General features: G+C 65.6%; 55 protein-coding genes and 1 tRNA gene (2 of these 56 cut by a window edge). 35 read left to right on the forward strand and 21 right to left on the reverse strand.

The window, feature by feature from the left end; all coding sequences use genetic code 11:
* Window positions 1-696, reverse strand: the beginning of a protein-coding gene (locus tag KDW96_RS18815; protein ID WP_255837745.1) for a CHASE domain-containing protein. The gene continues 1,935 nt to the left of window position 1, outside the view; 696 of the gene's 2,631 nt are visible here — the first part of the coding sequence; the start codon lies at window positions 694-696; the stop codon falls past the left edge of the window.
* Between the two features lie 458 nt (window positions 697-1,154).
* On the opposite strand from KDW96_RS18815, the gene KDW96_RS18820 reads away from it, so the two are divergent.
* The 6 genes from KDW96_RS18820 (at window position 1,155) to KDW96_RS18845 (ending at window position 6,501) form a co-directional block, all read left to right on the forward strand.
* Window positions 1,155-2,276: a beta-ketoacyl-ACP synthase III gene (locus KDW96_RS18820; RefSeq protein ID WP_255837746.1), complete on the forward strand. Its 1,122-nt coding sequence runs from the start codon at window positions 1,155-1,157 to the stop codon at window positions 2,274-2,276.
* A complete protein-coding gene (locus KDW96_RS18825) occupies window positions 2,276-2,887 on the forward strand; it encodes an RNA polymerase sigma factor (RefSeq protein ID WP_255837747.1) in 612 nt (203 codons plus the stop codon). The genes KDW96_RS18820 and KDW96_RS18825 overlap by 1 nt, the downstream gene beginning before the upstream one ends.
* Window positions 2,881-3,114, forward strand: coding sequence for an anti-sigma factor family protein (locus KDW96_RS18830; protein ID WP_255837748.1), 234 nt, complete (start codon window positions 2,881-2,883; stop codon window positions 3,112-3,114). The genes KDW96_RS18825 and KDW96_RS18830 overlap by 7 nt, the downstream gene beginning before the upstream one ends.
* A gap of 115 nt (window positions 3,115-3,229) precedes the next feature.
* The gene (locus tag KDW96_RS18835; protein WP_255837749.1) at window positions 3,230-3,673 is read left to right on the forward strand and encodes a hypothetical protein; all 444 of its coding nucleotides are present in this window, start codon (window positions 3,230-3,232) and stop codon (window positions 3,671-3,673) included.
* Window positions 3,674-3,990: 317 nt separating this feature from the next.
* Window positions 3,991-5,286 carry an OprO/OprP family phosphate-selective porin gene (locus KDW96_RS18840; protein ID WP_255837750.1) on the forward strand — a complete coding sequence of 432 codons (1,296 nt, stop codon included), beginning with the start codon at window positions 3,991-3,993 and terminating at the stop codon, window positions 5,284-5,286.
* Window positions 5,287-5,376: 90 nt separating this feature from the next.
* Window positions 5,377-6,501 carry a GNAT family N-acetyltransferase gene (locus KDW96_RS18845; protein ID WP_255837751.1) on the forward strand — a complete coding sequence of 375 codons (1,125 nt, stop codon included), beginning with the start codon at window positions 5,377-5,379 and terminating at the stop codon, window positions 6,499-6,501.
* A 112-nt stretch (window positions 6,502-6,613) separates the two neighbouring features.
* On the opposite strand, the gene KDW96_RS18850 is transcribed toward KDW96_RS18845, so the two are convergent.
* The 5 genes from KDW96_RS18850 to KDW96_RS18870 all read right to left on the reverse strand — a co-directional run bounded on the left by KDW96_RS18850 (window position 6,614) and on the right by KDW96_RS18870 (window position 11,450).
* Entirely contained in the window at window positions 6,614-7,090 is a 477-nt protein-coding gene (locus KDW96_RS18850) for an REP-associated tyrosine transposase (RefSeq protein WP_255837752.1), read from the reverse strand.
* Window positions 7,091-7,162: 72 nt separating this feature from the next.
* Complete coding sequence (locus KDW96_RS18855) at window positions 7,163-8,995, reverse strand: ABC transporter ATP-binding protein (protein WP_255837753.1); 1,833 nt, start codon at window positions 8,993-8,995, stop codon at window positions 7,163-7,165.
* A gap of 143 nt (window positions 8,996-9,138) precedes the next feature.
* A complete protein-coding gene (locus KDW96_RS18860) occupies window positions 9,139-9,693 on the reverse strand; it encodes a peptidylprolyl isomerase (protein WP_255837754.1) in 555 nt (184 codons plus the stop codon).
* Window positions 9,694-9,695: 2 nt separating this feature from the next.
* On the reverse strand, window positions 9,696-10,511 hold the full coding sequence (locus KDW96_RS18865; protein WP_255837755.1) for an alpha/beta fold hydrolase: 816 nt from the start codon (window positions 10,509-10,511) through the stop codon (window positions 9,696-9,698).
* A gap of 3 nt (window positions 10,512-10,514) precedes the next feature.
* A complete protein-coding gene (locus KDW96_RS18870; protein WP_255837756.1) occupies window positions 10,515-11,450 on the reverse strand; it encodes a LysR family transcriptional regulator in 936 nt (311 codons plus the stop codon).
* Between the two features lie 85 nt (window positions 11,451-11,535).
* Between KDW96_RS18870 and KDW96_RS18875 the strand changes: the two genes are divergently transcribed.
* The 5 genes from KDW96_RS18875 (at window position 11,536) to KDW96_RS18895 (ending at window position 15,362) form a co-directional block, all read left to right on the forward strand.
* Entirely contained in the window at window positions 11,536-11,850 is a 315-nt protein-coding gene (locus tag KDW96_RS18875) for a 3-phosphoglycerate kinase (protein ID WP_255837757.1), read from the forward strand.
* A 172-nt stretch (window positions 11,851-12,022) separates the two neighbouring features.
* On the forward strand, window positions 12,023-12,622 hold the full coding sequence (locus KDW96_RS18880) for an FMN-dependent NADH-azoreductase (RefSeq protein ID WP_255837758.1): 600 nt from the start codon (window positions 12,023-12,025) through the stop codon (window positions 12,620-12,622).
* 237 nt (window positions 12,623-12,859) lie between these two features.
* Window positions 12,860-13,729, forward strand: a complete 870-nt coding sequence (locus KDW96_RS18885) for a carboxylate/amino acid/amine transporter (protein ID WP_255837759.1) — start codon at window positions 12,860-12,862, stop codon at window positions 13,727-13,729.
* A complete protein-coding gene (rarD, locus tag KDW96_RS18890; RefSeq protein WP_255837760.1) occupies window positions 13,726-14,616 on the forward strand; it encodes an EamA family transporter RarD in 891 nt (296 codons plus the stop codon). The genes KDW96_RS18885 and rarD overlap by 4 nt, the downstream gene beginning before the upstream one ends.
* A 47-nt stretch (window positions 14,617-14,663) precedes the next feature.
* On the forward strand, window positions 14,664-15,362 hold the full coding sequence (locus KDW96_RS18895) for a cupin domain-containing protein (protein ID WP_255837761.1): 699 nt from the start codon (window positions 14,664-14,666) through the stop codon (window positions 15,360-15,362).
* On the opposite strand, the gene KDW96_RS18900 is transcribed toward KDW96_RS18895, so the two are convergent.
* Window positions 15,332-15,682 (reverse strand): anti-virulence regulator CigR family protein, encoded by a 351-nt coding sequence (locus tag KDW96_RS18900; RefSeq protein WP_255840564.1) that lies wholly within the window; start codon window positions 15,680-15,682, stop codon window positions 15,332-15,334. The two genes, KDW96_RS18895 and KDW96_RS18900, sit on opposite strands and share 31 nt — an antisense overlap.
* Before the next feature lie 226 nt (window positions 15,683-15,908).
* Here KDW96_RS18900 and KDW96_RS18905 point away from each other — a divergent pair, with 226 nt between their 5' ends.
* Together KDW96_RS18905 and KDW96_RS18910 are read left to right on the forward strand one after the other, a co-directional pair.
* The gene (locus tag KDW96_RS18905) at window positions 15,909-17,261 is read left to right on the forward strand and encodes a DEAD/DEAH box helicase (protein ID WP_255837762.1); all 1,353 of its coding nucleotides are present in this window, start codon (window positions 15,909-15,911) and stop codon (window positions 17,259-17,261) included.
* Window positions 17,262-17,296: 35 nt separating this feature from the next.
* Window positions 17,297-17,809 (forward strand): DUF1294 domain-containing protein, encoded by a 513-nt coding sequence (locus tag KDW96_RS18910; RefSeq protein ID WP_255837763.1) that lies wholly within the window; start codon window positions 17,297-17,299, stop codon window positions 17,807-17,809.
* Between the two features lie 46 nt (window positions 17,810-17,855).
* On the opposite strand, the gene KDW96_RS18915 is transcribed toward KDW96_RS18910, so the two are convergent.
* Entirely contained in the window at window positions 17,856-18,836 is a 981-nt protein-coding gene (locus KDW96_RS18915) for a zinc-dependent alcohol dehydrogenase family protein (RefSeq protein ID WP_255837764.1), read from the reverse strand.
* Window positions 18,837-19,040: 204 nt separating this feature from the next.
* On the opposite strand from KDW96_RS18915, the gene KDW96_RS18920 reads away from it, so the two are divergent.
* Entirely contained in the window at window positions 19,041-20,189 is a 1,149-nt protein-coding gene (locus tag KDW96_RS18920; RefSeq protein ID WP_255837765.1) for a PQQ-dependent sugar dehydrogenase, read from the forward strand.
* 134 nt (window positions 20,190-20,323) lie between these two features.
* Here the strand turns inward: KDW96_RS18920 and KDW96_RS18925 are convergent, their stop codons facing one another.
* On the reverse strand, window positions 20,324-20,512 hold the full coding sequence (locus KDW96_RS18925; RefSeq protein WP_255837766.1) for a PFL_1563 family small protein: 189 nt from the start codon (window positions 20,510-20,512) through the stop codon (window positions 20,324-20,326).
* Window positions 20,513-20,836: 324 nt separating this feature from the next.
* Between KDW96_RS18925 and KDW96_RS18930 the strand changes: the two genes are divergently transcribed.
* From KDW96_RS18930 to KDW96_RS18980, 11 genes are all read left to right on the forward strand, one after another.
* Window positions 20,837-21,679, forward strand: coding sequence for a CvfB family protein (locus KDW96_RS18930; RefSeq protein ID WP_255837767.1), 843 nt, complete (start codon window positions 20,837-20,839; stop codon window positions 21,677-21,679).
* Between the two features lie 104 nt (window positions 21,680-21,783).
* Window positions 21,784-21,859, forward strand: a tRNA-Thr gene (locus KDW96_RS18935).
* 123 nt (window positions 21,860-21,982) lie between these two features.
* Entirely contained in the window at window positions 21,983-22,168 is a 186-nt protein-coding gene (locus tag KDW96_RS18940) for a hypothetical protein (RefSeq protein ID WP_255837768.1), read from the forward strand.
* Window positions 22,169-22,718: 550 nt separating this feature from the next.
* Window positions 22,719-29,735: an Ig-like domain-containing protein gene (locus tag KDW96_RS18945; protein WP_255837769.1), complete on the forward strand. Its 7,017-nt coding sequence runs from the start codon at window positions 22,719-22,721 to the stop codon at window positions 29,733-29,735.
* 395 nt (window positions 29,736-30,130) lie between these two features.
* Window positions 30,131-32,815: a tetratricopeptide repeat-containing sulfotransferase family protein gene (locus KDW96_RS18950; protein WP_255837770.1), complete on the forward strand. Its 2,685-nt coding sequence runs from the start codon at window positions 30,131-30,133 to the stop codon at window positions 32,813-32,815.
* The gene (locus tag KDW96_RS18955) at window positions 32,815-34,059 is read left to right on the forward strand and encodes a TolC family protein (protein WP_255837771.1); all 1,245 of its coding nucleotides are present in this window, start codon (window positions 32,815-32,817) and stop codon (window positions 34,057-34,059) included. Before KDW96_RS18950 ends, KDW96_RS18955 begins: the two co-directional genes overlap by 1 nt.
* Window positions 34,056-36,275, forward strand: coding sequence for a peptidase domain-containing ABC transporter (locus KDW96_RS18960; protein WP_255837772.1), 2,220 nt, complete (start codon window positions 34,056-34,058; stop codon window positions 36,273-36,275). Before KDW96_RS18955 ends, KDW96_RS18960 begins: the two co-directional genes overlap by 4 nt.
* A complete protein-coding gene (locus tag KDW96_RS18965) occupies window positions 36,265-37,482 on the forward strand; it encodes a beta-barrel domain-containing protein (protein WP_255837773.1) in 1,218 nt (405 codons plus the stop codon). Before KDW96_RS18960 ends, KDW96_RS18965 begins: the two co-directional genes overlap by 11 nt.
* A 46-nt stretch (window positions 37,483-37,528) precedes the next feature.
* Window positions 37,529-38,167: an adenylyl-sulfate kinase gene (cysC, locus tag KDW96_RS18970; RefSeq protein WP_255837774.1), complete on the forward strand. Its 639-nt coding sequence runs from the start codon at window positions 37,529-37,531 to the stop codon at window positions 38,165-38,167.
* Window positions 38,168-38,213: 46 nt separating this feature from the next.
* Window positions 38,214-38,546 carry a hypothetical protein gene (locus KDW96_RS18975; protein WP_255837775.1) on the forward strand — a complete coding sequence of 111 codons (333 nt, stop codon included), beginning with the start codon at window positions 38,214-38,216 and terminating at the stop codon, window positions 38,544-38,546.
* A gap of 296 nt (window positions 38,547-38,842) precedes the next feature.
* Window positions 38,843-39,172, forward strand: a complete 330-nt coding sequence (locus KDW96_RS18980; RefSeq protein WP_255837776.1) for a carboxymuconolactone decarboxylase family protein — start codon at window positions 38,843-38,845, stop codon at window positions 39,170-39,172.
* Window positions 39,173-39,199: 27 nt separating this feature from the next.
* Here KDW96_RS18980 and KDW96_RS18985 read toward each other — a convergent pair whose 3' ends face one another.
* From KDW96_RS18985 to KDW96_RS18995, 3 genes are all read right to left on the reverse strand, one after another.
* Window positions 39,200-39,901: a YebC/PmpR family DNA-binding transcriptional regulator gene (locus tag KDW96_RS18985; RefSeq protein WP_255837777.1), complete on the reverse strand. Its 702-nt coding sequence runs from the start codon at window positions 39,899-39,901 to the stop codon at window positions 39,200-39,202.
* A gap of 112 nt (window positions 39,902-40,013) precedes the next feature.
* Window positions 40,014-41,348: a Glu/Leu/Phe/Val family dehydrogenase gene (locus KDW96_RS18990; protein ID WP_255837778.1), complete on the reverse strand. Its 1,335-nt coding sequence runs from the start codon at window positions 41,346-41,348 to the stop codon at window positions 40,014-40,016.
* Between the two features lie 98 nt (window positions 41,349-41,446).
* The gene (locus KDW96_RS18995) at window positions 41,447-42,757 is read right to left on the reverse strand and encodes an MFS transporter (protein ID WP_255837779.1); all 1,311 of its coding nucleotides are present in this window, start codon (window positions 42,755-42,757) and stop codon (window positions 41,447-41,449) included.
* 140 nt (window positions 42,758-42,897) lie between these two features.
* Between KDW96_RS18995 and KDW96_RS19000 the strand changes: the two genes are divergently transcribed.
* Window positions 42,898-43,329 carry a universal stress protein gene (locus tag KDW96_RS19000; RefSeq protein ID WP_255837781.1) on the forward strand — a complete coding sequence of 144 codons (432 nt, stop codon included), beginning with the start codon at window positions 42,898-42,900 and terminating at the stop codon, window positions 43,327-43,329.
* 23 nt (window positions 43,330-43,352) lie between these two features.
* Here KDW96_RS19000 and KDW96_RS19005 read toward each other — a convergent pair whose 3' ends face one another.
* Window positions 43,353-43,907, reverse strand: a complete 555-nt coding sequence (locus KDW96_RS19005) for a carboxymuconolactone decarboxylase family protein (protein WP_255837782.1) — start codon at window positions 43,905-43,907, stop codon at window positions 43,353-43,355.
* A 147-nt stretch (window positions 43,908-44,054) separates the two neighbouring features.
* Here KDW96_RS19005 and KDW96_RS19010 point away from each other — a divergent pair, with 147 nt between their 5' ends.
* From KDW96_RS19010 to KDW96_RS19020, 3 genes are all read left to right on the forward strand, one after another.
* Window positions 44,055-44,663 (forward strand): TetR/AcrR family transcriptional regulator, encoded by a 609-nt coding sequence (locus tag KDW96_RS19010; RefSeq protein WP_255837783.1) that lies wholly within the window; start codon window positions 44,055-44,057, stop codon window positions 44,661-44,663.
* A 111-nt stretch (window positions 44,664-44,774) separates the two neighbouring features.
* Window positions 44,775-45,206 (forward strand): universal stress protein, encoded by a 432-nt coding sequence (locus KDW96_RS19015; protein WP_255837785.1) that lies wholly within the window; start codon window positions 44,775-44,777, stop codon window positions 45,204-45,206.
* 163 nt (window positions 45,207-45,369) lie between these two features.
* Window positions 45,370-46,248 carry an EamA family transporter gene (locus KDW96_RS19020; RefSeq protein WP_255837786.1) on the forward strand — a complete coding sequence of 293 codons (879 nt, stop codon included), beginning with the start codon at window positions 45,370-45,372 and terminating at the stop codon, window positions 46,246-46,248.
* A 108-nt stretch (window positions 46,249-46,356) separates the two neighbouring features.
* Here KDW96_RS19020 and KDW96_RS19025 read toward each other — a convergent pair whose 3' ends face one another.
* Window positions 46,357-46,638, reverse strand: a complete 282-nt coding sequence (locus KDW96_RS19025) for a peptidylprolyl isomerase (RefSeq protein ID WP_255837787.1) — start codon at window positions 46,636-46,638, stop codon at window positions 46,357-46,359.
* Between the two features lie 168 nt (window positions 46,639-46,806).
* On the opposite strand from KDW96_RS19025, the gene KDW96_RS19030 reads away from it, so the two are divergent.
* Window positions 46,807-47,145: a hypothetical protein gene (locus KDW96_RS19030; protein WP_255837788.1), complete on the forward strand. Its 339-nt coding sequence runs from the start codon at window positions 46,807-46,809 to the stop codon at window positions 47,143-47,145.
* Between the two features lie 36 nt (window positions 47,146-47,181).
* On the opposite strand, the gene KDW96_RS19035 is transcribed toward KDW96_RS19030, so the two are convergent.
* The 3 genes from KDW96_RS19035 to KDW96_RS19045 form a co-directional block, all read right to left on the reverse strand.
* A complete protein-coding gene (locus KDW96_RS19035; RefSeq protein WP_255837789.1) occupies window positions 47,182-47,547 on the reverse strand; it encodes a SpoIIAA family protein in 366 nt (121 codons plus the stop codon).
* Window positions 47,548-47,706: 159 nt separating this feature from the next.
* Complete coding sequence (locus tag KDW96_RS19040; RefSeq protein ID WP_255837790.1) at window positions 47,707-48,201, reverse strand: PaaI family thioesterase; 495 nt, start codon at window positions 48,199-48,201, stop codon at window positions 47,707-47,709.
* Between the two features lie 98 nt (window positions 48,202-48,299).
* Complete coding sequence (locus KDW96_RS19045) at window positions 48,300-48,599, reverse strand: hypothetical protein (RefSeq protein ID WP_255837791.1); 300 nt, start codon at window positions 48,597-48,599, stop codon at window positions 48,300-48,302.
* A 201-nt stretch (window positions 48,600-48,800) separates the two neighbouring features.
* On the opposite strand from KDW96_RS19045, the gene KDW96_RS19050 reads away from it, so the two are divergent.
* On the forward strand, window positions 48,801-49,652 hold the full coding sequence (locus KDW96_RS19050) for a CAP domain-containing protein (RefSeq protein WP_255837792.1): 852 nt from the start codon (window positions 48,801-48,803) through the stop codon (window positions 49,650-49,652).
* Between the two features lie 15 nt (window positions 49,653-49,667).
* Here KDW96_RS19050 and KDW96_RS19055 read toward each other — a convergent pair whose 3' ends face one another.
* On the reverse strand, window positions 49,668-50,084 hold the full coding sequence (locus KDW96_RS19055; protein ID WP_255837793.1) for a helix-turn-helix domain-containing protein: 417 nt from the start codon (window positions 50,082-50,084) through the stop codon (window positions 49,668-49,670).
* Window positions 50,085-50,157: 73 nt separating this feature from the next.
* Between KDW96_RS19055 and KDW96_RS19060 the strand changes: the two genes are divergently transcribed.
* Together KDW96_RS19060 and KDW96_RS19065 are read left to right on the forward strand one after the other, a co-directional pair.
* Window positions 50,158-50,670 (forward strand): DUF2938 domain-containing protein, encoded by a 513-nt coding sequence (locus KDW96_RS19060; protein ID WP_255837794.1) that lies wholly within the window; start codon window positions 50,158-50,160, stop codon window positions 50,668-50,670.
* A gap of 184 nt (window positions 50,671-50,854) precedes the next feature.
* Complete coding sequence (locus tag KDW96_RS19065) at window positions 50,855-52,081, forward strand: HD-GYP domain-containing protein (RefSeq protein ID WP_255837795.1); 1,227 nt, start codon at window positions 50,855-50,857, stop codon at window positions 52,079-52,081.
* Window positions 52,082-52,132: 51 nt separating this feature from the next.
* Here the strand turns inward: KDW96_RS19065 and KDW96_RS19070 are convergent, their stop codons facing one another.
* Complete coding sequence (locus tag KDW96_RS19070; protein ID WP_255837796.1) at window positions 52,133-52,375, reverse strand: hypothetical protein; 243 nt, start codon at window positions 52,373-52,375, stop codon at window positions 52,133-52,135.
* 304 nt (window positions 52,376-52,679) lie between these two features.
* Here KDW96_RS19070 and KDW96_RS19075 point away from each other — a divergent pair, with 304 nt between their 5' ends.
* Window positions 52,680-53,423, forward strand: coding sequence for a class I SAM-dependent DNA methyltransferase (locus KDW96_RS19075; RefSeq protein ID WP_255837797.1), 744 nt, complete (start codon window positions 52,680-52,682; stop codon window positions 53,421-53,423).
* A gap of 19 nt (window positions 53,424-53,442) precedes the next feature.
* On the opposite strand, the gene KDW96_RS19080 is transcribed toward KDW96_RS19075, so the two are convergent.
* A complete protein-coding gene (locus KDW96_RS19080) occupies window positions 53,443-53,904 on the reverse strand; it encodes a type VI secretion protein (RefSeq protein WP_255837798.1) in 462 nt (153 codons plus the stop codon).
* Window positions 53,905-53,983: 79 nt separating this feature from the next.
* Window positions 53,984-54,664, reverse strand: coding sequence for a GNAT family N-acetyltransferase (locus KDW96_RS19085; RefSeq protein WP_255837799.1), 681 nt, complete (start codon window positions 54,662-54,664; stop codon window positions 53,984-53,986).
* Between the two features lie 246 nt (window positions 54,665-54,910).
* On the opposite strand from KDW96_RS19085, the gene KDW96_RS19090 reads away from it, so the two are divergent.
* On the forward strand, window positions 54,911-55,522 hold the 5' portion of the coding sequence (locus tag KDW96_RS19090; protein WP_255837800.1) for an OsmC domain/YcaO domain-containing protein. Its footprint extends 1,587 nt past the window's final position; only the first 612 of its 2,199 coding nucleotides appear in the window; it begins with the start codon at window positions 54,911-54,913; its stop codon lies off the right edge, out of view.

The raw sequence follows: 55,522 nt of genomic DNA on the forward strand, positions 1-55,522 counted from the left end.
CATCAGCTTCGCCTGCTCGTGGAAACGCAGGCGCAGGTTGTTCTGCTCGGCGTCGCTGGCGCGCACGAAGATCAGCACCATGATCGCGCAGCTGATCAGCAGCGGCAGGCCCACGCCGCCCGCACGGCTGCGCCAAAGTGCACGGGGCTCGGCGAACAATATGAACATCAGCGGGGTGGCGATCAGCACGCCAACGCTGTCGCCAACCCACCAGGTCCACCAGCTGAACGGCAGTTCCTCGGCGCCGATCAGCTGGTTCAGGTAAAGCACGCCGGTGCCCATGCTGGCACTGATCAGGCAGGCCATCGGGCCGCCGAGCAGCAGCAGCAGGAAGATGCTGCGCTCGCTGGTGAGCGGGGTTGGAAAGCCGACAAAGCTGCGAATCAACCAGCTGGCCACGAGGGCCTGCAGCGAGGTGCCAAAGGCGATGCCGCTGGCCACCAGCAAGTCTTCCAGGCTCAGCTGCTCCAGGCTGCTGAAGCCGATGCTGAGATTGAGCAGGGTCGAGCCTAGGAACACCCCGGCCAGCATCGGGTAGCCCCAGATCAGCACGGCCGCCAGGGCGATGCCCACCGGCGGGAACACGGCACTGGCGAAGCCGGGGGGGATGGCCAGCATCAGCGCCAGGCGCCCGGCGACGGCATAGGCCAGGGCCAGCAGGAGGATCTTCAGCGGCAGGGGGATCGGGTACTGCATGTATTGCTGGAACTCCGGGGGCGGTTCGCCGTGGCGCGCACAGGTGGCGGCCGAGCTGGATTGACCGGCAACTCGGACGGATGTTCGTCATTGCAGGGGCATGATTCCCGGTGACATGCCCCGCGCGCAAGCTGAAATTTCCCCCGGCGGGGCCTGAAGGTGGTGGTCGCGTTGGCCGGCCGGCTACGCCTCGCTACACTTGTTCGCAGTCTTCAGGCGACCGGTCGTCATGCCTCGCCCAGGCCAATGGATGGACTACCCCGGCCGCCAGTCACTCGCTTGTTTGATCTGCGGACGAAAGCGACTTGGCTGTGGCACACTCTGCGGCTTGCAAGCGGTGCGAATCCTGCCCAGTGCGGATGTGCGGCCGCCCCCTGAATCTGCGCCCGCGGCCATCGGTGACCACGGGCTCCTGCATACCCGGCCGCCAGGTGCGGCAGCGAACATGAGGAATGAGCGTGCATAACGTCGTCATCAGCGGTACCGGCCTGTACACCCCGGCCAACAGCATTTCCAACGACGAGCTGGTGGCGTCCTTCAATGCCTATGTGCAGCAGTTCAACGCCGACAATGCCGAGGCCATCGCCCGCGGCGAGGTCGAGGCGCTGGCCGAGTCGAGCAGTGCCTTCATCGAGAAGGCTTCGGGCATCAAGAGCCGCTTCGTGGTGGATAAAGAGGGCATCCTCGACCCGGCGCGCATGGTGCCGCGCATTCCCGAGCGCGCCAACGAGCAGTGGGGCATTCTCTGCGAGATGGCGGTAGCCGCCGCCGAGCAGGCGCTGGCCCGGGCCGGCAAGACCGCCGCGGACATCGACGGGGTGATAGTCGCCTGTTCCAACCTGCAGCGCGCCTACCCGGCGGTGGCCATCGAAGTGCAGGCCGCCCTGGGCATTCAGGGCTTCGGCTACGACATGAACGTGGCCTGCAGCTCGGCGACCTTCGGTATCCAGGCTGCGGCCAACAGTGTGCAGCTCGGTCAGGCCCGGGCGGTGCTGATGGTCAACCCGGAAATCTGCACCGGCCACCTGAACTTCCGCGACCGTGACAGCCACTTCATCTTCGGCGACGCCTGCACCGCGGTGATCGTCGAGCGTGCCGACCTGGCGACCTCCGCGCATCAGTTCGACGTCGTCGGCACCAAGCTATTGACCCAGTTCTCCAACAACATCCGCAACAACTTCGGCTTCCTCAATCGCGCTGCGCAAGAGGGCGTCGGTGCCCGCGACAAGCTGTTCGTCCAGGAAGGGCGCAAGGTGTTCAAGGAGGTTTGCCCGATGGTGGCCGAGCTGATCGCCGTGCACCTGCAGGAGAACGATCTGGAGGTCGCGCAGGTCCAGCGCTTCTGGCTGCACCAGGCCAACCTCAACATGAACCTGCTGATCGCCCGCAAGCTGCTCGGTCGCGATGCCGAGCCCCATGAGGCGCCGGTGATTCTCGACACCTACGCCAACACCAGTTCGGCCGGTTCGGTGATCGCCCTGCACAAGCACCAGGACGACCTGCCCAGCGGCGCCCTGGGCGTGCTCAGCTCCTTCGGCGCGGGCTATTCGATCGGCAGCGTGATCCTGCGCAAGCGCTGATGGACTACTCGGCCGACACTGCGCTGCTCACCCGCCTGCTGGCGGGCGAGCAACAGGCCTTTCGCGAGCTGGTCGCCAGCTACCAGGGCGCCATGCGCGCGGTGGCTTACGCCATCGTCGGCAGTCGCAACGCCGATGAGGTGGTGCAGGAGGCCTGGCTGGCGGTGGTGCGCAGCCTGGATGGCTTCCAGGGGCGCTCCAGCCTGAAGACCTGGCTGTTGACGATCACCGCCAACGCAGCCAAGACGCGACTCAAGCAGAACCGTCGCGAGGTTTTGCTGGACGACCTGCCCGCGCCCCATGGCACGATCGGCGACGAGCGTTTCGCGCAGAGCGGTCACTGGCTGCTGGAGCCTTACGCCTGGCATCAGGACAGTCCGGAGGCACTGCTGAGCGAGAGCGAACTGCGTGAGTGCCTGGAGAAGACCCTGGTCAGCCTGTCCGAGTTGCAGAGCAGTGTGCTGCTGTTGCGCGAGCGCCAGGGCCTGGAACTGGAGGAGATCTGTAATCTTCTGGATGTCTCGCTCTCCAATGTCCGGGTGTTGCTGCATCGGGCGCGCTTGAAGGTTTTCGCCACGCTGGAGCATTTCGAGGAGACAGGCCAATGCTGACGTGCAAGGAACTGGTGGCAAACTCCAGCGACTTTCTGGATCGTCAGCTGAGCCTGCGACTGCGCCTGTCGATCCGCGCTCACCTGGCCATGTGTCGCAAATGCCGACGTTTCATCCGGCAGATGCGCCTCAGCCAGGCGGTGCTGCGCCAGCTGCCCGAAGGGCAGAGCGCCGAACTGGACGCCTTGGCCGCGGAGTTGGCCAGACGGCGTCGCGATATGCGCTGAACGCCTGGGTCTGTTCAGCTCCCGCCTGTTGGGCGATGATGAGCCTCAGCCACGCACGCGACGTCGCAGCCCGTGGCTATGCTTCCCGGGCCAGCTCCCGGGTCAGGTAATGCAGATGCCAAGTTTTTCATCCCATGACGATTGGTACGCCGGGCTCAAGGCGCTCTGCCTCGACGACTTTCCCAAGCACTGTCGCAACTGTGGCCGCACCTTCGCCAGCGAGGATGAGTATTTTCGCGAAACCCGGTCGATACGCCCGGAGATCACCGGTCTCAAGGGCGTCGATGACCCGGACGACGGGCCGCTGGTCGAGGTCTTCCGCAACTGCGTGTGTGGCTCCACCCTGCTGGTGTCCTGTTGTTCGCGGCGCGATGATTCGGACGCTGGGCATAGGCGCCGGGAGCTGTTCGACAAGCTGCTGAATTTTCTGGAGCTGCAGGGTCTGCCGCGCGAGCAGGCGCGCGGGGAGCTGCTGCGGCTGATGTCCGGCGAGCGCAGTCCCATGCTGGAGACGCACTACGGTCAGCTCGCGGCGCAAGCCCGCAAGCTGGGCGGCTGATCGGTCACCGCCACGCTCCCGGCCACCGACGGCGACGCGCCGCTCCTTTCTCTGGCTGGATCGGCCTGCTGCTGTGGTCCCGGTCATATCCCCCTTGATCAAGACGCCGGCAGAGCGTGGCGATGACCGCTGCGCCGTCCCGGGGCGCTAACGCCAGGGCGCGCCCGTAGTCCGCTGAACCGAAAAAGTTCCTTTGTCATCAAACATTTACATATCAGCAACGGCGCTGAAATGATTCGCCGCGAATATTCCTCCCAGCACAAACGAGCCTCAGCGCTCGGTGTTTTCAGCACTTAAGACCATTAGGGGAATCTTCGATGATCCGTAAGCACTTCGCCGGTTTCGCAGCCAGCGCCCTGACTCTGGCCGTTTCCGCCCAGGCTTTCGCCGGTACCGTCACCACCGACGGCGCCGATATCGTGATCAAGACCAAGGGCGGCCTCGAAGTCGCCACCACCGACAAGGAATTCAGCTTCAAGTTGGGCGGCCGTCTGCAGGCGGATGCGGACAGCTTCGACGGCTTCTACACCAAGAATGGCAATCGTGCCGATGAAACCTATTTCCGTCGTGCCCGTCTGGAAATTTCCGGTGTAGCCTTCACCGACTGGGGCTATACCTTCAATCGCAACTTCAGCGACAAAGCCAGCGACTGGGATGAACTGGCCATTCACTACAATGGCTGGAAACCGGTCCAGCTGTCGGTCGGTCGCATCAATCCGACGTTCGGTCTGGAAGAAGCCGTCAGTTCCAAGTGGATCACTGCCATCGAGCGTTCGGCCATTTATGACCTCGCCCCCTGGCTGAACAGCCATGAAAATGGTGAAGGCATCCGTCTGCGCGCCACGCTGGGCGACATGTTCCACGGTGAAGTTGGTGGCTATCGCCAGGACGGCAACCAGGACGAAGATGGCCAGAACAACACCACTTTCGTAGCGCGCGGTGTATTTGCCCCGATCGTCCAGGATAAGCAGGTTCTGCACTTCGGCCTGAACTACGCGACCCGTGAAGTAGAGGCGGGTTTCGATGAGTCGATCAAGTCGCGGCTGTCGGTTCGCGGCACCACCGAAGATAGCGTCAACGGCAACCGTGGCACCTTCGGTGGCGCTAAGCTGGATGGCACCGATCAGGCATGGGGGGCGGAAGCGGCCTATATGATGGGGCCGTTCTCCATCCAGGGTGAGTACCTGGCTCGCACCGCCGATGGCGATGCAGTGGCCAATGGCAACGACAACGATCTGGAAGCCAGCGGCTATAACGTGCAAGTTGCCTACACCCTGACCGGCGAATCGCGCAGTTACAAGCTCGATGGCGGCAAGTTTGACAAGATCAAGCCGGAGAACAAGCAGATCGGTGCCTGGGAAGTCTTCTACCGCTACGACGACATCACGGTCGATGAGACCGCGGTTGCGCCCTCCAACGCTGGTTTGCTCGGCCTGACGGCCGATACCGCTGAAGCCAGCGCCAAGACTCACACTCTCGGTGTGAACTGGTACGCCAACGAAGCGGTGAAGGTCTCAGTCAACTATCTGCACACCAGCGTTGACGACATCGTGAACGCCAATGGTGACGATGATGGCGATGCCATCAGCCTGCGCGCCCAGTACGTGTTCTAAGTAACCGCGATACGAATCGAACGTTGCACCCTTCAAGCCCCGCCTCGCGCGGGGCTTTTTTTCGTCCGTACAACAGGCCAGACTGCGGCCATGCCTATATCGACCCTGTCTGCGTTGAGCGAGTTGGATGCCTCGAGCTGGGATGCCTTGCGCATCGACCAGCAGCCTTTTCTGTGTCACGCCTTTCTCTCGGCGCTGGAAGACAGCGGCAGCGTGGGCGGCCGCAGTGGCTGGCAGGCGGCGCATCGCGTGCTGCAGGACAGCCAGGGGCGGGTGCTGACGGCCATGCCGGCCTATGTGAAAAGCCATTCCTATGGCGAGTACGTGTTCGACCATGGCTGGGCCGACGCCTGCCATCGGGCGGGCATCGACTATTACCCCAAGCTGCTAGGCGCCATTCCCTTCTCGCCGGTGAGCGGGCAGCGTGTGCTCGGCGATCCGCTCGCCGCCGGGCAATTGCTCGACGAACTTAGCGCCAGCCTGGCGCAGCAGGGGCTGTCGAGCCTGCATATCAATTTCACCAGCCCGGCCGATGATGCGTTGCTGCAGAGGCGTGACGGCTGGTTGCAGCGCCTCGGCTGCCAGTACCACTGGCGCAACCGGGGTTACCGGGATTTCCAGGATTTCCTCGACGGCCTCAGTTCGCGCAAGCGCAAGCAGATCCGCAAGGAGCGCGAGCAGGTGGCCGGACAGGGCATCGACTTCGACTGGCGCGAAGGCGCCGGGCTCAGCGAGGCGGAGTGGGACTTCGTCTACCTCTGCTACGCCAATACCTACCAGGTGCGCGGCCAGGCGCCCTACCTGACCCGGGACTTCTTCAGCCTGCTGGCCGAGCGCATGCCGGACGCGATCCGCGTGGTGCTGGCGCGCCAGGGCGGCCGGCCGGTGGCCATGGCCTTCAGCCTGGTCGGTGGCGACAGCCTCTATGGACGCTACTGGGGCTGCTTGGCCGAATTCGACCGCCTGCATTTCGAGACCTGTTTCTACCAGGGCATGGACCAGGCCATCGCCCAGGGCCTGCAGCGTTTCGATGCCGGCGCCCAGGGCGAGCACAAGCTGATCCGCGGCTTCGAACCGGTACTCACCCGCTCCTGGCACTACCTCTGCCATCCGGGCTTGCGCGCGGCGGTGGCGGATTTCCTCGAACAGGAGCGGGTCGGCGTGCAGGGCTATGCCGAGGAGGCGCGCAGCCTGTTGCCCTATCGGCAGGGCTGAGGTTTTTCGCGGGCATGGCCCGCTCCTACTGAAGCAGCGCGTGCCTCCATACTGTAGGAGCGGGCCATGCCCGCGAAGCGATGTTGGATACACCAACCATCGCTGAGCCTTGTCAAAGCCAGACGGCATTCCAGAACGGGTAGTCGCCGATCCGCGCAACCAAACCCGCCCGCAGCGGATTGGCCACGATGTAACGGGCGACGGCTTGTAGGTCTTCTTCTTCGCGCAGGGCATGGTCGTGAAAGGCTTTCGACCAGAGTGGGCCCGTTCGGCCCAGCACCCGGTTGGCGTTGCGGGAACTGGCGGATTTGAGTCGGCCAACCACTTCGCCGAGTGTATCCTGGTCGCCAAGCTGCACCAGCCAGTGGACGTGGTCGGGCATCAGCACCCAGGCCAGCATGCGGCTCTCCCTGAGCAATCTGCTGTCCTCGAAACAGCGCGCGGCCGAGCAGGCTGCTTGAAAATGGGTGAATTGCGGTGCGCGATTTTCGCCGGTTGCGGTAATCAGATAAGCCGTATTGCTCAGGGAAAACCGGCCTTTGCGCAAGGCCGCGTGCCCCGGTTTATTGTGGCTGTGATGCTCGTCCATAAGCATTTTCCTAGGGAATTTCGCAGCATGGCCCGCTCCTACGGGATAGGGGCATGGCCGCGAAGGGTATGATCACTCCACCCCGACGAAACCGCCGGTCTGGTGCTGCCAGAGCCGGGCATAGAGGCCGCCGCGTTCGAGCAGCTGGCGATGGCTGCCGCTCTCGACGATCTGCCCCTGGTCGATCACCACCAGGCGGTCCATGCGCGCGATGGTGGACAGGCGGTGGGCGATGGCGATCACCGTCTTGCCCTGCATCAGGGTGTCGAGGCTCTCCTGGATCGCCGCCTCGATCTCCGAGTCCAGCGCCGAGGTGGCCTCGTCCAGCACCAGGATAGGCGCGTCCTTGAGCAGCACCCGGGCGATGGCGATGCGCTGGCGCTGGCCGCCGGACAGCTTGACCCCGCGCTCGCCGACCTGGGCGTCGAGGCCGCGGCCGCCCTGGCCGTCGTCGAGGTCGCGGATGAAGCGGGCGGCCCGGGCCTTGCGCACCGCCTCCAGCAGCTCGGCATCGCTGGCCCCGGGGCGGCCGTAGCGCAGGTTGTCGCGGATCGAGCGGTGCAGTAGCGAAGTGTCCTGGGTGACCACGCCGATCTGCGCGCGCAGGCTCTCCTGGGTCACTGCGGCGATGTCCTGACCATCGATGAGGATGCGTCCGTCCTGCAGGTCGTAGAGGCGCAGCAGCAGGCTGACCAGGGTCGACTTGCCGGCGCCGGAGGGGCCCACCAGGCCGATCTTCTCGCCGGCGCGCACCTCAAGGTCGAGCCCGCCGATCACCCCGCCGGCCTTGCCGTAGTGGAAGTCGATGTGCTCGAAACGCACCGCGCCGCGGCTGACCCGCAGGGGCTGGGCGTCCGGGCGGTCGAGCACCTGGCGCGGCTGGACGATGGTGCGCATGCCGTCCTGCACGGTGCCGACGTTCTCGAAGATGCCGTTGACCACCCACATGATCCATTCGGACATGTTGTTGATGCGGATCACCAGGCCCAGGGCCAGGGCGATGGCGCCGGTGCTGATCTGCGCCTGACCCCACAGCCACAGCGCCAGGGCGCCGGTGCCGGCGATCAGCAGGCCATTGAGGCAGGTGACGCTGAATTCCAGGGCGGTGACGGTGCGGGTCTGCCGGCGTACCCGGTCGAGCAGGCCCTGCATGGCCTCGCGGGCGTAGCCTTCCTCCTCCCGGCTGTGGGCGAACAGCTTGAGGGTGGTGACGTTGCTGTAGCCGTCGACCACCCGGCCCATCAGCTGCGAGCGCGCCGCCGAGGCCGTGGCCGAGCGCGACTTGATGCGCGGCACGTAGTAGCCCAGCAGCAGGCAGTAGCCGAGAATCCACAGACCCAGCGGCAGTACCAGGCGCAGGTCGGCTTCGGCGAACAGGTACAGCGCGCTGCCGGCATACACCAGCACGTGCCACAGGGCGTCGACCACCTGCATGGCCGAGTCGCGCAGGGCCGGGCCGGTCTGCATGATGCGCTGGGCGATGCGCCCGGCGAAGTCGTTCTGGAAGAAGTTCAGGCTCTGCCCGAGCACGTAGCGGTGGTTCTGCCAGCGCACCAGGTTGGTCAGGCTCGGGGTGATCGCCTGGTTGGCCAGTAAATCATGCAGGCCGAACACCAGGGGACGGATCAGCAGCACCACCGCCAGCATCCACAGCAGTTCGCCCTGGTAGCGGCTGAAGAAGTCGCTGCTCGGGGTGGCCTGGGCCATGTCGATCAGCTGGCCGAGGAAGTTGAACAGCGCCACCTCGATCAGGGCGGCGAAGAAGCCGACCACCAGCACGGCGAGCAGCAGCGGCCAGGCCTGGATCAGGTAGTGGGCGTAGAAGGCCAGGATGCCCTTGGGCGGCACCACGTCCGGGCTGGGCCTGAACACGTCGAGCAGGGCTTCGAAGCGGCGAAACAGCATTCCGGGCGTCCTGCCGTTGCGATGGGGGAATGACGATTCTATCGCCTAAGTCGGCTGGGCTCGACGGCGTGCGGCTGTGCTGGTTGGCGAGGGACGCGCGTAGGGGCAGGAAGCGGACCGCTAAGGGTCCGCTTCCGCGGGGCTTACAGGCGCTTGGCCTCGAGGATCAGCACCGGCTCGCGCGGCACGTTCTGGTGGCCGCCGCGGTTGCCGGTGGGCACCTGGGCGATCTTGTCGACCACCTCCATGCCACGGACCACCTTGCCGAACACCGCATAGCCGAAGTCGCGGGTGCCGTGGTCGAGGAAGGCGTTGTCCTTGTGGTTGATGAAGAACTGGCTGGTGGCCGAGTCGCGCACCTGGGTGCGGGCCATGGCCAGGGTGCCGCGCACGTTGTGCAGGCCGTTGTCGGCTTCGTTCTTGATCGGCGCCCGGGTCTCCTTCTGCTCCAGGTCGGCATCGAAGCCGCCGCCCTGGATCATGAAACCGGGGATCACCCGGTGGAACTGGGTGCCGGCGTAGTGGCCGCTGTCCACATAGGCGAGGAAGTTCTGCACGCTGACCGGCGCCTTCTCGGCTTCCAGCTCGATTTCGATGTCGCCGGCGCTGGTGGTCAGCAGCACCTTGGGGTTCTCGGCGGCGAGCAGGCTGGTGGACAGCAGCAGGGAACAGGCGGCGAGGGCGAGTTGTTTGAGCATTCTCATGGGTCCTTGTGGTGGTTGAGCGCGGCCCGTTCGACTTCGGCGAGGAAGGCCAGCAGGCTGCTATTGAAACGTTGTGGTTGATCCAGGGGTGTGGCATGGCGCGAATTTTCGATCACCAGCAGGCGCGCATCGGGCAGTTCCTTGACGTAGGCCGCCTTCTGCGCCACCGGGGTGTAGTCGCGGTCGGCGCTGATCACCAGGGTAGGACAGGTGATGCGGGCCAGGCGTTCCCGCACGCCCCAGCCGATGATGGCGTCGAGGCTGGCCAGGTAGGCGCGCTTGTCGTTCTGCGGCCAGCGTTCCTCGATCTTGCGCCGCAGCTCTTCCTGGTGCGGGTGAGGGAACAGCAGACGGCCCAGGCCCTTGGCGATGGTCTTGAGGCCGAGCAGGCGCGACAGGCTCCAGCGCTTGGCGACCTCCAGGCGCTCGCGCAGGTTGCGTGGCTTGACCTCCGGGGTGCTGTTGACGATGCACAGGCTCTTGAGCAGTTCCGGGCGGTCGACGCCGAGCTGAAAGCCGATCATCCCGCCCATGGAGATGCCGACCAGGTGCACGGCCTCCAGGCGCAGGTGTTCGATCAGCGCCGCCACGTCCTCGGCGAAGCCGGCGATGCTGTAGCGCTCGCGGGGCTTGTCGGAGCGGCCGTGGCCGCGCAGGTCGAGGGCGATGACCCGGTAGTGCGCCGCCAGGTCGCCGATCTGGTATTCCCAGTCGCGGGTGCTCGAGCCCAGGCCGTGGACCAGCAGCAGCGGGGCGCCGTGGCCGTATTCCTCGTAGTGCAATTGGCAGCCGTCGCTGTCGAAGTAGGCCATGGCCTAGGTTTCCTCGTTTGGCGGCAGCTGCGCGGTGGGTGCTGCATCGAGTGGTGCGGCGTCGAAGCGGCGGATCAGCTCGGCGAGGATCTGGGTGGCCGGCCCCAGCGCCCTGTCCTTGTTCGAGTACAAGAGGTACCGGGTGTTGCGACTGCCGCCGTGCTCCAGGGGCAGCGGGCTGAGCAGGCCGTCCTTGAGCTCGCGCTCGATCAGATGTCGCGGCAGCCAGGCGAAGCCCAGGCCGTTGCTGACGAAGCGGGCGGCGGTGGCCAGGCTGCCGACCGTCCAGCGCTGCTCGGCGCCGAGCCAGCCGACGTCGCGCGGCTGCTGGCGGCCCGAGTCGCGAATCACCACCTGCATCTGGCCCTCCAGGTCCTGAAAACTCAGTTCGCGTTGCAGGCGGTGCAGCGGATGGTCGGGGTGGGCCACGGCGACGAACTCCACGGTACTCATCTCCGTGCACAGGTAGCCTGGAATGTTCAGGCCGCTGATGGCCAGGTCGGCGGTGCCTTCCTTGAGCACGTCCTCGACGCCGGACAGCACCTCCTCGCGCAGGCGCACCCGGCAGCCGCGGCTCTGTGGCATGAAGGCGGTAAGCGCCTGGACCAGGCGGGCGTTGGGGTAGGCGGCGTCCACCACCAGGCGCACCTCGGCTTCCCAGCCCTGCTCCATGTTGTGGGCCAGGTCTTCCAGCTGGCTGGCCTGCTTGACCAACTGGCGCGAGCGACGCAGCAGCACCTCGCCGGCTTCGGTGAGCACCGCCTTGCGCCCGTCGATCCGCAGCAGCGGCACGCCGAGCTGCTCCTGCATGCGCGCCACCGTATAGCTGACCGACGACTGCGAACGGTGCAGCACCTCGGCGGCCTGGGCGAAGCCGCCCTGGTCGACCACCGCCTGCAGGGTTCGCCATTGATCGAGGGTCACGCGTGGCGCTTTCATTATTTGCTCCTATTCACGGGAATCGCCGGGTGCACGCGGCGGCGATATCGCCCTAAACTGGCGGTCCACCTTAGGAGACCGCCCGATGAGAAACCTCTGTTGTGCCCTGATCGCCCTGTTGCCGCTGAGCGCCCTTGCCTACCCGATCGAGCTGGAAAAGCAGCTCAACGGTGCTGAGGTGTCCGCCACCACCCAGGAGATCGACCACAACATGGGCGCGGTGCGTCTCTACAACTACGGCCAGACCGACGCCCGATGCAGCGGCGTGTTCCGCAACGGTCCCGAGCGCCCGCGCACGCGCAAGGTGCTGCTGGCGGCGGGAGAGAGCGACAACATGACCGTGAAGTTCGCCCGCAGCATCATCCGGTTGCGGGTGAAGCTGACCTGCACCCTCGACTAAGCCTGCAGCGCTCGTACCTGGCGGTTTTCGAACATCGCTGAGCCTAGAGCGATGGTGGGAATAAATCAACTTTGTCGATTGTTTATGTCTGGTTTTTGCGCTTTTTAATCGGCTGGTGTGGTCATAGTCTGTGCCCATCGAGACACAACAACTCACGATGGAGCCAAACATCATGTCCAATGTCCTGGTAATCGAAAGCAGCGCCCGTCAACAAGGCTCGGTATCGCGCCAACTCACCGAGCAGTTCATCGCCCGCTGGCGGGCGGCCCACCCGGCCGACAGCATCGAGATTCGCGACCTGGCGGTCGAGCAGGTGCCGCACCTGGATGCCAACCTGCTGGGCGGCTGGATGACCCCGGCCGAGCAGCAGAGCGAGGCGGAGCGGGCGGCCCTGGCGCTGTCCAATCAGCTCAGCGACGAGCTGCTGGCCGCCGATGTGCTGGTGCTGGCCGCGCCGATGTACAACTTTGCCATTCCCAGCACCCTCAAGGCCTGGCTCGATCACGTACTGCGTGCCGGGGTGACCTTCCACTACACCGAGAACGGCCCCGAGGGGCTGCTCAAGGGCAAGCGCGCCTTCGTCCTCACCGCCCGCGGCGGCATCTATGCCGGCGGCAGCCTGGATCAGCAGGAACCCTACCTGCGCCAGGCCCTTGGCTTTATCGGCATCAACGACGTGAGCTTCATCCATGCCGAGGGCCTCAACATGGGCGGCGACGTCTCGGAGAAAGGTTTGGCCGAAGCGCAGGAAAAGTTGGCGCAAGTAGCCTAACCTTTAGGCATGAGCGACTGACTTAGCGCCCCCTCCGCTCCTTGGGGGCGTCCCTGCCCGGCCGACCAGCGTGACTGGTCCTTCGGGCCTTTTTTTGACGCCCCAGCGCCCCGCGCTGGGGCGTCTTTGCATCTGCGGCGCTGCCGCGGCACCTCGTCGTCATGGCTCAGCTGAGCTGCTCAGGATTGTTGCCAGCGCGGCAACCGGATAAGGTCGCCGGTTTTCTGCGAGGTGCCCATGCGCTATCTGCTGTTCGTAACCCTGCTGTGGGCCTTCTCCTTCAGTCTGATCGGCGAGTACCTGGCCGGGCAGGTGGACAGCTATTTCGCCGTGCTGACCCGGATCGTCATCGCCGGGTTGGTGTTCCTGCCGCTGACGCGCTGGCGCGGCGTGGCGCCGGGATTCATCCGCGGCATGTTGCTGATCGGCGCCTTGCAGTTCGGCGTCACCTACGTGTGCCTGTACCTGAGCTTCAGCATGCTGAGCGTGCCGGAGGTGCTGCTGTTCACCGTGCTGACGCCTCTCTATGTGACCCTGATCGAGGATGCCCTGCGGCGGCGCTTCAATCCCATGGCCCTGCTCGCCGCGTTGGTGGCGGTGGCCGGCGCCGCGCTGATTCGCTACGACCAGGTCGATGCGGGTTATTACACAGGCTTTGCCCTGCTGCAGGTCGCCAACGCCACCTTCGCCGCCGGCCAGGTGCTGTACAAGCATCTGCTGGCACGTCATCCCTCGGATATCCCGCAATATCGGCGCTTCGGCTACTTCTACCTCGGGGCGCTGGCCGTGGCCCTGCCGGCCTTCCTCGCGTTCGGAAACGCCGCCGGCTTGCCCAGCAGCGCCCTGCAGTGGAGCGTGCTCGCCTGGCTCGGTATGGTGGCTTCCGGGTTGGGGTTGTACTGGTGGAACAAGGGCGCCAGCCTGGTCGATGGCGGCACCCTGGCGGTGATGAACAACGCTCTGGTGCCGGCCGGTCTGCTGGTCAACCTGCTGCTATGGAATCGCGATGCCGACCTGCTGCGCCTGAGCCTGGGCGCGGCGGTGATCGCCGCCTCATTACTGCTTACCCGGGTGGGCACCCTGCAAGGAGCGAAGGCGACGCAATGAATCTGTCTGGACGTGGAGTGGCGCTGTCGATCTTCGCCTCGGTGCTGTTCGCCGTGATTCCCGGCTACGTGCAGCAGCTGGCGCCCCTGGATGGCGTGCAGGTGTTTGCCCAGCGGGTGCTCTGGTCGATTCCGGCAATCCTGTTGCTGGTGGCACTGAGTCGGCAGTGGGGCACGCTGGCCGCCGTGCTCGCGCGCATGCGGCGCGAGCCGCTGCTGCTGCTGGCCTCGCCCGTGGCGGCGCTGCTGATCGGCGTGCAGTGGGGGCTGTTCGTCTGGGCGCCGCTGGCCGGCTACATGCTCGACGTTTCCCTGGGTTACTTCCTCTTGCCGCTGGTCATGGTGCTGGCCGGGCGGCTGTTCTATGGCGAACGCCTGCGGCCGTTGCTCAAGGTGGCGGTGTTCTGCGCGGTGATCGGCGTGCTGCACGAGCTGTGGCGCACCCAGGCGTTTTCCTGGGTCACCCTGGTCACCGCCCTGGGCTACCCGCCTTACTTCATGCTGCGGCGCTGGATGCGCATGGACGCGCTGTCCGGGTTTATCCTGGAGATGCTGATGCTGGCGCCGATCGCCATCTGGCTGATCCTGGCCTGGGGGCCTGCGGATGTCTTCACCCTGGCGCCGCAGCTGTGGTGGTGGCTGCCGGGCCTGGGCCTGCTCGGCACCCTGGCCTTCGCGGCGATGATGGCGTCCAGCCGGCTGCTGCCGATGGGCCTGTTCGGCATCCTCAGCTACGTCGAGCCGGTGCTGCTGTTCGCCGTGTCGCTGGTCTATCTGGGGGAGCACTTCGACCCCGCGCAGCTGTTGACCTACCTGCCGATCTGGCTGGCGGTGCTGCTGGTGACCTGGGACAGCACGCGGCGGCTGATCAAGCAGCGGCGCATCTGAGGCGCCGGCAGAGCGGAGCCAGCACTTTTCATACAGGGGCAGACGCTATGCGAATCAATGCGGACCTCACGCAACGGGTGGTACTCGATACCCGGGCGATGCCCTGGCAGGCCTCGCCGCTGCCGGGCGTCGAGCGCCGCCCCCTGGAACGCTTCGCCGCGGAAAGCGGCCGCGCCACTTCGGTGGTGCGTTATGCGCCGGGCTCGGCCTTCAGTCGTCACCTGCATCCGGGGGGCGAGGAGATCCTGGTCCTGGAGGGCGTGTTCGTCGATGAGCATGGCGAGTACCCGGCGGGCTACTGGCTGAAGAATCCCCCGGGCAGCGGTCACACGCCATCGAGCCCGCCGGGCTGCCTGCTGTTCGTCAAGCTGTGCTACCAGGCGCCGGAGGATCAGCGCAGCGCGCGCATCGACACCGCCAGCGCGGCATGGCAGCCGGGCCAGGTGCCGGGGTTGCAGGTGTTGCCCCTGGACAGTCATGGCACGGTGCATACCGCCCTGGTGCGTTGGGCACCCGGTACGCGCTTCAAGGCCCATCAGCATCTGGGCGGTGAAGAAATCCTGGTGCTGGAGGGCGTGTTCGAGGACGAGTTCGGCGCCTATCCGGCCGGCACCTGGCTGCGCAGCCCCCATGGCTCGCGGCATACGCCGTTCTCCAGCGAGGGGTGCCTGATCTACGTCAAGGTCGGGCACCTGTTTGAGGGCGCCTTGCCCGCTCAGTCCAGCACGTTCCTCAGCACTTCGTAGACGATCCCCGTGGCGATGGCCACCAGCACCACGTCGCGGCCGATCTGCTTCCACTCGTAGCCGTCGTAGCGAGGCAGCTGGCTGCTCAGGTGCGGGTCGAAACGCTTGGCGATGCCCGGCGGCAGCGGCTTGCCGCGCGCCAGGTTCTTGGCGATGCCCGGCGGCAGGCTGCCAGCCGGCGCGAGCAGGTGACGGTTGTCACCGAGGATGATGCGTACCCGGCCGATATCGATCGACGGACCGTTGAGCTGGACGCTGAGGTCGCCGTCATGGCTGGCGCCATGCTTGTCGTGTTTCGGCGCCGCCTGGGCCGTTTGCATGGCCAGGGCAGCGAGCAGTGCAGTGCAGATCAGCAAACGAGGATGAGGCATGGCAGGCTCCATAAACGGAGGGGTGAGCATGACACTGGATTTGAGCCCTTAATTGGGCCTTATTCAAGATGCCGGTCCTGCACTTTGTGGCCGCTGACGCAAAGAAATTCGGCCGCGGCCCAGGAAACCGTTAGGCTATGCAGCTGATTCCAGTTTTTTTGCCGAGGTTGACCCCGTGTTTTCCCAATTCCCCCTGCACGAACGCCTGCTGAAAGCCGTGGCCGAGCTGAACTTTGTCGAGCCCACCCCGGTGCAGGTGGCGGCCATTCCGCCCGCGCTGCAGGGACGTGACCTGCGGGTGATCGCCCAGACCGGCAGCGGCAAGACCGCGGCCTTCGTCCTGCCCATGCTCAACCGCCTGCTCGGTGACGGCGCACCCAAGCCGCGGGTGAGCCTGCGCGCGGTGATCCTGCTGCCGACGCGCGAGCTGGCCCAGCAGACCCTCAAGGAAGTCGAGCGCTTCGCCCAGTTCACCTTTATCAAGGCCGGGCTGATCACCGGTGGCGAGGACTTCAAGTCCCAGGCGGCCATGCTGCGCCGAGTGGACATCCTGATCGGCACCCCGGGGCGGCTGATCGAGCACGCCAACGCCGGCAACCTGCCGCTGGAGGAGGTCGAGGTGCTGGTGCTGGACGAGGCCGACCGCATGCTCGACATGGGCTTCGCCGAAGATGTGCAGCGCCTGGCCGAGGCCTGCTCCGGGCCGCACCAGACCCTGCTGTTCTCCGCCACCAGCGGCGGCTCCGGCCTGCGCGAAATGGTCGCCAAGGTGCTCAAGGAGCCCCAGTACCTGCAGCTCAACGCCGTCAGCCAGCTCGCCGAAGGCACCCGCCAGCAGATCATCACCGCCGACCACAACTACCACAAGGAACAGCTGGTCGACTGGTTGCTGAGCAACGAGACCTACGACAAGGCGATCATCTTCACCAATACCCGGGTCCAGGCCGACCGCCTCTACGGCAAGCTGGTGGCCCGCGAGTTCAAGACCTTCGTGCTGCATGGCGAGAAGGATCAGAAGGACCGCAAGCTGGCCATCGACCGCCTCAAGCAGGGCGCGGTGAAGATCCTGGTCGCCACCGACGTGGCGGCCCGGGGCCTGGACGTCGAGGGTCTGGACCTGGTGATCAACTTCGACATGCCGCGCTCCGGTGACGAATACGTGCACCGCATCGGCCGCACCGGTCGTGCCGGTGCCGAGGGCCTGGCGATCTCGCTGATCTGCCACACCGACTGGAACCTGATGTCGAGCATCGAACGCTACCTCAAGCAGCGTTTCGAGCGCCGCACCATCAAGGAACTGAAGGGCACGTATCAGGGGCCGAAAAACCTCAAGGCGTCCGGCAAGGCGGCCGGCACCAAGAAGAAAAAGACCGACGCCAAGGGCACCAAGAAAAGCGCGGCGAAGAAGCCCGCGGCCAAGGCCCCGAGCAAGCGCAACACGATCAACAAGCCGAAGAGCGAGGCGCCGACACTGGTCAGCCAGGACGGCCTGGCGCCGCTCAAGCGACGCAAGCCGACTGCCGAGTAATCGCGATGCGCTTGTTGCCGATGGGGGCGGGCGCATTGTGGCTACTGTCAGCACGGGTGCAGGGCCAGGGCACCGTCCACAGGTGTCTGCAGCCCGATGGCGTGGTGCTCTACAGCGATCAGGCCTGCAGCATGGCGCACAGCAACCTGGCCTTGAGTGTCAGCGGCTACGCCAGCTATCCGCCGATGTTGCGGGGCCTGGCCAAGCTCTGGCACGAACAGCTGCAGCCGCTGTTCGGCGGGATCGAGGTGCTGCCGTACCTGGCGCTGCTCTACGGGCTGATGAGCCTGGTCTGCTTTGTCGCCTACTACCGCGACAAGCAGTTCGCCATGCGCGGCGCACGGCGCACGCCCGAGGCGCGCCTGCACCTGTACGAGTTATTCGGTGGCTGGCCGGGCGGCCTGCTGGCGCAACGCATGATTCGCCACAAGAATCGCAAGCTCGGCTATCAGGTCAGGTTCTGGCTGATCGTACTGAGCCACCTGCTGGTGGCCGCTGCGGTGCTGTGGCTGGCCTATTGGCCCGAGTCGCGGCTGGCGCTGTTGTGAAACCGGGCGGGCATGCTTCAGCCCATGCCCGCCCGGCGCCTGGGGCTTACTTCGGTACGATCAGGATCTTGCCGTCCCGCTCGCCGCTGGCGGCGGCCGCCACGGCTTCCTTGATCTGGCTGACGTCGTAGGTGGCGGCGACGCGGGCGTGCAGCTTGCCGCTGGCGATCAGTTGGGTCAGCTCGCCGAACACCTGCATCTGCTCGGCCGGGGTCGCCTGTTGGAACCACTTGGCCAGCCAGAAGCCCTTGAGGGTCACGCCGCGAAAGACGAAGGAAGCCGGCGACACCTGGCAGGGTTGGCGGCTCATCATCCCGTAGTTCACCAGCACGCCACCCTCGCTCAGGCTCGCGGCGAGGTGGTCGGTGGCCTCACCGCCCACCGCGTCGATGCCCAGGCGCACCGGTGCGCCGCCGGTGGCCGCGCGCACGCGCTTGGCCAGATCCGGACCATCGACCAGCACCACGTCGCCGCCTTCGGCCTCGACGCCGGCCACCGCCGACTCGCGGCGCACCACGTTGAGGGTTCTGAAGCCGCGCAGCTTGGCCAGCTGGATCAGGTAGCTGCCGACCCCCGAGTTGGCGGCGTTCTGGATCACCCAGTCGCCGGGCTGCAGGTCGACGAACTGGCTGAGCATCAAGGAGGCGGTCGGCGGGTTGACGGTCATCATCGCCAGTTGCTGCGGATCGGACTCCGGCAGGGGAATCAGCTTGTCCGCCGGCGCGTTCAGGTGGCTGACCCAGGTGCCGCAGCCGACCGGCAACAGTACCAGCTGGCCGACCTTGAGCTTGCTCACCTCCGCGCCGAGCGCCTCGACCCGGCCCACGCCCTCGTTGCCGCCGATCGCCGGCAGCGGCGGCAGCATGCCGTACTCGCCGGTCAGGGTGAGTACGTCGGAGGGGTTGATCGGTGCGGCTGCCACCTTGACCCGCACCTCGCCTGCAGCCGGCGCGGCAAGCTGCAGTTCGACGGCTTCGATCACATCCTGCGGTTGCGGGCCGCGTGTCTGGTACTGGGCTTTGAGCATCGGGTTTCTCCGTGGGCTGGCGAGTTGATCAGCGCCCCAGTCTAGACCTTGGCGGCTGCGTGCGGACGAATCCCCTGCAATACAGCCGGTTGATCATGGTCGGCTGTCAAGGGCTGAAAGCCGCGACCTGCTGGTGCACTATGGGCAGGACGATGATCGGCCGCGCCGCCGCGGACGTTGCCGATCAAGCGAAGGAGAGGGGCCATGCTGAACTCGCGATTGCTTGGGATTCTCGGGCTTGTCGCCGCTGTGGCGCTGCCGCCGGCCGTCGCGCAGGAGCGCCAGTATCCCAGTGAGCTGGGTAGCCTGCGGGTCACCACGCTGCTGTCCGGTCTTGAACACCCCTGGGCCCTGGCATTTCTGCCGGATCGCCAGGGCCTGCTGCTGACCGAGCGCCTCGGGCGCCTGCGTCTGCTCGGCGCCGACGGCCGACTGTCCGAGCCCATCGAGGGCGTGCCGCAAGTCTACGCCCGAGGCCAGGGCGGCCTGCTGGATGTGGCGCTGTCCCCGGCGTTCGCCACCGATCGATGGGTGTACCTGAGCTATGCCGAAGCGGGCAAACGCGGCAAGGCCGGCACGGCAGTCGGGCGCGGCCGCTTGTCAACCGATGGGCGCCGGCTGGAGGGCTTCGAGGTGATCTTCCGCCAGCAGCCCAAACTGTCCACCGGCGTGCATTTCGGCGCGCGCCTGGTGTTTGATCGTGACGGCTACCTGTTCATCACCCTGGGCGAGAACAACCAGCGACCCACCGCCCAGCACCTCGACAAGCTCCAGGGCAAGGTGGTGCGCCTGCACTCCGACGGCCGCGTGCCACCTGACAACCCCTTTGTCGACCAGGACGGCGTGCGCCCGGAAATCTGGTCCTACGGCCATCGCAACCCCCAGGGCGCCGCCCTCAATCCCTGGACCGGCGCATTGTGGGTGCATGAGCATGGCCCGCGCGGCGGCGACGAGATCAATATCCCCCAGGCCGGCAAGAACTACGGCTGGCCGTTGGCCACCCATGGGGTGAACTATACGTTCCTGCCGATTCCCGAGGCCCTGGGTGAAACAGTCGCCGGCACCGAGCCGCCGCACCATGTCTGGGAGAAATCGCCGGCGATCAGCGGCATGGCGTTCTATGACGCGGCGCGCTTTCCGCAGTGGCGACACAGCCTGTTTGTCGGGGCGCTGGCTGGAGAGGCGCTTCTGCGCCTGCAGTTGCAGGGCGACCGGGTGATGCACGAGGAGCGCCTGCTGGAAGCGCTGGATGCGCGCATTCGCGACGTGCGCCAGGGGCCGGACGGCTATCTCTATGTGTTGACCGACGCCAGCGACGGCCAGCTACTGCGCGTCGGGCTGGCGCGCGACTGAGCGGGGCGGGTACCGGTTGGTCGTGCACATTTCAGGAGCTGGGGGAATGGCCGGCGAGTTTTACGGCAGGGGAGAGGGGAGCGCCTGGCGCTTTGTCGAGACGAGCAAAGCGCTACAGGGTAGCCGGCGCGAGGCTATTTCTTGCTGATGGTGATCTGCTTGCTGGCGCCGTAGACCTGGCCACTGACACCCTTTTCAATCTGCTGGATTTCGCCACCGGCTTTCAGGAAGGCCGCGATCTGCGCATCGATCGAGGCGCTGGTTTCAACGGCGGGGGCCGGCTTGGGTTTGCTCTGGGATGCTTTTACACGCATGGCAGCCATTAACCTATTTAAAAATTAATTTGGCCGAGCATTGTACGTGAACGGCTTGACAATTGCTTGATAAATAATGTCGGCGGGAAGTTATTGCGCCCTGTGCTTCGAGCGCGCACCACGCCGATTTTAATTTTTGTTTTCTATAAGGTGTTGTTTTATCGGAGGTTCGCCGGCGTATCGGGTTGGAGGCGGCGCCACGTTGCGAAGCTCGCTTGCCATTGGTCGGATCGTACGTTCGCGCAGCCGGGAGCACCCCGCCGAGGCGTGGTTGCCAGCAAAGGCGGCCACAACTCGGGTAGAATGCGCGCCTGGCAACGAGGGTAGGGCACCATGGCGGTTATCGGACGCATGAATTGTTTGCAGGTCGTCAAGCACACCGACTTCGGTCTGTATCTGGATGGCGGCGCGGACGGCGAAATATTGTTGCCCAAGCGTTATATCCCCAAGGATACGCCGAGCGAAGTGGAAGACTGGCTGAATGTATTTATCTATTTGGACAGCGACGACAAATTAATTGCCACCACGGAAAAACCGAAAGTTCAGGTCGGTGAATTCGCCAGCCTGAAGGTGGTGGATATCAACCGGGTCGGTTTGTTTCTCAATTGGGGCTTGCCGAAAGACCTGCTGTTGCCCCATTCGGAAGAAAAGCGCCCGCTGCAGGTCGGCGATTACTGCGTCGTGCATGTCTTTCTCGACAAGCGCAGCAAACGCATCACCGCCACCGCGCGCCTGGATCGTTACCTCGACAGGCTGCCGGCCACCTACCAGGCTGGCCAGGAAGTCGACTTGCTGGTGGTCGAGTCCACCGACATGGGCTTCAAGGCCATCATCAACGGCCAGCACTGGGGCCTGATTCACAAGAACGAGCTGTTCAAGTTCCTGCGCAGCGGCATGCGCGAGAAGGGCTTCATCAAGGAAGTGCGCGACGACGGCAAGATCAGCCTGAGCCTGCAGCCGGTGGGCCAGGACGTGGTGGGTAGCCTGGGCGAACAGATCCTGGCCAAGCTGCGCGAGCAGGGCGGGATGCTCGAACTGAGCGACAAGAGCTCGCCGGAGGCCATCAGCGCGCTGTTTCGGGTCAGCAAGGGCAACTTCAAGAAGGCCATCGGCGGGCTGTACAAGCAGGGTCAGATCCGCATCCACGAAGACCGTATCGAACTGCTCGAACGTTAAGCCGCGAGCGGGCGCGCCGCTGGCGCCGGGCACACCGACATCCGGCGGGCAGAATACAAAAACCCGCTTGAGCGTCCGCCGGCTCCCATGAATAATGCGCAAGCGCCGTTGTAGCTCAGTTGGTAGAGCACGTCATTCGTAATGATGGGGTCGGGGGTTCGATTCCTCTCAGCGGCACCAGTAAAAACAAGGCCTGCAGCGATGCAGGCCTTTTTCGTTTTCGGACGGATTTGAGTCGGGTTTGGCTCTGGTGTTGGTTTTGCGGTAAGCCCTTCGAACGCGGTTCCCCCTGAGGGGATGACTTTGGACGATCAATCGAAAACGCAGCATGACAAGCCGGCCGCCGGTGACCTCTGCGACGAGGATGCCGAGTACCTGAACATTCCCATGGTCAACAGGGAGGGCGCTGCGCTGCCCAAGCCGAGTCTGGGGTCTCGCCTGTCAGCCTGGCGGCGTAAGTTGGAAAGCCGTGATGGCCCGCTGCGCTGAGGCTCGACCTGACCTCTCACCAGGTTTCGCCTTAGGTGATTAGTCGCATTCACGCTGTTTCTCGAATCCATGATGTGAGTGTCGATCAGCCTGATGGTGGACGCCGTTGCGTCAGTCGGTGGCTCGGCAGAGGGTGAGGGGCTTGAGCGTCTGTCTGCGAGCTTCGCGACGTACCGCACGCATGGCGATCTTGATGTTCAGGTCTGCGCTTTCCCACTCGCGACACAGCAACTGGGCATTGATGCCGGCCTCCTGCCTGAGCGGATAGCCTCCAGGCCGGATGGGGATGCACCCGCAAAAGTCCCGCATTTCTGTCCCAGCGCTATTGGTCTATCTGCTGAAAAAGCCAAATTTCAGCTCCGAAGATGCTCAATGTGACGGCGCATTCGGCGCCGATCCTTAGTTTCAGTGAGTCCTCTGTGACCAGTTGGTCATAAGTCAATCTTGGTCTTTGGGGCTGTTTGACTAATGTGACAAGTGGCATCTTGACAGTAGGCGGCGTTAGGGGAGAATCCCCGCGAACTTGACGCCAACCTTTTGGACTCACTCCATGTCTGCTCTCCGCCTGCGCTTGCTGTTCCCTTCGCAACAGACCAAAGATGTTCCGCTTACGCAGTTGCTGGTTGTACCGGCAGAGCGCGGGGTGACCTACAGCATCATCGATGCGGCTACGCAGAAGCCGGCCAGTGGCATCGTTCTGAAGAAGAAGGGCGATGCTCTGATTGTCGAGGTGGACGAGCAGGCCCTGGTGGAGATCGAGCATTTCTATGCCGACGATCAGGGCGCGGCCTTCGATGTCGGCCCGGCGGCGAGTGGCGAGGCGCAGCTGATCACCGCCAACGATCGGGCGAGCCAGGTGTCGAGTGTGGTCTGGCCGGCAGGCGATAACGACCTGGCCGCGATGCCGCTGGAGGCCGAAGCCGACTCCAATGGCGCGATGCTGTGGGGCGGCGGCTTGCTGGGCGGCGGCGGGCTGCTCGCGGCCGCGGGTGGCGGCGGTGGTGGCGGTGGTGCTGCGGTCGCGGCGGTCAACAACATCGTCAGCGGCGCCATCGTCGGCGGTCCGGTCATCGACGGTCATGGCCTGAGCGTCAACCTCTACAAGGCCGACGGCACGCTTCTGGGCACGGCGACTGTCGATGCCGGCGGGCGCTACAGCTACAGCGTCGGCGCCTACACCGGCGTGGTCATCGCCGAGGTGGTCGATGGCAATGACGGCGATGATTACCTGGACGAAACCACCAACCTCGGCAAGGACCTCAACGCCGAGTTGTTCAGTGCCGGGGTGCTGACGACGCCCAACAGCACCCTTCAGCTCAACCTCAACGTGCTGACGTCAGCCGCCTACCACAAGGCGGTAGAGGCGGCCGGCGGCAGCCCGCTCGATGCCGCGACAGTAAGCAACACGAACACCGCAATCGCCCAGGCATTCGGCCTGCCCGACCTGCACAGCATCGTGGTCGTGACCACCAATGGCAGCACGACCTATGACCTGAATGACGGCGTCAGCGCCGGGGAAGTCTACGGCACCCTGCTGGCCGCGCTGTCGGGGGCGGATGCCCTGAGGGGCGGGGATAGCCAGGCCAGTCTCGACGCGCTGCTGGCGGGCATCAGCCTGACCGGCAGCACTGCCACGCTCAACGCGGCGGCGCAGGAACTGGTCATCAGCGGTGCCTACAGGGCCAACGCAAACGCTCAGGCGGAAACGTCGCTGGTTGTCGACACCATTGCCCCGGTCTTCACCTCGGGTGCGGTTGCCACGGCGATCAATGAAAACAGCGGTGCCGGCCAGGTGGTCTACACCGCCCAGGCCGCTGACGCCAGCCGGCTCAGCTACAGCCTCAAGCCTGGCACCGGCGACGTCAGCGCCTTCAGCATCGACGCCAGCAGCGGCGCGGTAGCCCTGGTCGGCAACCCGAACTTCGAAAGCAAGTCCGCCTACAGCTTCACCGTGGTGGCCACCGATGCGGCGGGCAACGCCAGCGAGCAGGCGGTCAGCCTGGGCATCAACGACCTCGATGAAGTGGCACCAGTAGCGCCGAGCATCGATGTGGTGGCCACTGACGACATCATCAACGCCGCCGAGCAGGGCGCCGTGATCAGCGGCAGCGCCGAAGCCAATGCCACCGTCAGCCTCAACATCGCTGGCAACCTGCGCACGGTCAGCGCCAACGGCAGTGGGGCCTGGAGCTACAGCCTGGTCGCCGCCGATATCGTCGCGATGGGACAGGGGGCGGAAACGCTGAGCGTCACCGCCACGGATGCGGCCGGCAACGTCAGCGCGGCCGGCACGCGCAACGTCAGCGTGGATACCGCAGCGCCGAATGCCCCGAGCATCAATGCGGTGGCCACGGACGACATCATCAACGCCGCCGAGCAGGCCGCTGTGATCAGCGGCAGCGCCGAAGCCAATGCCACGGTCAGCCTCAGCATCGCTGGCAACCTGCGCACGGTCAGCGCCAACGGCAGTGGAGTCTGGAGCTACAGCCTGGTCCCCGCGGATATCGCCGCGATGGGCCAGGGGGCGGAAACCCTGAGCGTCACCGCCACGGATGCGGCCGGCAACGTCAGCGCGGCCGGCACGCGCAACGTCAGCGTGGATACCGCAGCGCCGAATGCCCCGAGCATCAATGCGGTGGCCACGGACGACATCATCAACGCCGCCGAGCAGGCCGCTGTGATCAGCGGCAGCGCCGAAGCCAATGCCACCGTCAGCCTCAATATCGCTGGCAACCTGCGCACGGTCAGCGCCAACGGCAGTGGGGCCTGGAGCTACAGCCTGGTCGCCGCCGATATCGTCGCGATGGGACAGGGGGCGGAAACGCTGAGCGTCACCGCCACGGATGCGGCCGGCAACGTCAGCGCGGCCGGCACGCGCAACGTCAGCGTGGATACCGCAGCGCCGAATGCCCCGAGCATCGATGTGGTGGCCACTGACGACATCATCAACGCCGCCGAGCAGGGCGCTGTGATCAGCGGCAGCGCCGAAGCCAATGCCACCGTCAGCCTCAATATCGCTGGCAACCTGCGCACGGTCAGCGCCAACGGCAGTGGGGCCTGGAGCTACAGCCTGGTCGCCGCCGATATCGTCGCGATGGGACAGGGGGCGGAAACGCTGAGCGTCACCGCCACGGATGCGGCCGGCAACGTCAGCGCGGCCGGCACGCGCAACGTCAGCGTGGATACCGCAGCGCCGAATGCCCCGAGCATCGATGCGGTGGCCACGGACGACATCATCAACGCCGCCGAGCAGGGCGCCGTGATCAGCGGCAGCGCCGAAGCCAACGCCACCGTCAGCCTCAGCGTCGCTGGCAACCTGCGCACGGTCAGCGCCAACGGCAGTGGAGTCTGGAGCTACAGCCTGGTCCCCGCCGATATTGCGGCGATGGGCCAGGGTGCCGAAACCCTAAGCGTCACCGCCACGGATGCGGCCGGCAACATCAGTGAGGCTGACACGCGCAACGTCAGTGTGGATACCGCAGCGCCGAATGCCCCGAGCATCAATGCTGTGGCCACGGACGACATCATCAACGCCGCCGAGCAGGGCGCTGTGATCAGCGGCAGCGCCGAAGCCAATGCCACCGTCAGCCTCAATATCGCTGGCAACCTGCGCACGGTCAGCGCCAACGGCAGTGGGGCCTGGAGCTACAGCCTGGTCGCCGCCGATATCGTCGCGATGGGACAGGGGGCGGAAACGCTGAGCGTCACCGCCACGGATGCGGCCGGCAACGTCAGCGCGGCCGGCACGCGCAACGTCAGCGTGGATACCGCAGCGCCGAATGCCCCGAGCATCGATGCGGTGGCCACGGACGACATCATCAACGCCGCCGAGCAGGGCGCGGTGATCAGCGGCAGCGCCGAAGCCAACGCCACCGTCAGCCTCAGCGTCGCTGGCAACCTGCGCACGGTCAGCGCCAACGGCAGTGGAGTCTGGAGCTACAGCCTGGTCCCCGCCGATATTGCGGCGATGGGCCAGGGTGCCGAAACCCTAAGCGTCACCGCCACGGATGCGGCCGGCAACATCAGTGAGGCTGACACGCGCAACGTCAGTGTGGATACCGCAGCGCCGAATGCCCCGAGCATCAATGCTGTGGCCACGGACGACATCATCAACGCCGCCGAGCAGGCCGCGGTGATCAGCGGCAGCGCCGAAGCCAATGCCACCGTCAGCCTCAGCATCGCTGGCAACCTGCGTACGGTCAGCGCCAACGGCAGTGGGGCCTGGAGCTACAGCCTGGTCGCCGCCGATATCGTCGCGATGGGACAGGGGGCGGAAACGCTGAGTGTCACCGCCACGGATGCGGCCGGCAACGTCAGCGCGGCCGGCACGCGCAACGTCAGCGTGGATACCGCAGCGCCGAATGCCCCGAGCATCGATGTGGTGGCCACGGACGACATCATCAACGCCGCCGAGCAGGGCGCCGTGATCAGCGGCAGCGCCGAAGCCAACGCCACCGTCAGCCTCAGCGTCGCTGGCAACCTGCGCACGGTCAGCGCCAACGGCAGTGGAGTCTGGAGCTACAGCCTGGTCCCCGCCGATATTGCGGCGATGGGCCAGGGTGCCGAAACCCTAAGCGTCACCGCCACGGATGCGGCCGGCAACATCAGTGAGGCTGACACGCGCAACGTCAGTGTGGATACCGCAGCGCCGAATGCCCCGAGCATCAATGCTGTGGCCACGGACGACATCATCAACGCCGCCGAGCAGGCCGCAGTGATCAGCGGCAGCGCCGAAGCCAATGCCACCGTCAGCCTCAGCATCGCTGGCAACCTGCGTACGGTCAGCGCCAACGGCAGTGGGGTCTGGAGCTACAGCCTGGTCCCCGCCGATATCGTCGCCATGGGCCAAGGTGCCGAAACGCTAAGCGTCACCGCCACGGATGCGGCCGGCAACGTCAGCGCGGCCGGCACGCGTGCCATCAATGTGGACACCATCGCGCCTACAGCCGCGAGCTTCGCATTGAACGCCGATACTGGCAGCAGCAACAGCGACTGGGTCACTAATGCTGGCACCATCAACGTAAGTCTTGCTGCAGACGCAGCCAGCTGGGAGTTCAGTTCCAACGGCGGCGCTTTCTGGGCGGTGGGCACGGGCACGAGTTTCGTGCTGGCCCAAGGCAGTTATGGGATTGGCTCGGTGCAGGTCAGGCAGACCGATCTGGCGGGCAATGTATCCACTGTGACCAGCAACGCGAGCGCCATCACGGTCGATTCCGTAGCTCCGGTTTTCCTTTCCGGCTATGCCCTGGACACTGCGTTCGGCGGCGGTGACGGGCTTGTGTTTGTCGATGTCGGCGGCTCGGATGGGAGTTATCCGGGAACGACCATCCACTTGGCTGACGGCGGGAAATATATCCTCACCGGCGCAGCACAGCTTTCTGGTTCAAGCTCCTACAGGTTTGCCGCCATGCGCTTCAATGCCGACGGCAGTCTGGATACCAGTTATGGCAGCGGCACGGGTGTCGTGACCTCGGCGCTCAGCTCGACACATTATTTCTCCGGAGAGTCGGCCCTCGACAGCAGCGGCAATATCTACATGCCGGCTGAAGTATCAGGAGGAGGTTCCGACTTCTATGACATGATCGTGGCCAAGTTCACGGCCAGCGGCACATTGGATACCGGCTTCAATGGTGATGGCTATGCGCTATGGGATTTTGGAAGCAGCTACAAGCATGAAAGCGGCCAGGGGGCTGCCGTCGACGCCAACGGCAAGCTGGTGGTGGTGGGTTATTCGACTCAGGACACCGGTGTGGAAACCGCTGTCGCCCGCTACAACGCTGACGGTACCTTTGACACCAGCTTCGCTACGGTTGGCTGGCAGCTCTATCCGGTTGCGGCATCCTTCGATACGGCCAAGGATGTAGTGATCCAGTCTGACGGAAAAATTCTGATAACCGGCTACGAGAACAGCTCAGGTAGTTACAACGCATATCTGATGCGTCTGTCGAGCGATGGCCAGTTGGATGCCGGCTTTGGCACTGGCGGAATCGTCAAGCAAGACATCAACCCCTCTGGTACCGACGACATCTTCGATACGGCCATCGACGCCAGCGGCAGGATCTATGTGCTGACGGGCGGCTCCTACGCCATGAATGTCGCCCGCTTCACCAGTGCGGGCACGCTCGATACCACCTTTGGAGGTGGAGATGGGATCGCGACTGTATCCACCGGCGGCTCGATGACCAACCGCGGCGGCGGAATGGCTTTCGACTCGAGTGGAAAGGTCCTGATTTCCTCGGCTGCGTACCTTGGAAGCGGTTTTGACACTGTGATCGCTCGCCTCACCAGCGATGGAGCGCTCGATACCAGTTTTGGTCAGTCCGGCCTGATCAAGGCGAATCTGTCGGATAGCGCAAGCGGCTGGGACGAGGGTTATGACCTTGTCGTCGACAGTGCTGACAATATCCTCATTGGCGGGTACGCACGGCGTTCCGACAGCAACACCAATGACTTCATGGTCGCCCGTTACAAGGACTACCAGCCCATTGCCCTGGCCAACGATACCGGCGCCCGAGGAGACGGAGTGAGCAGTGACGGCAGGGTCGTCATCACGGGCCTCGAGGCAGGCGCAACGTGGACCTATAGCATCGATGGCGGCAGCAGCTGGCATGAAGGAACGGGCAGCGGCTTCGACCTCACCGACGGTACTTACGCGATTGGCGCGTTGCAGGTCAGGCAGACCGACCTTGCCGGCAACGTTTCTGCCATCGCGAGCAACGTGGGCGTCATGACGGTAGATACCGTCGCGCCGACGCTCACCGCCAGCACTCCGGCCGACAACGTCACGGCCGTCGCGGTGGGCAGCAATATCGTGCTGACCTTCAGCGAGGCGGTGCAAGCCGGCAGCGGCAATATCGTGATCAGCGATGGCGCGGGCGATACCCGCAACATCGCCATCAGCGATACCAGCCAGGTCACCATCAGTGGCAGCCAGGTGACGATCAACCCGACGGCCGACCTGGCGTCAGGTCGCACCTACGACGTGACTTTGGCGAGCGGGGTGTTGACCGACACCGCCGGCAACGCGTTCGCGGGGGTGGCGACGGATGCGCTGGATTTCACGACGGTCAATACATCGATCGTGGTCTTCGATCTGGTCGAGGGCGTGTCCTCCGATCACAGCAACCGCACTTTCGATGCCAATACCGCCTACACGATTTATATCCGGGTACATAGCACCCAGTCAGCCCTAAGCACTGATGGGGTAGGCCCAGGCCCAGCCGATACGTGGGGAGCATGGAAGGGGGCCGAAGCGTTGGGTGCGAACGATCGGATCGTGTTGGTGGGCAACGGAAGCTCAGTCAAAGGAAATTGGTATTCTAATGTGAGTGCCTTTCAAACAATGGCTAATTTGGCTGTATGGAAGACGAACCCTTTTAGTCAAACAAGCCGCGCGGCGCGGTTGTATGATCATGGAGACTTCCGCCGGTCTTATAACCATGTATCTAAGGCGATCGATTTGTGGTCCGGTAATTGGGCGGCAAACCCCAATCAAGGTTCTGCATTGGGCAATGTCTATCAAGTGGCGATGCCAAACGGCATCTTGACCTCTCAGGGGTTGGCCTAAGGCGTACAGGCAGCGGGAGTGCGGCGTGGCGCCAGCCGAGCTGCACAGCACCGCTGCTTGGCGTCTGCCGGGGGCACCGGCGGTTCTGGTGCCGTGGGGCGCTCGGCGATGCCTTTGAACCTGCGGTGGCTGACGGCAACAAAGCGTCGGCAAGTCGCATCGCCGAAGGATGCTGGAAACCTGCTTATTGCCCCAGCGGGCATTCAGCGAGCGCAGGGAGCTTCTTGACCCGACGAAATGCCGGTGTCTATCTGGTCGCTCACCGCGTCCGATGCTGACCTTTCCCGTGAGGCGATCTGCGCGTGTTGAGCGCACAAGCGCAGCTTTTCGGTAAAGGCTGTGTTGCCTGTTCGCCTTCCGCCTCTGAATCACCCTAACCCCTGGAAAACCTCAACGTGTCCTACGCCCCCATACTGCGCCAGCTGGCCGATCGCCAGCAGTTCGGCGAACTGCTGGCCAACGCCCAGGCCTATTGGCACGAGGCTGAGGACTGCCAGGCGCTGCCCTTGCTGGCATTGGCCCACGCCCAACTGGGCCAGCGTCATGAGGCGTTGGCCTGGTTGGCCGAGGCCGAAGCGCGCCTGGTGCAACTGGACCTCGATGCACGGGTGGACTTGGCCGGCGGCTATTGCCTGCTGCAGCGCCCGCTGGACGCCACGCCGCTGCTGGAGGCCGCGCTCGAGGCCCAGCCAGAGCATGCGCTGGCCCTGGCGCGTCTGGCCTGGTGCCGGATGCACGACGGCCAGGCGGAGCTGGCGCGGCAGCTCTATCAACGCTCCGCCGAGCTGGCGCCGCAGCGCCTGCCGGTGTGGAGTGCCTTGGCCCGGCTGTGCCTGGAGGCCGGCGACACCGCCGCCGCGCAGCAGGCGCTGGACGCGGCCATCGAGCGCCTGATGGACGTGCAGGGCGAATTGCCGGAAGCCGTCGTGGCGCAGTTCAGCGCCCAGTTCCGGGGCCTGCAGCTGGAAATCTGGCTGGCCCAGGATGGCCTGGCGCGGGCCGAGCAATGGCTGGACGCGCGCCGCCATAGCCTGAGCGAGGATGAGTGGAGCGGGCTGCTCTGCGGCTATGGGGCGCTGCTGGCCGGCCACGACCGCCATGCGGCGGCGGAAGAAGCGCTGCGCCAGGGGCTCAAGCATTACCCGAAGAACAGCGCCTTGCTCTCGCAACTGGCCGAGTTGGCCCAGGTGCAGGGGCGCACGCTGCAGGCCATTCAGTTGCTGCGCCGCCTGATCCAGCTGCCCGATATGCAGGAGGCCCAGGCCGTGAGCCTGTGGCTGCGCCTGTCCGCCGCCTGTTTGCAGCAGGACGGCGAGCAGGCGCGCCAGGCGGCGCAGAAGGCCATCGAGCTGGCCCAGGGGCTGCAGGCAGGTGAGTCGATAAGCGAGGCCGGCCTGCTTGGGCTGCGGTTGCAGGCCAAGCAGGCCCTGGCCCAGGTGGAGAGCCAGGCGCAGCAGTTCGAGGTGGCCGAACGCCTGTTCGGCGAGGTGCTGGCGGAAAACCCCTGGTCCGTGCCGGCGTTGCAGGGCCTCGGCCAGCAGCAGATGCAGCGCGGCAAGATCGACGAGGCGGTGGCGCTGTTCGAGCGCATCAGGCAGGTCGACCCGCCCAGGGGCTACGCCTCGCTGATCAACGCCCGCCAGTTCCCTGAGGACGTGGAGACGCTGGAGCGCATGGAGCAAGCTGCGCGCCAGCCCAGCCTGGAGGGCTCGCTGCGCGCCGGGTTGCTGCTGCAACTGGCCGCCGCCTGGGAGAAGCGCAAGGACTACGACAGGGCCTTCGCCCTGGCCAAGGAGGCCAACGACGCGAGCAGGAAGCTGCTGCGCTACGACGGCAAGGCCCATCGCAACAGCTGCGCGCGCATTCGCCATGCCTTCAGCCGTTCGCTGTACCAGCATCGCCAGGGCTGCGGGCTGGATTCGACCCTGCCGGTCTATGTGGTGGGCATGCCGCGCTCCGGCACCACCCTGGTGGAGCAGATTCTCGCCGGCCACAGCCAGATCTTCGGCGCCGGCGAGCTGGGGGTGATTCCCCAGCGCATCGCCGGGCTCAATCGCTGGGAGCGCCACAGCGGCTCCGGCCGCCACTACCCGGACTGTGTCGACGACCTGAGTCCTTACGTGACGGCCGGCATCGCCAACGGCATCCTCGACGAGCTGCGCGAGTATGCCCCCGAGGCGCGGCACATTGTCGACAAGCTGCCGCACAACTTCGAGAACATCGGCCTGATCAAGTTCCTGTTCCCCAGGGCCAAGATCATCTCGGTGCGCCGCGACCCGCGCGACATCGCGATCTCCAACTACTTCACCGATTACCAGGCCAAGCACGGCGGCATGGGCTTCGCCTACGACCTGGGTGCAATCGGCGAGCAACTGGCCGACCACAACCTGCTGATGCACCACTGGCAGCAGCTGTTCCCCGGCGAGATTCTGGAAATCAACTACGAGGACGTGGTCGGCGATCTGGAAGGATCGGCGCGCAAGATGCTCGAGTATATTGGCGTGGCCTGGGAGTCCCAGGTGCTGGCCTTCAACGAGCTGGAGCGGCCGGTGAAGACCGCCAGCGTCTGGCAGGTGCGCCAGCCGGTGTACCAGACCTCCAAGGCCAAGTGGCTGCGCTACCAGAACCACCTGGCTCCGCTGATTCAGGGCACCAACGCCAGGATCGAGTGGGACCCCATCGAGATGGTCACGCTGCCGGAGCCGGGCCTGCTCAACGAGGGCGTCGAGCTGTATCGGCAGGAACGCCTGGATGAGGCCGAATACCGCTTCAAGAAGTTGCTGCACCATATCCCCGAGCATGCCGCGGCCAATTTCATGGTCGGCCTGATCTATGTGCGCAAGGGGCACCTCAAGGCGGGCATCGAGCTGATGGAGGCGGGGCACGGCAAGTGCCCGTGGAACCCGAACTGGCGCAAGGACCTGATCCAGGCCTACCAGCTGGCCGGCGACACCGAGAAGACCGAGGCGCTGCAGCGCACCCGGCGAACAGAACCCAACGACGACCCGGACGACCAGGGGCAGCCGCTCGGGTCGGCCACTTTTACTGAGACCCTGGGCGACCCGGGAAGGATAGTGTGATGAAGCAACACCCCCTCTTGCTGCTGTTCCTGCTCGGCCTGGCGCCCTGGGGCGCGGCCTCCGCCGAGGGCCAGGCCGGCCTCGGCGCGGCATTGAACGCCACCCTCGCGAACCATCCGGCGCTCAGCGGCAAACAGGCCGAGGTGCAGGCCAAGGCCTATATCGGCGACAGCGTGCGCGCCCAGCGCTACCCGACGCTGAGTACTGAACTGGCGGCCAGCGAGGACGATCAGCCCTCGACCCTGCGCCTGCGCCAGCCGCTGTGGGCCTTTGGCCGCATCGACAGCAACATCGCCTTCGCCGATGCCGATGTGCAGGCCGAGCAGGCCGACCTGGTGCGCCTGCGCCGGCAATTGCTGGATCAGACCGCCGTGGCCTACGCCCGGGTGCTGGGCAGCCAGGCGCGCCTGCGCATCGCCGAGGACAACGTCGCGGCGCTGGACCGCCTCTACCAGCAGGTCCTTCGTCGCGAACAGGGCCAGCTGGCCTCGACCGCCGACGTGCGTCTGGCCCTGGCGCGCCTGGCCCCGGCCCGCGCCCAGCAAGAGCGTTACCAGGGTGAGCTGGCGGTGGCCCTGACCGAGCTGCGTACCCTGACCCAGGTGCCGGTGGGCGCCGATCGCCCGGTGCCCGAGGCCCTGACCTTGCTGCCGGATGCTGCCGCGCTGGAGGATCTGGCGTTGGCCGAAAGCGCCGAGGTGCTGCTGAAGAATAAGCAGGTCGAGCGGGCGCGGGCCGAGGTCAAGCGTGAGGGCGCCGCGCCCAGGCCGACTGTCTACCTGCAGGCCGACCGCTATTTCAATCATCCGGCCTTCGGCAGCGACAACCAGGTGGGCGTGGTCTTCGAAGCCAGCCTGGATGGCTTGGGCTTTGCCGCGGCCGGGCGCAGTAATGCGGCCGATGCCCGCCTGCAGGCCGGCATGGATGAGCTGAGCAACACCCGCAACGAGATCAGCCGCAGCGTCAGCAGCCTGTACACCAACCGGCGGGCGCAGCAGAGCCTGATCGAGGCCTATGGCCAGTCGGTGACGGAGCTGAGCGAGATACTCGCCTCCTACCAGCGTCAGTACGAGGCCGGGCAGAAGGCGTGGCTGGATGTGCTGAATATTCAGCGTGAACTGACCGAGCAACGCCTGCAGCAGCTTCAGGCAGAGAACGACTGGCTGATCTACTCGCTGAAACTGGCGGCACTGACCGGCGGCCTCGATGGCCTGGCCGGCGGACAACGCAAGGACATGCCATGAGCCTTCATGAAACCCCGAACGCCGATGGCGCCGCGCCCGGTGCGGCTGTCGAGGGCAAGGCGCCGCCTGCGGCGCTGCTGCACCAGCTGCTTGCGCAGCTCAACGTCAGCGCCGACTTGCAGGCGCTGCACGGCGCCTGTGCCAAGGCCGAGCAGAGCCTGCCGGCGGTGCAGCCGGCCGAGCGGGTGCGCTTTATCCTCACCCAGGTCCAGCTCAAGGGCGTGCAGCCCATCCAGCTGGCCTGGCGCCGCTTCGACCTGCGCCGTCTGCCGGCGTTGGTGCTGCACGAGGACGTCTGGTATCGAGCCGAACGCCACGACGGCGACAACATCGCCCTGACCGACGCCGCGGGCGCGCGCCAGACGGTGGCCGAGAGCGAATTGCAGAGCGCCCTGGTGCTCTGGCTGCGGCCGCCGGCACAACGCTCCAAGTCGACCACGCCGTCGCTCAAGGGCAACCTCGCCGCGCGCCTGGTCTGGCGCGAGCTGTTCCGCGAGCCGGCCTGGGTCGCGAAGGTGCTGACCGCCACCGTGATCGTCAACCTGCTGGCCATCTCCACCTCGCTGTTCGCCATGCAGGTCTACGACCGGGTGGTGCCGACGCTGGCCTACAGCACCCTGACCACCCTGGTGGCCGGCATGGGGCTGATCATCCTGCTCGACTGGGGGCTGAAGATCCTCCGCGCGCGCATCGTCGACAGCGTCTCGGTGGCGGTCGACAAGCGGGTATCGCAGCAGGTCTTCGACCATTTGCTGCACCTGCGCCTGGATATCCAGCCCAAGAGCCTGGGCACCCTGGCAGCCCAGGTGGGCGGCCTGGATTCGGTGCGGCAGTTCTTCAGCGCGGGGGTGATCTTCGGCCTGATCGATCTGCCCTTTGCCCTGATGTTCATCGCCTTTATCGCCCTCATCGGCGGCCAGGTGGGCTGGGTGTATGCCCTGCTGCTGCCGGTGGCGTTGCTGCTGGGCCTGACCACCCAGGTGCGCCTGCGCGACCTGCTGCGCCGGCAACTGCAGCGGCACAACGAGCGTCAGGGGGTGCTGGTGGACACCATCCGCGGCGCCGAATCGATCCGGGCGAACAACGCCACCTGGCGCTTTTCCGAGGAGTGGCAGGCGATCACCGCGTCTATCGACGGCTACAGCATCCAGCAGAAGGCGATCAACAGCTTCTCCAGCGTGACCACCGGCAGCCTGTCCACCCTGGCCTACGTCGCCGCGGTGGTGGTGGGGGTCTGGCAGATCGAGGTCGGCCTACTGACCATGGGCGGGCTGATCGCCTGCAGCATCCTCGGCGGGCGGGTGATCGCGCCCATCGCCCAGGGCGTGCAGTACCTGACCCAGTGGCAGAACGTTTCGCAGTCCCTGCAGATGGTCAACCAGGTGCTGAGCCTGGACCTGGAGCGGCGCGCCGACCAGCACCTGCTGTTGCCGGAGAGTCCGCCGCAGACGCTGGAGCTGGAAAAGGTGCGCTTCGCCTATCCGGAGTCGCCGGTGCAACAGGTCAATGTCGCCAACCTGTCGCTGCGCGCGGGCGAACGGGTGCTGCTGGTCGGGCCGGTCGGTTGCGGCAAGTCGACCCTGCTCAAGGTGCTGGCCGGGCTCTATCGCCCCCACGAGGGTCGGGTGCGCCTCGGCGATGCCGATCTGTGGGAGATCGACCCGCAGGTGGTCGCCGGCCACCTGGGTTACCTGCCGCAGAGCGTGCACCTGTTCAAGGGCACCCTGCGCAGCAACCTGGCGCTGTCGGGCACGGTCGGTGATTCGCGTCTGCTCAAGGTGACGCGCGATCTCGGCGTGGATGCCATCGCCGCCAGCAGTCCGCTGGGCATGGACCATTCGATCAGCGAGGGCGGCGAAGGCCTGTCCGGTGGCCAGCGTCAGCTGGTGGCGCTGGCGCGGGTGGTGATCGCGCAGCCGCGTATCTGGCTGCTCGACGAGCCTACCGCCTCGCTCGACGCGGAAAGCGAGGCGAAGGTCTGGCAGGTGCTCGAGGAGAACCTGAGGCCGGAAGACATCCTCATCGTGTCGACCCACAGGCCCATGCTGGCGATGAAGCTGGCGACCCGGGTCATCCTCATGCAGCAGGGCGAAGTGGTGAAGGACGGCAAGCCGGAGAGCGTGATGCCGCAGTTGCTGGCGCGCGCGGCAATCAACCGGCCGGCCGATGCGCTGCCGGCACGCAAGTACATGGGAGGTGCGCCCGATGTGGTTTAACCGATACGACGGCGATGAGGATGCGGCCAACCAGGCCCGTATCGAACGCCTGGAAAGCTATCACCGCGGCCGGCATGGCCTGCTTCTGGGGGTGTTGTCGCTGGCGGTCGTGGCGTTCATCGCCTGGGCCATGGTGTTTCGCATCGACGAGGTGGCCCGCGCCACGGGCGAGGTGATCGCCAGCAGCCGGGTGCAGATCATTCAGTCGGTGGATGGCGGGGTGCTCTCGCAATTGCGGGTCAGGGAAGGCGACCGGGTCGAGCCCGGGCAGATTCTGGCGCGCCTGGACCAGACGCGTATCGGCGCCACGGTCGGTGAGGTGGAGGCACGGCTGTTCGCCCTTAAGGCCAAGGCCGTTCGCCTGCGCGCCGAGGTGAGCGGGGCCGGCCAGTTGGTCTTCCCCAAGGACGTCAACCCGCTGTTCCAGGAGCAGATCAATGTCGAGCGCGCCTTGTTCAGGCAGAGGGGCATCGGCCTGCAGGAAGAACTCAGAACCCTGCGGGTGGCGGTCGATCTGGCGCGCAAGCAGCTCAGGCTGGTCGAACAGTTGCTCGAGTCCGGCGATGTCAGCGGCTCGGAGCTGCTGCGCGCCCAGCGCGACGCCAACGAGGCCGAGGCGCGTCTGGTCAACCGCAAGAACAAGTTCCTGGAAGATGCGCGCATCGAGCTGACCAAGGCCGAAGACGAGATCGCGCAGGCGGAGCAGATGCTCACGCGGCGGCAGCAGGAGCGCCAGGACAGCGTGTTCACCGCGCAGGTCAAGGGCATCGTCAAGAACATCAGGGTGACCACGGTGGGCGGGGTGCTGCGCGCCGGCGAGGAGATCATGCAGATCGTGCCGGTGGACGATGAGCTGATCATCGAGGCCAAGGTCCGTCCGGCGGACATTGCCCAGATACAGCCGGGGCTGCAGAGCAATATCCGCTTCGATCCGTTCGACTACACCATCTTCGGCAGCGTGCCGGGCAAGGTGATCTACGTCAGCGCCGATACCCTGAAGGAGGACACCCAGCGGGGCGAGGAGATCTACTACCGTGTGCATGTCTCGCCGACGACCCATCCGGCGACCAGCACCACCGGCAAGACGCTCGACATCCTGCCCGGCATGACGGCGCAGGTGGATATTCGCACCGGTGACCGAACCCTGATGGATTACCTGCTCAAGCCCCTGAAGAAGACGGTGTCCGAGGCGTTCGGCGAGCGCTAGCTTGCCAGCCCTCGAGCGTTGCAGCCGCCCTGTGAGGAGAAGTCCTGTGCCGACAGACAATATCCATTGGCACCCGGTCAGTGTCAGTCGCGAGGACCGCGAGGCCGGAAACCGCCACAAGAGCGCGCTGGTGTGGTTTACCGGCCTTTCCGGGGCCGGCAAGTCGACGGTGGCCCATGAGGTCGAGCGTCGCCTGCACCAGCGTGGCTGCAGCACCTATGTGCTGGATGGCGACAATGTCCGCCATGGCCTGTGCGTCGATCTCGGGTTTTCGGCGCTCGATCGCGTGGAAAACATCCGCCGAGTGGGGGAGGTCGGCAAGCTGTTCGTCGACGCCGGGCTGTTGGTCCTGACCGCCTTCATTTCGCCGTATAGGGAAGACCGGGCGCGAGTCAGAACGCTGTTCGAGCCCGGTCGATTCATCGAGGTCTATTGCGAGTGTCCGATTGCGATATGCGAGCAGCGCGATGTGAAGGGTCTGTATCGCAAGGCACGGGAAGGCCTGATGCAGGAGTTCACCGGCATATCGGCGCCCTATGAAATCCCGCAAGCGCCTGAGCTGGTGCTCAATACGGGCAAGCAGTCCATCGAGGAGTGCGTGTCGAGGGTCATGAGGCTTCTGGAGGAGCGGTCGATATTGACTGCCGACAGCGCCGGGCCTGGCTCTGGACCTGATGTACAGTGACAGCCCGGCGTTTGGCCAGGAAATCTTCAGTCCAAATGAGGGCGATATGAGCAGAATGGCGTGCGTTGCGTGTTGTCTGGCAGCAGTGCTTGCTTGGCCGGCCTTGGCCGAGCAGCAGGCCGGACAGACCCTGCGGGTGATCCCCAAGGTCTATATCAGTCCTGGCGCCAGCGGCAGCATCGGCTCTTCCGAGCGTTTTGAGCGTCACGATCTGTACGGCGGACAGCAGTTGCCCGGCGTGTCGCGCATCGAAACTGGCTATGGCAGCCAGTCCCATGAGGTTCGCGGCGGCATCCAGCAGAGCGTCGAGTATCCGGGCGGTTATCGGGTCGAGCAGTTGCCGGGCCAGTCGGGTTACAGCCGTGAGCGCACGCGCTGAGCCACTGCCACGTCTCGATCGAAGGTAGCCGAAACGGCCGATGCCCGGTCGATGGTGTTTTCTCTCCCCCTCAATGCACTGCTCAGTGCCTGCTTCCCCACAGTGGCTCCAGCCGGTCATCGCGGTCGCAACCGCTGTTGCTGCGATTGCCTTCGGCCGGCTCTTGGCGATGGCGTTCGAACAGCGGCAATCCCGGTCAGCCCGTCTGGCGGCGGGCCGTCATCGCCGGCGCCGGCCGACTAACCTGAACTAGACCCTTCTAGCCGGCGCCTTGCGCCTCACATCGGGAGATCTGCATGGAAAAGCACAAGAAACTCGACACCTACGGTCGGTTCAAGAAGCAGCATCCGGACTATTTCGCGGCGGTGGAGGCGTTGGGTGCGGCGGTGCGCGATGTCGGGCCGCTGGACGAGCGCCAGGTGCAGTTGGTGCAGCTCGGCGCGGCCGCGGCGATTCGTTCGGAGGGGGCGGTGCACAGCCATGCCCGGCGCGCGCTGGAGGCGGGGGCCAGCCCCGAGCAGGTTCGGCATGCGCTGCTGTCGATCACCAGCACCATCGGCTTTCCGACTGTGATCGCGGCCCTGAGCTGGGCCGAGGAAGTCATCGCCGACGCCGCGCAGCCCTAGGGCCGCCGCGCCGGCAACGGTTCGGGCTCAGCCGGAGAGGCCGACGTAGACGTTCTGTACGTCGTCGTGGCCGTCGATGGCCTCGAGGAAGGCTTCGACTTCTTCGAGCTGCTCGGGCGTCAGGCTGGTGACCGGGTTCTTCGGCCGGTAGCCCAGCTTGGCCGAGTTGACGGTGAAGCCCTGCTCCGGCAGCGCGCGGCTGACGGCGTCGAGGTCGGTCGGTTCGGTGATGAACAGGCTGTTGTCGTCATCGGCGACATCGAAATCCTGGGCGCCGGCTTCGATCGCCGCCAGCTCGGGGTCGGCGCCGCTGTCGCTGGAGGCCTCGATCAGGCCGACGTGGTCGAAGTCCCAGGTCACCGAGCCCGAGGCGCCGAGCTGGCCCTTGCGGAACAGCACGCGAATCTCGGCGACGGTGCGGTTGACGTTGTCGGTCAGGCACTCGACGATCACCGGCACCTGGTGCGGGGCGAAGCCTTCGTAGGTGGTGCGTTCGAAGTTGACGGTCTCGCCGGTCAGGCCTGCGCCCTTCTTGATCGCCCGCTCCAGGGTGTCCTTGGGCATCGAGGCTTTCTTCGCCTGATGCACGGCCAGACGCAGCTTGGGGTTCATGTCCGGGTCGGCGCCGTTGCGTGCGGCGATCATGATTTCCTTCACCAGACGGCCGAAGATCTTGCCTCTGGCGTTGGCGGCGGCTTCTTTAGGTTTGGCTTTCCACTGAGCGCCCATGGATGTTCTCTCGGTCTGTGCGGTCGGATGAGGCGCCTGTCTGCGGTGGCGGGCGGGCCAGGCGAGTGGCGTGGCCGACCGACGGCGGACAGGCGCGGGTCAGCCGCGGATTCTAGTCGCTCTGCCGGCCGCTGGCACCCCCTCCGCAGCGCCGCTCGGCGCGTTCGTTGAAGTAGGTGCGGGTGCCTTGCTGGCTCATGGCTGCGGCGATACGGCCGACGCCCTGCAGATAGGCGGCGGTGCGCAGGCTCACCTGCTCCTGCTCGGCGCGCTCGAAACAGGCCTCGGCGGCCTTGCCGATGCGGTCGTCCAGGCGCTGCTCGACGGTCTCCTGGGGCCAGTAGTCGCCGATGCGGTTCTGCACCCACTCCAGGTGGCTGGCGATCACCCCGCCGGCATTGACCAGCACATCGGGCAGCACCACGACACCGGCGTCTTCCAGCAGCTGATCGGCCTCGGCGGTCACCGGGCCGTTGGCGATTTCGAGAATCAGCGGCGCCTTGATCCGTCCGGCGTTGTCCTCGTCGATGGCGTCCTCCAAGGCCGCCAGCACCAGCACGTCGACGTCCAGCTCCAGCAGCGCCTGCTGCTCGATGCGCTCGGCGTCGCGCTCCTCGCACACCGACTCGTCGCAGTAGACCATGCCCTTGAGCTCGCGGGTTGCGTGCTTGTGCTTCCAGATCGGCTCGGGGTTCAGGCCGTCCTCGTCATGGATCGCGCCCTTGGAGTCGGAGAGGGCGACGATGCGATAGCCCGCCTCATGGGCCAGCCGGGCGAAGTGATAGCCGGCATTGCCGAAGCCCTGCACCGCGACGCGCAGTTGCTCCGGCGACTTGTCCTGGCGCTGGGTCCACAACTGCAGCACCTGCAGGGCGCCGCGTCCGGTGGCGGCCACGCGGCCGGCCGAGCCGCCGAGGCCCAGCGGCTTGCCGGTGATCACCGCCGGCACCTGGCGCCGCTCGATCTGCGCGTATTCGTCGCTCATCCAGCCCATCACCGTGGCATTGGTGTTGACGTCGGGGGCCGGGATGTCGCGGTCCGGACCGATCAGGTCATGAATGGCGCGTATGTAGCCGCGCGACAGGCGTTCCAGCTCCAACCTGGACAGCCCCTTGGGGTCCACGCAGACGCCGCCCTTGGCGCCGCCGAACGGCAGGTCCACCACCGCGCACTTGATGGTCATCCAGAAACTCAGATGGGTGACCTCCTCGCGCGAGACCTGCGGGTGGAAGCGCACGCCACCCTTGGTTGGTCCGCGGGTGTCGTCGTACTGCACGCGCCAGCCCTGGAACACCTTCAGGGCGCCGTCATCCATGCGCACCGGGATGCTGACCTGGGCGGTGAGCTTGGCGCTGGCCAGGCGCTGGCGCACATCGTCGGCGACTTGCAGGCGGTCGAAGATGCGCTCGAGAAACGCCGGGGTACCGTTTTCGGATTGCTTGCTCATGGCAGGCCTCCTGGGTTGGTCCGGCCGCTTTGTGCCGCCGAAATGGCTGCGCCGGTGCGCGAGGCAGCGGCAGGACTAGGTTGTGGCCGTCGCGCGGCTCATTTGGCCTCCGGCAGGGCGCTGGCCATGGCCGCGCCCAGTGCGCCGAGCAATGACAGCAGCAGGATGATCTCGCTGACCGCCAGCACCGAGCCGAGGGCGCCGGCGAAGCCCAGCAGCAGCAGGATCAGGCCGATCAGGCTGTTGCTGACGGCAACATAGTCGGTACGCCGGTTGCCCTTGGCCAGGTCGACCACGTAGGTCTTGCGGCCGATGCGCACGCCCTGGTGGGCGATGCTCAGGCAGAAGTACAGCGCGGGCAGCGCCCAGCCGATGGTCAGCCAGGCCGGTTGCAGGCTGTCGAGCAGGTAGACGAGCAGCCCCAGGGCAGCGGTCAGCACGGCGGCCAGCATCATCACCCGGCGGCTGGAGAGGTCGGCGAAGCGACCCCACAGCGGCGCCGAGAGCAGGCTTGCGGCGCCGCTGGCGAGCAGGAACAGGCCCAGCAGCGAGGCGGCCGAGCCGAGCTTCTGCTGGGCCAGCACCACGTAGTAGGGGGCGGTCAGGGCGGAGCACAGCAGCAGCGCCCGGGTGATGACGAAACGGCGAAACGGTGCGTCGGTGCGCAGAATGGCCAGGCGTTTGAACGCCTCGACCACGGCATTGCCGCCGCCGGCGGTTTCTCCGGGCAATTCATTGATGCGGGCGTAGATGGCCGCGGCGACCAGCCACAACAGACCGGCGCCGGCCAGCAGCAGGCCATAGGCCTGGGGCGGCAGCTGATCGGCGCTGCTGATCAGCAACAGCAGGGCCAGGCCGACGGTGACCAGGCCCGCGGCGCTGGCCGACCAGCCGTTGACCTGGCCGCGTCGGGTCTTGGGAATGGTCTTGCCGAGCACGTCCTTCGAGGCCACCGAGCTCAGGCCGCGGGCCAGGCTGAACAGCACCAGCAGGCCGATGATCGCCCAGCCGGCGGTTGCGCCGTTGAGGAACCAGGCCACCAGGCCGATGCCGCCGATGGCCAGGGCCTGGACCAGGCTGCCGATGACCCAGACCCATTTGCGCACCGGCACCGCGCGGATATAGCTGGCGATGAACAGCTGGGGGATCAGCGAGCCGGACTCGCGGATCGGCACCAGAAAACCGATCAGGTACAGCGGCGCCTGCAGGGTTTCCATCACCCAGGGCAGGACCACCTTGGGATTGGCCAGGGCGTCGCCCAGTTTGCTGAAGAAATGGGTGAGGATCATCAGCAGGAAGTTGCCCGGCACATCGCGGCAGGCCTGATCGCCGATGTCGGTACAGACCCGCGCGTCCTCCTCGTTGACCAGCTTGGCGTAGAGGTTCTCGCTGAGGCTTTGCTTGTTCACGGCAACTCCGAGCGGAAACGGCGCCTGCGCGGCGCAGAGGGGCATGATGCCATGCCCAGGTTGTTGGCGCCCACGCCGGCGCGGATGGGCGGCAGGGGGGCTGGTCTATGCTTGTCGTGGGGGCGCAGAGGAGAGGCGTGATGCGCACTATATTGCTGGCATTCGACGGGTCGGACAGCGCCAGGCGCGCGGTGCAGTACGTCATCGACTTCGTCCGCTTCCACCAGGCCAAGCTGCAGGTGCACCTGATCAATGTGCAGCACGAACCCCTGCTCTACGGCGAGTACGTGACCAGCGAGTTCGTCGAGCAGTTGCAGCAGTCGCTGCTGGCGGCGGCGGCGCAGACGCTGGAGTGGCCGGCCGATCAGCTCGAGGAAGCGGGCATCGCCCACAAGTCGCACACGGCCCTGGGCAATGTGGCCGAGCAGGTGGCCGACGCGGTCAAGCAGCTGCAGTGTGACACCGTGGTCATGGGCACCCGGGGTTTGGGCACCGTCACCGGTATGCTGCTGGGCTCGGTGGCCACCCGGGTCATTCATGAGGTGGAAGTGCCGGTGGTACTGGTCAAGTAACCCTACCGGCCCACGGCGACGATCTACTTGGCCTTGGTCCAGGCGAAGCTCTGGAAGGGCTCGTCCACCGGTGTTTCGGCGAGGTGGTTGATGTAGTTGCTCATCACCTTCTGGCTCAGGCCGAGCACCACTTCGAGGACGTGGCGCTGGCTGTAACCGGCATCGTAGAAGGCTTGCAGCTCGGCTTTGCCGACCGCGCCGCGCTGGCGCAGCATGGCCAGGGTGAAGGTGCGCAGGGCCTCGAGCTTGTCGCTGGGCAGGGCGCTTTCATCGCGCAGGGCGTTGCTGATGTCGTCCGACACCTTCATCGACTTGGCGATCGCGGTGTGGGCCGGCACGCAGTAGTGGCAGCCGTGCTCGACGCTGATGGTCTGCCACACCACGGTCTTCTCGTCGGCATCGAAGCTGCTCTGCACGAACAGCTCGTGCAGCTGCTGGTAGGCCTCCAGCGTGCCCGGCGCCTCGGCCATCACGGCATGCAGGTTGGGGATCATGCCGAAGGCCTTCACGGATTTCTCCAGCAGGGGCTTGGACTTCTCGGGGGCGGAAGCTTGGTCGTGCAGGGTGAAGTCGCTCATCAGACTGTCCTCGCTAAGTTGAGTGATCATTCAAAAACGATTTCAACCCTAACATAATTGAGTGATCGCTCAAGTTTAATTTGAGCAATCACTCAATAATCTCGTCGGCAGCGGTATACTCGTCATTTTCCGAGTCAGGCTCCGCCCATGCCGAGAACCTCCCGTTACGACCGGCAGACCGCCCTGGACAAAGCCGTGCTGCTGTTCTGGGAGCGGGGTTACTTCGCCACCTCGATGAAGCAGATCGAAGAGGCGTTGGACATGCGGCCTGGCAGCCTGTACGCCACGTTCGGCAGCAAGAGCGGCCTGTTTGGCGAAGCGCTGGATGAGTATTCGCGGCAGATGGGCGAGGAGCTGGCCGGCCATCTGGCGCGCCAGTCCAGCCGTATCGCCGGCCTGAAGAGCTATCTGCGTGCTGTCACCCAGTCCTGCCTGGAGCCGGGCAGGGTGCCGGCTCGTGCCTGCATGCTGGTCAAGACCCTGCTGGAAGTGAACAACCAGGAGCCGGCATTGCAGCAGCAGGTCAACCTCATCCTGCGGGATGTCGAGGCCCAGTTGGCCGAGGTGGTGCAACAGGCCCAGGAGGCCGGCGAGCTGCGTCCGGAGGTTGACTGCCAGCGCCTGGCCCGGCTGCTGCAGGCACAGCTGATCGGCCTGCGCTCCTTCGCCCAGCGCGACGTGCCCGCCTGCCACCTGGAAGCGCTCACCGATGACATGCTCGCCATGCTGGAGCCCTACCGGGCCTTGCCCGCCTGATCCGTCAATCTGCCGCCGCAATGGTGCGCCGGGCGGCGTGTCACGCGGATAACGTCACGGGCCCGCGCAGCGCTATCTATGCTTTCAGTATGTCGGTAGAGGAGATTCGCTATGCGCAAGGTACTGGTTGCATACGATGGTTCGGACAGTTCGAAACGTGCCCTGCAGTACGTGATCGACTTCGCGCGGGTTCACGACGCGACGCTGGATGTGCACCTGATCAATGTCCAGCATGAGGCGGTGCTGTACGGCGAATACGTCAACGACGAGATGATCGCCAACATGCGCGAATCGCTGCAGGCCGAGGCCAACGAGGCGCTCGACTGGCCGGCCGAGCAGCTCAAGGCCGCGGGCATCGCCTGCGAAAAGCATACGGCTCTGGGCAATGTGGCCGAGCAGGTCAACCATGCGGTCAAACAGCTGGAGTGCGACACCGTGGTGATGGGCACTCGCGGCCTGGGCACCTTCACCGGCCTGCTGCTGGGCTCGGTGGCCACCCGGGTGATCCATGAGGTGCAGGTGCCGGTGCTGCTGGTGAAATAGCGCCCGGTCGCCAGAAACGCCCAGCCAGCTCACGTGCATCGTCGCACCGCAATGCGCAGGTGCGCATTGCGGCGACTGTGTGCCTCTATTGCTTCGCCACTGTAGTTAGGCAGACGCCGGCGCGGCTGGTCTAATGACGCTTTGTCCGTCATGAGAAAGCGCGATGTCTCCCAAGGATCTGTTGTTGGCGCTGGTCGTGATCGTCGTCTGGGGCCTGAACTTCGTGGTGATCAAGGTCGGCCTGGACGACATGCCGCCCATGCTGCTGGGAGCGCTGCGCTTCATGCTGGCGGCCTTCCCGGCGATCCTGTTCGTCAGGCGTCCGCAGATGCCGTTGCGCTGGCTGCTGGCCTACGGTCTGACGATCTCCCTCGGCCAGTTCGCCTTTCTGTTCTCGGCCATGTCGGTGGGCATGCCGGCCGGTCTGGCCTCGGTGGTGCTGCAGTCCCAGGCGTTCTTCACCCTGATCTTCGCCGTGTTGTTCCTCGGCGAGCGAGTGCGTGCGAGCAATGTACTGGGCTTGCTGGTGGCGGCCGGCGGCCTGCTGCTGATCGCCCTGCAAAACGATTTCAGCATGACCCTCGCCGGGTTCGTCCTGACCATCGGCGCCGCCTCGATGTGGGGGCTGGGCAATATCATCACGCGCAAGGTCGGCAAGGTGAATCTGGTCGGTCTGGTGGTCTGGGGCAGCCTGGTGCCGCCGCTGCCGTTCCTGGCCTTGTCCTGGCTGCTGGAAGGGCCCCAGGTGATGGAAGCGGCCGTGCGCGATATCAGCCTGAACTCGATCCTGGTGCTGGTCTACCTGGCCTTCGGCGCGACCATTCTCGGATACGGCTTGTGGAGCCGGCTGCTGTCGCGCTACCTGGCCAGCCAGGTGGCGCCGTTCTCGCTGCTGGTGCCGGTGGTCGGCTTGAGTTCATCGGCGCTGCTGCTGGGGGAGCGGCTCGGCACCCAGCAGATGCTCGGCGCGCTGCTGGTGATGCTCGGGTTGTTGATCAACGTCTGGGGCGGCTGGCTCTATGGCCGGTTGAGGTTGGCCTGAAGGGTGCGCCGTTGCCAGGCGACTTGATGAACGCCAGCCATTGAGAGGGCTGCCGCGAAGCGGAAGGAAAAAGCCCCCGACACCGTTGCGGCGCGGGGGCGATCAGGATCAGTCCTGGCGGCTGGTGACTTCCAGCAGGTGGTAGCCGAACTGGGTCTTCACCGGACCCTGCACGACATTCAGCGGCGCGCTGAAGACCACGGTGTCGAACTCCTTGACCATCTGCCCCGGACCGAACGAGCCGAGGTCGCCGCCGTTACGGCCGGACGGGCAGGTGGAGTTGTCTTTGGCGACCTGGGCGAAGTCGGCACCGCCTTCGATGGCGGCTTTCAGTTCGTTGCACTTGGCTTCGGTGGCAACCAGGATGTGACGGGCAGTGGCGCGGGCCATGGGGAATACTCCTTTCAAAGAAGCTGCAAAGCCTACCGCAATCGTGCGGCTATTCAAACGTCAGGACCCGGTATCCGGCAGCACGACGAACCAACGCCTGCAGCCTGGTTGTCTAGAATTGGGCAGGAGGGCGCGAAGTGCCCGGGCGTCCACATTAGGAGATTGCGAATGAATACGCTGACCATCGAAGGCTGGCACAAGCCGGCCAGCGACAAGAAGTCCATTCCCATGGGGGAGTTCCATTTTCGCGTCAACGAGCCCGACCATTTGCGCCTGGAACAGGCCGAGGAACGGCTGCAGCAGACCGACGAGACCGAGGTGTTCATCGACGTCGACATGTCGACGATGGAGCTGGTGACCCCTGAGGAATGCGGTCCGCTGTCCGACTGCCAGCTGCGTGTCTACCTGAGTGCCGACCAGCGCGGCCAGTTCCACCTGGTGGGCCACCGCAAGAGCGACGGCACCCTGGTGTACACCAATGCGGTAATGGTCGATCAACTCGGCTAGCTGGTCGCCCGTCGCAGCTAGCCCGCTCGGTTGGGGCTAGCTCTGCAACCAGATTTCGGCTTCGGCCTTCTCGGTGGGGTCGAATGCCTTGATGGTCAGCCCCGGGATCAGCGCGCCCTCGATCTCGCTGGCCTTTCTCAGCCATTGCTGATCGGCGATTACCGCGATGCGGTCGAACTGGCGAATGAAGCGAAATAGCTGGGGAAGGCGCGACAGTTCGACGGCGATGGCGCCCAGGGTGGGAAACTCGAACTCGCCGATCCGGTAGAGGATGCGGCCGTGCTGGATCCCCTCGGAGTGCTCAATCAGCTGACTGAGGGCGATCAGCATTTCCTCGCTGTCGAATTTGCCGGCAATGTCCACGTCGAGGCGGTTCTCGCCGTTGCGCGTTACCTGGAACATAACCACCTCCGCACAGTGGGTTCTAGTTCCCACCATACGCCGCTTGTCGATCCAGGTTAAACAAGCTTCGATAAAGCGGCTCTGTCAGTCGAGGGCGCTGCAGCTGATCGCTACTTCCTATTCGCCGCGCCAGTGCTTAGCAGGCGCAGCAGTCGGGTGTCAGGCCTCGCTGCCATGGGCCGCGGCCCGCAGTTGCGCGGTGTCGACGCGCACGAAGGTGGAGTCGCCGATGGCGGTAAGCACGTCGCCGGCGAAGACCTCGCAGATCACCCGGGTCTTGCGCCCGACCTCGCCGTCGACCCGGGCGCGCAGGGTCAGGGCTACGCCCATCGGCGTCGGCTTGATGTATTTGATGCCGAGGTTGCCGGTGACGCAGTCGATACGCGGCAGGCTGCCGGCTTCGCGCTGTTCGGCGCGGTAGTGGTAGGCCATGGCCGTCCAGTTGGAGTGGCAGTCCACCAGCATGGCGATCAGCCCGCCGTAGACCAGGCCCGGCCAGCCAGAATACTTGTCGTCGGGCAGGTGCTCGGCCACGACATGCACGCCGTCCTCATGCCAGTGACTCTTGATCTGCAGGCCATGGTGGTTGTGGCTGCCACAGCCAAAACAGACACCTTCCGGTGCGGCCAGATCTTGCAGGGGGGCGTCGTGCATGGTGTTGCCTTGTCCTGGGGAGGGGGGACGCCAGCGTATCGGCTTTCAGCGCGGAACTGAACCGGGGGGTGCCCATGGCCACGCCGCGCCCGGCGCCGTTACTTGACCGTATCGAGGCGCTGGTCTGTGAACACGCAGAGCACCCCGGCCTTGTTGTGCATCACCTGGTGGTTGAAGTCGCAATAGGCCGCGGCCACGCTCAGGGCCATCAGCTCGGTGATCGGCTTGCCATCTTCCGGGCGGAACCAGGCCATCTGTCCGGGCGTGCAGCGCTGTGCCTGGGGGTCGGTGCTGTAGGTGCACAGGCCGCTCTGGTCGATGGGCGAGACGTCATTGAAGCAGGCCGACAGAGACAGGGCGGCGGCGCTGAGGAGGAACAGGCGGACGAGCGTGCGCATGGCAGGTATCCCGACTTTGGAGGAAGAGTGGGCATTAGTGCCGGGAATGGCGCGAAGGTTCCCTGCGGGTCGGGTCGATCGACCTCGCAGGCGAAGGCCAGCGCGTCGACGCAGGTGGATTGCCGTCCGGCATGCCGATGGATTGGCTGACGCCGATCCTTTTGGTTCATCATGGGCGCTGTCCGGTCCAGGGAGTTTGCCATGCGAGTCAGGTCATCCGTTGCGCGTTTCGCCGCGTTGTCGCTAGGACTGCTGTTTGCCGTGGCCGCCCAGGCGGCGCAGGAGACGCTGCTGGTCGAGTCGATCAATGCCTATCGCGGCCAGGTTCAGCGTTGTGCGGGCCAGGCATCGGAGACCCTGCCGCCGCTGGCGACCGACCCGCGCCTGGTCCTGTCGGCCAGCGGTGGCGAGGACCTGCAGCAGGCCCTGACCCGCGCCGCCTATCCCATGGTCAGTGCGCAGGCGATCAGCCTGTCAGGGCCGCGCGATGCGCAGGCGGCCCTGCAGATGTTGCAGGAGAGCTTCTGCCAGGTGGTGCTCGACCCGCAGTTCGTCGATATCGGTGTGAGCCAGGCGGGGCGTGACTGGCGCATCGTGCTGGCGCGGCCGCTGTTGTCGGCCAAGCTGGGCGACTGGCAGGCGGAGGGACAGCGGCTGCTCGAGCAACTCAACGCCGCCCGGGCCCGGGCCCGCCAGTGCGGCGGCCAGGCGTTTGCCGCCGCGCCGCCGCTGAGCTGGAACGCCGAACTGGGCGTGGCAGCCGAGGCGCACAGCCGGGCCATGGCCAACGCCAACTTCTTTGCCCACCGCGGCCGCGACGGCAGCACCCCGGGAGACCGGGCGGAGCTGGCCGGCTACAACGGCCGGCAGATCGGCGAGAACCTCGCCGCCGGGCTGGATGCCTCGCCGAGGGTGGTCGAGGGCTGGCTGGCCAGCCCCGGTCACTGCGCCACCCTGATGAACCCACAGTTTCGCGATCTGGGCGCCGCCTACGCGGTCGATCCCAAGAGCGATGCGGGCATCTACTGGACCGCGCTGTTCGGCACGCCCTGAGCGCTACTCGGCGCCTCAACGATTGCCGCAGGTGCGACTCCGGCCCTTTGCGGCGAGGTTCATCAAGCGCTGGAAGTTCGGGCATTGCAGGTGATTCTCTTGCGGGCAGGCGGCCGCGTGGCGCAGGCCGTCGCGGATCGCGCCGAGTCGCTTGATGGTGCGGTCCAGTTGCTCGGCCCTGGCCAGCAGTTGCGCCCGGTCGATGGCGGCGTGCCCGTCTTCCTGCAGCATGCCGGCGATGTCGTCCAGGGCGAAACCCGCCGCGCGCCCCAGGGCGATCAATGACAGGCGCTCCTTCACCGACTCGCCGAACACCCGCCTGAGCCCGTTGCGACCGATGGAGCGGATCAGGCCCTTCTCCTCGTAATAGCGCAGCGTCGACGCCGGCAGGCCGGACCAGCGCGCGACCTGGCCGATATCCATCTCTCTCATGCTTGACCTCAAGTCGACTTGAGCTGGCAGGTTGATGAACACAGCCTTTCAGACCGGATAGAAGGAGGGACAGATGATAGGCGAGATCGTCTTGCGGGTGATCCTGGTTGGCATCGGCGCGACCCTGGTGATGGATGGCTGGGCGCTGGCGCGGCGGCGACTGTTTGGCATCGCGTCGCTCGACTACGCCCTGGTGGGACGCTGGCTGGGGCATATGCGACAGGGCCGTTTCCGCCACGAGGCGATTGCCAGGGTGCCGCCGGTGCCTGGCGAGCGGCTGCTCGGCTGGACCTGCCATTACCTGATCGGCGTGCTGTTCGCCGCCCTGATGCTGACCGCGGTGGGGCCGCAGTGGCTGTGCCGGCCGACCCCGATGCCGGCGCTGACCCTGGGCGCGCTCAGCGTCGCCGCCCCCTTCCTGCTATTGCAGCCGGCATTCGGCATGGGCCTGGCGGCCTCGCGGATGCCGGGTGCCTGGCGGCTCAGGCGGCAGAGCCTGCTGAGCCATCTGCTGTTCGGCCTGGGCCTGTACCTGGCGGGCTGGGTTGGCGCGCAGATGGCCGTGTCGCCGCTCTGCGGCGGATGAGAACCGCACTCCCCCAATCGGGTGCTACGAGGAGCATGTGCCGGCGGGTAGAGTGCATCCTTGCCTGCCGGGCGATAGGCGCAAGGGGTCGGTTCGCGTCAGCCGGCGTGCAGGGTGGCTGAGTCTGCACTAGCGTGAATATCGCCCTCTGTCTTTGGCTGGTCATGCGAGGAGTTCCGTTGAAATGGATGTCTACGTCAGTCATCTGGCCGCGCTGAAAGATCACCACCAAATAACCGCCACCGAGGACATTCGCACGGCCCAGGGGCTCAAGCTGCTGTCCCGGGGCGCCCGTCTGGACGAAGCGACGCTGGCCCGGCTGGCGCTGCAGAAGTTGCACAAGCCGTTGGACCAGAGTGTCGGTATCGGTGGCGAGTTGGACGGCGCCCAGCTGGCCACGCTGATCGTCGAACTGGCGGCGCAGCACCCGGACGGCGCCGCGCTGTTGCGTCAGCTGCCGTTGCCATTGGCCGAGCTGTGCTCCAGCCTGGATCGCCAGCCGCTGCTCTGCCAGCGCCTGACGGTCATGCGCGCGGTGTTTCCGGCGCGCTTTCGTCGCACCCTGTTCGGCGCCCTGTTGGCCCTGGCGATCGTCAGAAGCGGCAACTTGCGCGGGCTGTCCCTGCCGGGGCTGTTCGTGGCCGCCCTGGCGCGCAGCATCGGCTTGCTGCATCTGCCGGAGGCGTTCATGGCGCGGGAGGCGCAGCACAGCGCCGAAGCCCAGCGACAGTTCGAGTCGCACCCGGTGGTCAGCCGGGAAATGATTCGCCGCAGCGTCGACCCGGTCACCGCCGAGGCCATTCTCAATCAGCATGAGCGCCTTGACGGTAGCGGCTTTCCGCGCGGCAGCAGGGCGGGTACGCCGAGCTCCGAGGCGCAATTGCTGGGTCTCGCCGACTGGATCGCCTGGCTGTGCCTGGAGCGGGTCGAGGCCGGGGCTGGGCGGATCGCCCATGCCCTGCAGCCGTTGCGCCTGTTCCGGTTGTTCTGGAGCGGGGCGATCTTCAATGCCGCTTGCGAGATGATCCTGGTGATCGGCGGCAGCTGCCCGCCATTGGTCAGCGAAAACGAGCGTCCGGCCTGGCTGGCCGCGCTGCTGGCCCGACACCAACAGACGGGCCGCCAACTGACGGCGTTGCTCGAAGAGCTGGGCGCCGCGACCGACGAAGGCCCTTCCCATGGCCAGCACCAACGCCGCTGCCTGCTGCAGATGCTGAGCCGAATCAACACCAGCTCGGGCTTGCTGAGCCCCGAGTACGAACGCTGGATCGACCACGTGCGGGCCCAGCAATTGAGTGTTGCCTACGCGGAAATGGACGAGGTGTACCTGCAGCTCTGCTGCCTGGAGCCGCTGCTGCAGCGGACCCGCCTGCTCTGCGGCGCGCCGGAGGGCGAGGAAGTGGCGGCCTAAACGAAGCGGGGCGCGTGGGCCGGGTTGAGTGTTGCACGGCGGATGGCCAGGTTACCTGCTCGCTATAGTGCGGGTACGGCTCGACAGCCGTTGCAGCAGCGCCTGCTCACACAGGCGGAAGAGCAGGTAGCAGGTCATGGCCAGCAACGCGATCAGGGTCAGCTCGGCCAGCTGCAGCAACCCACCGCTCATCAGCGCCAGCCAGCCATGCCTGACGATAAAGGCCGCGTTACTGCCGAGTAGTTGCACCAGATCGAGGGTGAAGTAACCAAACGCCAGAAAGCTTGCGGTCATCAGCAGGAAGCTGGATACCGGGTGACGGCGTAACCAACGAAAAAACGAACTTTCTACAGGCATGCTCACCCCGTTGAAATGGCAGTCTGATTGGGCAGCATTGCCGCTGGCACGAAACGAGTCCTGGCGGCAACGAGGTACAGGAAATGTAGCTGAAGCCGAGAACAGGGCAGCTGCCGCTGGCCGGGCGTATCAGGTGGCTTGCCTCGCAGCGCTTTCCACCAATCGGGCAGGCAGGCGGCCCTGCGGTCGCTGGTGTAGGATGCGCCACCCCAAAATTCCCCGCCCAATCTGCCAGGTCACCATGTCCGCCAACGCCCTGTATACCGACCTTTCCGGTTATTACGACCTGATGTGCGCCGATATCGACTATCAAGCACAGAGCCACTGTGTTCAGAGGCTGCACCAGATATTCGGTGGCGGCGGCAAGACCCATCTCGACCTGGCGTGCGGGACCGGGCCGCACGTGCGCCGTTTCCTCGACTTCGGCTACCGGAGCGGCGGGCTCGACATCAATCAGCCGATGCTGGAACGCGCCGCCGCCCGTTGTCCGGAGGCGCAGTTTTCCTTGCAGGACATGTGCGACTTCAGCGTGAGCGAGCCGCTGGATCTGGTCACCTGTTTTCTCTACTCCATCCACTACAGCGCCGGAATCGAGAGGCTCAAAGCCTGCATCGGCAGCGTGCACCGTGCGCTCAAGGCCGATGGCCTGTTCTGCTTCAACGGGGTCGACAAGAACAGGATCGACAGCGCGCTGTTCGTCAGCCATACGGCCGTGCAGGACGACAGCCAGTTCCGCTTCAGCTCCGGCTGGCACTACGGCGGTGCGGGCGAGCGGCAGTCGCTCAGGCTCAGTATCGAGAAAACTACTGCCGGGCAAACCCAGCGCTGGCACGACGAACACCCCATGGTCGCGGTGGGGTTCGAGGAGCTGCAGGCCATCCTGCGGCCCTACTTCGAGGTCCATGTCTTCGAGCATGACTACGAGAAGATCATCCCCTGGGACCAGCGCTCCGGCAATGCCATCTTCGCTTGCGTGAAGCGCTAGCGCGCGGTGGCCGTGCAGGCTAGTCGTCGAGCAGGCGCATTTCCCGGCTCTCGAACCTGAGCCACAGGCGGCTGTGCATCGCTAGCCGCAGGCGATGCGCACCGGGACTGTCGTAGCTGGCGAAGACCAGAAGCTCCGCCGCCTGGCTGCCTGCCAGCGGAGGGTCCGACAACTTCATGAACTGTCCGGGTACCAGCTCCAAACTCCATACCTCGAGCAACTGGCCGGCATTGCGGCGATATTGTTCGCGCTCGGCAAACCACTGCTTGGCACTGAACTGCGAAAGCCGCTGGAGAAGCGCGGCATCGCGCACTGCAACGAAGTCGACGGCCAATGGCGCGCCGTTGTTGGCCTGCGGCGTGACATCCAGCGTGAGGCTCTCGAGCCTCACCGTGGCGACGAAGACCGTGCAGCCGGTGAGCAAGGCAAGGCTCGCAAGCAGGAGAGAAAGCGAACGAAATACTCGGCGCCGCGGGTTCATAGGGTTCTGACCTTGATTTGTGCCCGGCTGGTGCCGGGCCTGCGGATTGGCCTAGAGCGTGGCCTGCCCGTGATTACGCCTACGCGAGCCGCTCGCGTACCAGCGCCTGGGCCTGCCGGGCCAGCTGGTCGAGCTGGCGATCGCGCTGTTGCTCCGCCTCGCGCATGGCGGTCTGGCCGTGCTGCTTCACCAGATAGGCGTGGATCTGCCGGACTTCCTTGGATTGGAAGATCGCCTCCAGGTCCTGCACCGCCACCAGGCCGTCCGAGCGCCGGTCCCGCGTACTCATCAGCACTTGCGGCCCGTGCGCGGCCAGCACCTGAAAGCCCATGGCCTCGAAGGCCGGCACCTTGCCCGCGACACAGGCCAGATCGGCATGGGGGCGACGCGTGACCATGTGCTGCAGCATGGCCCGGGCAATACCGTGGCGGCGATGGCTGGCCTGTACCGCCACATAGGCCAGGGTGCAGGCCTCGGGGTCGTCCTGGGCCGGCAGGTACAGGGCAAAGCCCCGCACCCGGGCCGGGTCCAGATCGTCCAGGGCCAGGACCAACTGCGCGCTGCTGTCCAGGGCGCTGTCCATGGCCTGCAGGTACAGGTGCACCTCGTAGCCGACCACGTATTGGTACAACTGGTAGAGGGGGTTGCTGGGCGTCAGCGACACCGGGCTGATGTCGCCGAGGTAGTCCACCACCATCTGCAGCACCTGGCTTTTCAGCGACTCGGGCGGTGGGGTGTCCAGGTGTACAAGGGTGAACATCGTCGGTCTGGCTCCGGGGCGTGCGCGATCGGGGGAGTCGGCGTGGGCGGCATTGTAACGCCCATGGGGGATTGCGCGTTGCCAGGCGGTCGTTGGCAATAGACGTGGCCTGCCCCTGGTTACTTCCCACGACCCATCCTGGGGGCTTGCTGTGGGCGGCGCCCGGTGAGCCGGACAAGACTTCCTGCAGAAATGCCGGATAATGGCCGCCAATTTGTCTCGCCCGCTTTATCTGGTACCCCCCTCATGGAAATCAAGGTCAACTTTCTCGACAACCTCCGTCTCGAAGCCAAGTTCGATGACTTCACGGTGATCGCCGACCAGCCGATTCGATACAAGGGCGATGGCTCGGCGCCGGGGCCGTTCGACTACTTCCTGGCATCCTCGGCACTGTGCGCGGCCTACTTCGTCAAGCTGTACTGCCAGACCCGCAACATCCCCACCGAGAACATCCGCCTGTCGCAGAACAACATCGTCGACCCGGAAGACCGCTACAAGCAGATCTTCAAGATCCAGGTCGAGCTGCCGGCGGACATCACCGAGAAGGATCGCCTGGGCATCCTGCGCTCCATCGAGCGCTGCACGGTGAAGAAGGTGGTGCAGGCCGGCCCCGATTTCGTCATCGAGCAAGTGGCCAGCCTCGACGCCGATGCCCAGGCGCTGCTGATGCCGACCCTGGCGGCGGGCGAGGGCACGTGCATCCTCGGCAAGGACCTGCCGCTGGAGCAGACCATCGTCAACATGTCGGGCATCCTCGCCGAACTGGGAATGAAGATCGAGATCGCCTCCTGGCGCAATATCGTGCCCAACGTCTGGTCGCTGCATATCCGCGACGCGCAGTCGCCGCTGTGCTTCACC

This window comes from Pseudomonas benzenivorans (assembly GCF_024397895.1).
GTDB classification, from domain to species: domain Bacteria; phylum Pseudomonadota; class Gammaproteobacteria; order Pseudomonadales; family Pseudomonadaceae; genus Aquipseudomonas; species Aquipseudomonas benzenivorans_A.

Coding starts and splice junctions, on each gene's coding strand:
- KDW96_RS18840 (WP_255837750.1), top strand. CDS start 3,991: ATGATCCGTAAGCACTTCGCCGGTTTCGCAGCCAGCGCCCTGACTCTG.
- KDW96_RS18975 (WP_255837775.1), top strand. CDS start 38,214: ATGAGCAGAATGGCGTGCGTTGCGTGTTGTCTGGCAGCAGTGCTTGCT.
- KDW96_RS19040 (WP_255837790.1), bottom strand. CDS start 48,201: ATGCACGACGCCCCCCTGCAAGATCTGGCCGCACCGGAAGGTGTCTGT.
- KDW96_RS18850 (WP_255837752.1), bottom strand. CDS start 7,090: ATGGACGAGCATCACAGCCACAATAAACCGGGGCACGCGGCCTTGCGC.
- KDW96_RS18885 (WP_255837759.1), top strand. CDS start 12,860: ATGCGCTATCTGCTGTTCGTAACCCTGCTGTGGGCCTTCTCCTTCAGT.
- KDW96_RS18860 (WP_255837754.1), bottom strand. CDS start 9,693: ATGCTCAAACAACTCGCCCTCGCCGCCTGTTCCCTGCTGCTGTCCACC.
- KDW96_RS18930 (WP_255837767.1), top strand. CDS start 20,837: ATGGCGGTTATCGGACGCATGAATTGTTTGCAGGTCGTCAAGCACACC.
- KDW96_RS19065 (WP_255837795.1), top strand. CDS start 50,855: ATGGATGTCTACGTCAGTCATCTGGCCGCGCTGAAAGATCACCACCAA.
- KDW96_RS19050 (WP_255837792.1), top strand. CDS start 48,801: ATGCGAGTCAGGTCATCCGTTGCGCGTTTCGCCGCGTTGTCGCTAGGA.
- KDW96_RS19020 (WP_255837786.1), top strand. CDS start 45,370: ATGTCTCCCAAGGATCTGTTGTTGGCGCTGGTCGTGATCGTCGTCTGG.
- KDW96_RS18990 (WP_255837778.1), bottom strand. CDS start 41,348: ATGAGCAAGCAATCCGAAAACGGTACCCCGGCGTTTCTCGAGCGCATC.
- KDW96_RS19055 (WP_255837793.1), bottom strand. CDS start 50,084: ATGAGAGAGATGGATATCGGCCAGGTCGCGCGCTGGTCCGGCCTGCCG.
- KDW96_RS19085 (WP_255837799.1), bottom strand. CDS start 54,664: ATGTTCACCCTTGTACACCTGGACACCCCACCGCCCGAGTCGCTGAAA.
- KDW96_RS18980 (WP_255837776.1), top strand. CDS start 38,843: ATGGAAAAGCACAAGAAACTCGACACCTACGGTCGGTTCAAGAAGCAG.
- KDW96_RS19010 (WP_255837783.1), top strand. CDS start 44,055: ATGCCGAGAACCTCCCGTTACGACCGGCAGACCGCCCTGGACAAAGCC.
- KDW96_RS18870 (WP_255837756.1), bottom strand. CDS start 11,450: ATGAAAGCGCCACGCGTGACCCTCGATCAATGGCGAACCCTGCAGGCG.
- KDW96_RS18965 (WP_255837773.1), top strand. CDS start 36,265: ATGTGGTTTAACCGATACGACGGCGATGAGGATGCGGCCAACCAGGCC.
- KDW96_RS18985 (WP_255837777.1), bottom strand. CDS start 39,901: ATGGGCGCTCAGTGGAAAGCCAAACCTAAAGAAGCCGCCGCCAACGCC.
- KDW96_RS18955 (WP_255837771.1), top strand. CDS start 32,815: ATGAAGCAACACCCCCTCTTGCTGCTGTTCCTGCTCGGCCTGGCGCCC.
- KDW96_RS19035 (WP_255837789.1), bottom strand. CDS start 47,547: ATGTTCCAGGTAACGCGCAACGGCGAGAACCGCCTCGACGTGGACATT.
- KDW96_RS18830 (WP_255837748.1), top strand. CDS start 2,881: ATGCTGACGTGCAAGGAACTGGTGGCAAACTCCAGCGACTTTCTGGAT.
- rarD (WP_255837760.1), top strand. CDS start 13,726: ATGAATCTGTCTGGACGTGGAGTGGCGCTGTCGATCTTCGCCTCGGTG.
- KDW96_RS18845 (WP_255837751.1), top strand. CDS start 5,377: ATGCCTATATCGACCCTGTCTGCGTTGAGCGAGTTGGATGCCTCGAGC.
- KDW96_RS18920 (WP_255837765.1), top strand. CDS start 19,041: ATGCTGAACTCGCGATTGCTTGGGATTCTCGGGCTTGTCGCCGCTGTG.
- KDW96_RS19080 (WP_255837798.1), bottom strand. CDS start 53,904: ATGAACCCGCGGCGCCGAGTATTTCGTTCGCTTTCTCTCCTGCTTGCG.
- KDW96_RS19005 (WP_255837782.1), bottom strand. CDS start 43,907: ATGAGCGACTTCACCCTGCACGACCAAGCTTCCGCCCCCGAGAAGTCC.
- KDW96_RS18875 (WP_255837757.1), top strand. CDS start 11,536: ATGAGAAACCTCTGTTGTGCCCTGATCGCCCTGTTGCCGCTGAGCGCC.
- KDW96_RS18900 (WP_255840564.1), bottom strand. CDS start 15,682: ATGCAAACGGCCCAGGCGGCGCCGAAACACGACAAGCATGGCGCCAGC.
- KDW96_RS19045 (WP_255837791.1), bottom strand. CDS start 48,599: ATGCGCACGCTCGTCCGCCTGTTCCTCCTCAGCGCCGCCGCCCTGTCT.
- KDW96_RS18960 (WP_255837772.1), top strand. CDS start 34,056: ATGAGCCTTCATGAAACCCCGAACGCCGATGGCGCCGCGCCCGGTGCG.
- KDW96_RS18855 (WP_255837753.1), bottom strand. CDS start 8,995: ATGCTGTTTCGCCGCTTCGAAGCCCTGCTCGACGTGTTCAGGCCCAGC.
- KDW96_RS19070 (WP_255837796.1), bottom strand. CDS start 52,375: ATGACCGCAAGCTTTCTGGCGTTTGGTTACTTCACCCTCGATCTGGTG.
- KDW96_RS18880 (WP_255837758.1), top strand. CDS start 12,023: ATGTCCAATGTCCTGGTAATCGAAAGCAGCGCCCGTCAACAAGGCTCG.
- KDW96_RS19030 (WP_255837788.1), top strand. CDS start 46,807: ATGAATACGCTGACCATCGAAGGCTGGCACAAGCCGGCCAGCGACAAG.
- KDW96_RS19015 (WP_255837785.1), top strand. CDS start 44,775: ATGCGCAAGGTACTGGTTGCATACGATGGTTCGGACAGTTCGAAACGT.
- KDW96_RS18865 (WP_255837755.1), bottom strand. CDS start 10,511: ATGGCCTACTTCGACAGCGACGGCTGCCAATTGCACTACGAGGAATAC.
- KDW96_RS18895 (WP_255837761.1), top strand. CDS start 14,664: ATGCGAATCAATGCGGACCTCACGCAACGGGTGGTACTCGATACCCGG.
- KDW96_RS19000 (WP_255837781.1), top strand. CDS start 42,898: ATGCGCACTATATTGCTGGCATTCGACGGGTCGGACAGCGCCAGGCGC.
- KDW96_RS18925 (WP_255837766.1), bottom strand. CDS start 20,512: ATGGCTGCCATGCGTGTAAAAGCATCCCAGAGCAAACCCAAGCCGGCC.
- KDW96_RS19075 (WP_255837797.1), top strand. CDS start 52,680: ATGTCCGCCAACGCCCTGTATACCGACCTTTCCGGTTATTACGACCTG.
- KDW96_RS18825 (WP_255837747.1), top strand. CDS start 2,276: ATGGACTACTCGGCCGACACTGCGCTGCTCACCCGCCTGCTGGCGGGC.
- KDW96_RS18915 (WP_255837764.1), bottom strand. CDS start 18,836: ATGCTCAAAGCCCAGTACCAGACACGCGGCCCGCAACCGCAGGATGTG.
- KDW96_RS18835 (WP_255837749.1), top strand. CDS start 3,230: ATGCCAAGTTTTTCATCCCATGACGATTGGTACGCCGGGCTCAAGGCG.
- KDW96_RS19060 (WP_255837794.1), top strand. CDS start 50,158: ATGATAGGCGAGATCGTCTTGCGGGTGATCCTGGTTGGCATCGGCGCG.
- KDW96_RS19025 (WP_255837787.1), bottom strand. CDS start 46,638: ATGGCCCGCGCCACTGCCCGTCACATCCTGGTTGCCACCGAAGCCAAG.
- KDW96_RS18945 (WP_255837769.1), top strand. CDS start 22,719: ATGTCTGCTCTCCGCCTGCGCTTGCTGTTCCCTTCGCAACAGACCAAA.